General features: G+C 66.7%; 29 protein-coding genes, 1 tRNA gene and 1 pseudogene (2 of these 31 cut by a window edge). 12 read left to right on the forward strand and 19 right to left on the reverse strand.

Features of this window, described 5'->3' with window-relative positions; genetic code table 11:
- Nucleotides 1-3024 carry the 5' portion of a DNA-directed RNA polymerase subunit beta gene (locus F8S13_16150; protein KAB8142072.1) on the reverse strand. It extends 672 nt beyond the left edge of the window, so only the first 3024 of its 3696 coding nucleotides appear in the window; the start codon lies at nt 3022-3024; the stop codon falls past the left edge of the window.
- A 420-nt stretch (nt 3025-3444) separates the two neighbouring features.
- On the opposite strand from F8S13_16150, the gene F8S13_16155 reads away from it, so the two are divergent.
- Nucleotides 3445-3520: transfer RNA gene (locus F8S13_16155), tRNA-Arg, on the forward strand.
- An 8-nt stretch (nt 3521-3528) separates the two neighbouring features.
- Here the strand turns inward: F8S13_16155 and F8S13_16160 are convergent.
- The 4 genes from F8S13_16160 to F8S13_16175 all read right to left on the reverse strand — a co-directional run bounded on the left by F8S13_16160 (nt 3529) and on the right by F8S13_16175 (nt 6600).
- Nucleotides 3529-4056: an adenine phosphoribosyltransferase gene (locus tag F8S13_16160; protein ID KAB8142073.1), complete on the reverse strand. Its 528-nt coding sequence runs from the start codon at nt 4054-4056 to the stop codon at nt 3529-3531.
- Nucleotides 4057-4108: 52 nt separating this feature from the next.
- Complete coding sequence (locus F8S13_16165; protein ID KAB8142074.1) at nt 4109-5077, reverse strand: hypothetical protein; 969 nt, start codon at nt 5075-5077, stop codon at nt 4109-4111.
- 71 nt (nt 5078-5148) lie between these two features.
- Nucleotides 5149-5517 (reverse strand): hypothetical protein, encoded by a 369-nt coding sequence (locus tag F8S13_16170; GenBank protein ID KAB8142075.1) that lies wholly within the window; start codon nt 5515-5517, stop codon nt 5149-5151.
- A gap of 324 nt (nt 5518-5841) precedes the next feature.
- Nucleotides 5842-6600 carry an MBL fold metallo-hydrolase gene (locus tag F8S13_16175; protein KAB8142076.1) on the reverse strand — a complete coding sequence of 253 codons (759 nt, stop codon included), beginning with the start codon at nt 6598-6600 and terminating at the stop codon, nt 5842-5844.
- 411 nt (nt 6601-7011) lie between these two features.
- On the opposite strand from F8S13_16175, the gene larC reads away from it, so the two are divergent.
- Nucleotides 7012-8262, forward strand: a complete 1251-nt coding sequence (gene larC, locus F8S13_16180) for a nickel pincer cofactor biosynthesis protein LarC (protein ID KAB8142077.1) — start codon at nt 7012-7014, stop codon at nt 8260-8262.
- Here the strand turns inward: larC and F8S13_16185 are convergent.
- Complete coding sequence (locus tag F8S13_16185; GenBank protein ID KAB8142078.1) at nt 8259-8705, reverse strand: MarR family transcriptional regulator; 447 nt, start codon at nt 8703-8705, stop codon at nt 8259-8261. The two genes, larC and F8S13_16185, sit on opposite strands and share 4 nt — an antisense overlap.
- Nucleotides 8706-8778: 73 nt before the next feature.
- Nucleotides 8779-10515 (reverse strand): MFS transporter, encoded by a 1737-nt coding sequence (locus F8S13_16190; protein ID KAB8142079.1) that lies wholly within the window; start codon nt 10513-10515, stop codon nt 8779-8781.
- A 468-nt stretch (nt 10516-10983) separates the two neighbouring features.
- Here F8S13_16190 and fabD point away from each other — a divergent pair, with 468 nt between their 5' ends.
- Both fabD and fabF read left to right on the forward strand, forming a co-directional pair.
- A complete protein-coding gene (fabD, locus tag F8S13_16195; protein KAB8142080.1) occupies nt 10984-11952 on the forward strand; it encodes an ACP S-malonyltransferase in 969 nt (322 codons plus the stop codon).
- A gap of 78 nt (nt 11953-12030) precedes the next feature.
- The gene (gene fabF / locus F8S13_16200) at nt 12031-13269 is read left to right on the forward strand and encodes a beta-ketoacyl-ACP synthase II (protein KAB8142081.1); all 1239 of its coding nucleotides are present in this window, start codon (nt 12031-12033) and stop codon (nt 13267-13269) included.
- 373 nt (nt 13270-13642) lie between these two features.
- On the opposite strand, the gene F8S13_16205 is transcribed toward fabF, so the two are convergent.
- The 3 genes and pseudogenes from F8S13_16205 to F8S13_16215 all read right to left on the reverse strand — a co-directional run bounded on the left by F8S13_16205 (nt 13643) and on the right by F8S13_16215 (nt 14983).
- Nucleotides 13643-14065, reverse strand: coding sequence for an SRPBCC domain-containing protein (locus F8S13_16205; GenBank protein KAB8142082.1), 423 nt, complete (start codon nt 14063-14065; stop codon nt 13643-13645).
- Between the two features lie 62 nt (nt 14066-14127).
- Nucleotides 14128-14352: pseudogene (locus F8S13_16210) on the reverse strand (hypothetical protein).
- The gene (locus tag F8S13_16215) at nt 14333-14983 is read right to left on the reverse strand and encodes a dienelactone hydrolase family protein (protein KAB8142083.1); all 651 of its coding nucleotides are present in this window, start codon (nt 14981-14983) and stop codon (nt 14333-14335) included. Before F8S13_16215 ends, F8S13_16210 begins: the two are co-directional and overlap by 20 nt.
- 92 nt (nt 14984-15075) lie before the next feature.
- Here F8S13_16215 and F8S13_16220 point away from each other — a divergent pair, with 92 nt between their 5' ends.
- Nucleotides 15076-16047: a YafY family transcriptional regulator gene (locus tag F8S13_16220; GenBank protein KAB8142084.1), complete on the forward strand. Its 972-nt coding sequence runs from the start codon at nt 15076-15078 to the stop codon at nt 16045-16047.
- Here the strand turns inward: F8S13_16220 and F8S13_16225 are convergent.
- The 3 genes from F8S13_16225 to F8S13_16235 form a co-directional block, all read right to left on the reverse strand.
- Nucleotides 16044-16658 (reverse strand): bifunctional 4-hydroxy-2-oxoglutarate aldolase/2-dehydro-3-deoxy-phosphogluconate aldolase, encoded by a 615-nt coding sequence (locus F8S13_16225; GenBank protein KAB8142085.1) that lies wholly within the window; start codon nt 16656-16658, stop codon nt 16044-16046. The two genes, F8S13_16220 and F8S13_16225, sit on opposite strands and share 4 nt — an antisense overlap.
- 264 nt (nt 16659-16922) lie before the next feature.
- Nucleotides 16923-18767: an APC family permease gene (locus F8S13_16230; protein ID KAB8142086.1), complete on the reverse strand. Its 1845-nt coding sequence runs from the start codon at nt 18765-18767 to the stop codon at nt 16923-16925.
- 426 nt (nt 18768-19193) lie between these two features.
- Nucleotides 19194-20906, reverse strand: a complete 1713-nt coding sequence (locus F8S13_16235; protein KAB8142087.1) for an HAD-IIB family hydrolase — start codon at nt 20904-20906, stop codon at nt 19194-19196.
- A gap of 167 nt (nt 20907-21073) precedes the next feature.
- Between F8S13_16235 and F8S13_16240 the strand changes: the two genes are divergently transcribed.
- Nucleotides 21074-21358 carry a hypothetical protein gene (locus F8S13_16240; GenBank protein KAB8142088.1) on the forward strand — a complete coding sequence of 95 codons (285 nt, stop codon included), beginning with the start codon at nt 21074-21076 and terminating at the stop codon, nt 21356-21358.
- A 595-nt stretch (nt 21359-21953) separates the two neighbouring features.
- Here F8S13_16240 and F8S13_16245 read toward each other — a convergent pair.
- Nucleotides 21954-22892, reverse strand: coding sequence for an AraC family transcriptional regulator (locus tag F8S13_16245; GenBank protein KAB8142089.1), 939 nt, complete (start codon nt 22890-22892; stop codon nt 21954-21956).
- A 224-nt stretch (nt 22893-23116) separates the two neighbouring features.
- Here F8S13_16245 and F8S13_16250 point away from each other — a divergent pair, with 224 nt between their 5' ends.
- Nucleotides 23117-23965 (forward strand): SDR family NAD(P)-dependent oxidoreductase, encoded by an 849-nt coding sequence (locus tag F8S13_16250; protein ID KAB8142090.1) that lies wholly within the window; start codon nt 23117-23119, stop codon nt 23963-23965.
- 174 nt (nt 23966-24139) lie between these two features.
- On the forward strand, nt 24140-24442 hold the full coding sequence (locus F8S13_16255) for a hypothetical protein (protein ID KAB8142091.1): 303 nt from the start codon (nt 24140-24142) through the stop codon (nt 24440-24442).
- Between the two features lie 10 nt (nt 24443-24452).
- Here the strand turns inward: F8S13_16255 and acnA are convergent, their stop codons facing one another.
- Nucleotides 24453-27236, reverse strand: a complete 2784-nt coding sequence (acnA, locus tag F8S13_16260; protein ID KAB8142092.1) for an aconitate hydratase AcnA — start codon at nt 27234-27236, stop codon at nt 24453-24455.
- Between the two features lie 181 nt (nt 27237-27417).
- Here acnA and F8S13_16265 point away from each other — a divergent pair, with 181 nt between their 5' ends.
- Genes F8S13_16265 through F8S13_16275 form a run of 3 tightly spaced genes read left to right on the forward strand, consistent with a single transcriptional unit; the run spans nt 27418 to nt 30407 of the window.
- The gene (locus F8S13_16265; GenBank protein ID KAB8142093.1) at nt 27418-27933 is read left to right on the forward strand and encodes a hypothetical protein; all 516 of its coding nucleotides are present in this window, start codon (nt 27418-27420) and stop codon (nt 27931-27933) included.
- Between the two features lie 16 nt (nt 27934-27949).
- Nucleotides 27950-28930, forward strand: a complete 981-nt coding sequence (locus F8S13_16270) for an ABC transporter ATP-binding protein (GenBank protein ID KAB8142094.1) — start codon at nt 27950-27952, stop codon at nt 28928-28930.
- Nucleotides 28923-30407 carry an ABC transporter permease subunit gene (locus tag F8S13_16275; GenBank protein ID KAB8142095.1) on the forward strand — a complete coding sequence of 495 codons (1485 nt, stop codon included), beginning with the start codon at nt 28923-28925 and terminating at the stop codon, nt 30405-30407. Before F8S13_16270 ends, F8S13_16275 begins: the two co-directional genes overlap by 8 nt.
- A gap of 345 nt (nt 30408-30752) precedes the next feature.
- Here F8S13_16275 and typA read toward each other — a convergent pair whose 3' ends face one another.
- Complete coding sequence (typA, locus tag F8S13_16280) at nt 30753-32588, reverse strand: translational GTPase TypA (GenBank protein KAB8142096.1); 1836 nt, start codon at nt 32586-32588, stop codon at nt 30753-30755.
- Nucleotides 32589-32927: 339 nt separating this feature from the next.
- Here typA and F8S13_16285 point away from each other — a divergent pair, with 339 nt between their 5' ends.
- Nucleotides 32928-33776: a hypothetical protein gene (locus F8S13_16285; protein KAB8142097.1), complete on the forward strand. Its 849-nt coding sequence runs from the start codon at nt 32928-32930 to the stop codon at nt 33774-33776.
- 69 nt (nt 33777-33845) lie between these two features.
- Here the strand turns inward: F8S13_16285 and F8S13_16290 are convergent, their stop codons facing one another.
- The 3 genes from F8S13_16290 to F8S13_16300 form a co-directional block, all read right to left on the reverse strand.
- Entirely contained in the window at nt 33846-36365 is a 2520-nt protein-coding gene (locus F8S13_16290) for a hypothetical protein (protein ID KAB8142098.1), read from the reverse strand.
- Nucleotides 36366-36372: 7 nt separating this feature from the next.
- Nucleotides 36373-44400, reverse strand: coding sequence for a hypothetical protein (locus F8S13_16295; GenBank protein ID KAB8142099.1), 8028 nt, complete (start codon nt 44398-44400; stop codon nt 36373-36375).
- A 100-nt stretch (nt 44401-44500) separates the two neighbouring features.
- Nucleotides 44501-44842 carry the 3' end of a hypothetical protein gene (locus F8S13_16300; protein KAB8142100.1) on the reverse strand. Its footprint extends 354 nt past the window's final position, so only the last 342 of its 696 coding nucleotides appear in the window; its start codon lies off the right edge, out of view; its stop codon occupies nt 44501-44503.

Here is a 44842-nt window from a genome sequence, read left to right on the forward strand (position 1 = left end):
GATGTCCACCGGCGTGCCGTCCGGCAGGAACGGCATGTCGGCCAGCGGCAGCACGCGGCTAACCACACCCTTGTTGCCGTGGCGGCCTGCCATCTTGTCGCCAGCGCTGATCTTGCGCTTCTGGCAGAGCATCACGCGCACAGTCTGGTTCACGCCCACGGGCAGCTCTGCGCCATCCTCGCGGCTGAACACCTTGACATCGATCACCTTGCCGCGCACGCCGTTTGGCACGCGCAGCGAGCTATCCTTCACCTCGCGGGCCTTCTCGCCGAAGATCGCGCGCAGCAGCCGCTCCTCGGCGGTCAGGTCGGTCTCGCCCTTCGGCGTGATCTTGCCCACCAGGATGTCGTTTGGCTGCACCTCGGCGCCCACATAGATGATGCCGCGGTCGTCCAGGTTGCGCAGGCTGTCCTGGCCCACGTTCGGGATGTCGCGGGTAATCTCCTCCGGCCCCAGCTTGGTATCGCGCGCCTCGACCTCGTACTTCTCGATGTGGATCGAGGTGAAGATGTCCTCGCGCACCAGCCGCTCCGAGACCAGGATGGCGTCCTCGAAGTTGCCGCCCTCGAAGGGCAGGTAGGCCACCAGCACGTTCTGGCCAAGCGCCAGCTCGCCGTTGTCGGTCGAGCTGCTGTCGGCGATGATCCGGCCCTTCTTCACCCGCTCGCCACGGTAGACGATCGGGCGCTGGTTGATGCAGGTGTCCTGGTTGGAGCGCATGAACTTGCGCATGCGGTACTCGCGCTCGTTGCCGTCATCCTCCAGCACCAGGATCTTGTCGCCTGTGGCCGAAAGCACGATGCCATCGCGCTTGGCGACGACCACCTGCCCGCTATCGCGGGCCGCCAGGTACTCCATGCCGGTGCCCACGATCGGCGCGTCAGGGCGCAGCAGCGGCACTGCCTGGCGCTGCATGTTCGAGCCCATCAGCGCGCGGTTGGCGTCGTCGTGCTCAAGGAAGGGGATGAGCGCGGTCGAGACCGAGACCACCTGCTTGGGCGACACGTCCATGTAGTCCACGCGGTCGATCGGCTGGTCCTCGAAGTCGCCGCGGAAGCGGGTCGAGACGGTGCCCTCTAGGAAGCGGCCGTGCTCATCCAGCGGAGCATTGGCCTGCACCACCACGAACTGCTCCTCCTCATCGGCGGAGAGATAGTCGACCTCGCGGGAGACCACGGGGCGGATCTTGATCATCTTCAGCGGCGTCTCGACGACCTTCTCGGCGATCTGCCGCGTGACCTCGGTGCCCGCCTCGGCGATCACCTCGTCGGTCTTCGGGTCGATGATGTCCTCGCGCAGGAACTGGCCGCGCAGCATGTTGATCGTCATGCGGCGGGCCGACTCCTTATCCACGCGGGTGTTGCGCGCGGCGATCAGCTCGCCGGTGCGCAGGTCGCGCACATCGCGGATGAGGATGGCCTGGCGCTCCCACTCGTGGGCGTTCGGGATCTCGCGGTACACCTTGCGGTAGGGCGTCTCCAGGAAGCCCATCTCGTTCACGCGCGAGAAGGTCGACATGGTGCCGATCAGACCGATGTTCGGGCCTTCGGGCGTCTCCACCGGGCAGATGCGGCCATAGTGCGAGTGGTGAACGTCGCGGACCTCGAAGCCCGCGCGGTCGCGGCTGAGGCCGCCGGGGCCAAGGGCCGAGAGGCGGCGCTTGTTGGTCAGCTCGGCCAGCGGGTTGGTCTGGTCCATAAACTGCGAGAGCTGCGAGCCGCCGAAGAACTCGCGCATCGCCGCCACGACCGGGCGGATGTTGACCAGCGCGTTCGGGGTGGCCGTGTCCGGATCCTGCAGCGACATGCGCTCCTTGACCACGCGCTCCATGCGCAGCAGGCCCACGCGGAACTGCTGCTGGATCAGCTCGCCCACGGTGCGCACGCGGCGGTTGCCCAGGTGGTCAATATCATCGGCGTGGAAGCCCGGCACACCATCGTTCAGCTGGATGGTGCGCTCGACGATCTTGAAGATATCGTCGGGGCGCAGCACGCGCACCGCGATGGTTGGGGCCTGGGCGCGGGACTCGGGCCGCGAGTCGCGCTCCCAGAGGTTCTTGTTCAGCTTGTAGCGGCCCACCTTGGCCAGATCGTAGCGGCGCGGGTTGAACAGCAGCGACTCGAGCAGGCCGCGCGCGTTCTCCAGCGTGGGCGGGTCGCCGGGGCGCAGGCGCTTGTACAGCTCCATCAGCGCCTCTTTCGAGTTGCGCGAGGGATCCTTGTCCAGCGTCGCCTTGATATAGTGGTGATCGGACTGGCCATCCAGGTGCTGGTAGAGCGCCAGCACGTCGTCATCGTGGCCATACTTGTCCAGCTCATTGTCGGCAGGCCAGTGGCCCTCGCCGTTGGGCTGATACTGCCAGGCCAGCACGGCGCGCAGCAGGATGGTGACCGGGATCTTGCGCTTGCGGTCGACCTTCACCGAGATCACATCGCGCTTGTTGCTCTCGAACTCCAGCCATGCGCCGCGGTTCGGGATCAGCTTGGCCGAGTGGAGCGGGCGGCCCGTCGAGGGGTCGCGCTCCTCTTTAAAGTACACGCCCGGCGAGCGGATCAGCTGCGAGACCACCACGCGCTCTGCGCCGTTGATCACGAAGGTGCCGTTCTCGGTCATCAGCGGGAAGTCGCCGAGGAAGATCTCGCTCTCCTTCAGCTCGCCGGTGGCCAGGATGCGCAGCTGCACGTTGGCGCGCAGCGGCGCGGCATAGGTCATGTCGCGCTCGCGGCACTCATATTCATCGTAGCGCGGCTCCCCAAAGACATAGTCGAGGAACCGCAGCTCCATATTTTTGCCAGTAAAGTCAGTAATTGGCGAAATTTCATCAAAGAGCTCGCGCAGCCCCTCCAGGCGAAACCAATCAAAGCTTTTTGTTTGCGTCTCAATCAGTGTTGGCACCTCGATGGCGTCGTGGATGCGCGCAAACGAGCGGCGCTCCAGCGACATGTCGCGGTGCAACGGGTCAAGTCCCAGATCTTGTGGCGTAATCAGCGGCTGAAGCACAACATTTGTGGTCAGGGGGGGCATGGACACCTCTCTGGTTAGAATCTAGCACGCAGGCCCGGGCAGTCAGCGAACCCCAGCGCGCTGGGCTGTCGTACCACACATGCTACATTCCTCACTGCTACATGCCAAAAACACGAACATACCCTTCCTTGGCATCATCCGTCATTGGGTGAGTGGCCGCTGGACTGGCGTTCGTGGTGTATCATCTAATTCCCGTCGGTGCGCGGTTGACAATGAACGAGCGTTCGGGTACGATAGAACCACTTCTACGCACCTCCTACACACAGACGAGTAACACTTAAATTGCGAAAGGGAATGATACCATGCGGGTAGCCGCTTGTCAAATACATAATGTCATTTTTTATTGCTGAGACCCCATTGGCTCAGCAGGGAAACACTTGACAGCCCTGGAAAAAGCAGCTACCATCGTTACCTGGATAGGGAGCCGTAGCTCAATGGACAGAGCATCCGCCTTCTAAGCGGGTGGTTGTGGGTTCGAATCCCGCCGGCTCCGCCAGCCTTCCCCTAGTACTTCAGCAGCGAGAACACCGAATACTTCGACAGCTTCTCGCGCCCGCCCAGGAAGCCCAGCTCGATAATAAACGCGGCCTCATCGACCACGCCCCCGGCCATCTCTACCAGCTCGCATGCGGCGTGCACGGTGCCGCCGGTGGCCAGCAGATCATCTACCACCACCACGCGGCTCCCTGCAGGCAGCGCGTCGCGGTGGATCTCCAGCACATTCGAGCCATACTCAAGCTGGTACTCAAGCTGGTAGGTTGCGGCGGGCAGCTTGCCGGGCTTGCGCACCGGCACCAGCCCCACGCCCAGCTTGTAGGCCAGCGGCGCGCTAAAGATAAACCCGCGCGACTCGATCCCCACCACCGCGTCGATCTGGCGGCTGGCGTAGCGCTCGAACAGCAGGTCGATCACCTTCGCCAGAGCCGCGCCATCGCGCAGCAGGGTGGTGATATCTTTAAATTGTACCCCAGGAATGGGAAAATCGGGAATATTCCGAATATACTTATCAAGCTCTGGATGTTCTTGCTCCATAGCCAATGCCATCTTTCCCAACGAGGCCGCATAGGCGGCCAAACGTGAACATCTAGAACCACTTTTGTCGGCGGGCGACCCCATACACCCCGCCAACCAGCAGCAGCAGCACCGCCACCGCCGCGCCGAAGGGGATGGGCAGCGACAGCGGCGGCAGCGCCACCGCCAGGGCCGCCAGCGCAGCCACCAGGGCCAGCGGCACCAGCAGCACCAGAGCCAGCGCCATGGTGCGCTGCGCCAGCCCCTGCTGCTGCACGCTGCGCGCCAGCACCACCCGGCCCGCCGCAGCGACACGCTCGTGCTGCTCGTCGGCCAGCGCCGAGAGCTTGTGCGCGCCATCGCCGATATCGCCAAAGAAGCGCTCGGCGTCGATCTTCAGGAAGGGCAGATCGAGGTGCCGCAGGGCGTCGCACATGCTCCGATTCGGGCTGAGCATGTGGCGCAGCGCCAGCGAGTCGCGCTCGAGCTGGGCCTGGGCGGGCAGCAACTTCTCGGGGTCGGATGTGAACAGCCGCTGCTCGAACTGGCCGAGCTGCTCATCCAGGTGGTAGATCACCGGGAAGCTCTGTTTGATCAGCGTGTCGAGCACGCGGTAGAGCAGGTAGCCGCTGCCACGGCCCAGCACCTGCTTACGGGCAGCCTCGTCGCCTGCTGCTGCGGCAAACAGCCGCCGCAGCGGCTTGACGTTGCTATCGTGGATAGTCACCACAAAATCACGGCCCGCGAAGATATCGATCTCGCTCACCGCCGGGCGCTGGTCGCGGTCGAAGACCGGCACCTGCACCACCACAAAGAGGTACTCGTGCGTTTCGTGCACATCCAGCTTGGGCAGCTGGATGGTTGAGAGCACATCATCAAGCGCGAGTGGGTCGAGCCGCAGCCGCTCGCGCAGATAGGCGATATCGGTGTTGACCGGCTGCGGCAGGTCGATCCAGGTAAGGCCATCAAGCTCGACTTCGCGCCGCCGTGTGGTTGGCCGAGCAATGCTGGTGGTAGGAATAGGACGAGTACGACTTTCCATGCATCCCCGCACACAAAAAGGCCAGATGGCAAACCATCCGGCCTATGCGAAGCAGCCCAGAGGATACGGCACTAGACTAGCCGCACGAGCTCGTTGGCAGTGCGCTTCATGTCAAGGAATACAAGTCCGAGCTTTGCTTTGGAATGAGCAAGCGCCGTGAGCACTGCCTCTTCACCGATCGAGGTGAGAAGCACGAAACCGTTCTCGCCACGAACGAATACCTGATCGAGCTGGCCGCGACGAAGCTCTGTGGCAATTCGCTCACCGAGCGAAAGCATAGCAGCGCTCATCGCAGACACCCGGTCCTCTTCGACATCGGCTGGCAGCGCGGAGGCCATGATCAAGCCGTCGACACTTACGACAGCCGAAGCCTCGATATCGGGGGTATTCATCTGCATCGTCTTCAGATGCCGCACCATCTCTTCGGTTCTGCTAGCCATTCAGATCCTCCTGTAAGGCCGTCCGCGAATGTTGGACGTAGCTGCGCCGTGTGTGTGCAGATATAAGGAAAGCGACAACCCAACTTGGGCGTGCCGTCTCAGACAGCCGCTTTCGCCCATTCTACAACACTTTCCGGTTCAGGGCAACTATAATTCGCAGAGATCCGGCACACAAAAAAACACAAAATGTGATCAAAATACCATAGATTCACAGCAATCGATGCTATCCCAAGACCATGATACCATCAAAGTAGATCTTTGTTGGCACAAAATCAGCATGGTGCTTCATCTGGCGTCTTTCTTGAGATCCACCGACATCATTGCCTAGAGAAAATATTCGCCAAACTCGCGCCCGATCTCGGCCTCGCCAACAAACCCGCCGATACGCACCTCTTCGATCGCCTGCGCGGCGCTCATAGTCCAGCGGGGGCTGAAGTGGACGAGAGCCAGGCGGCCCACGCCAGCCTCGGCGGCGATCTTGCCAGCTTGGCGGGGGGTGGTGTGGCCAGGGAACGGCTCGGGCACGGTGGCCTCGTGGATGAGCACCGATGCGCCTTTGGCGAAGCTCACGCTGGCCTCGTGCGGCTCGGTGTCGCCCGCGTAGACCAGCGCCTTGCCGGTGGTGCATTCTTCGAAGCGCAGCCCCAGGCAGGGCGCGCTATGCACCGTGGCCTGGGTAAGCACGCGCACCTGCGGGTCGCCCAGCGGCACCTCTTGGCCCGACACCACCGTCACCCACTCGACGGGCGCTTGGTGCTCGCCCAGCTCGAAGGCGGCCACCACCCGCTGCATCAGCGCCAGCGTCGGCTCGTTGCCATAGATCCGCAGCATGCCCTGGTAGCCTGCCAGCGACAGCTGAAACAGCAGCGCCGCGAGGCCATTGATGTGATCGGCGTGGGCATGGGTGAGGAAGACGCCGCGCAGGCTCAGCGGGTCGAGCTTGGCGCGTAGCAGGCGCTGGTAGGTGCTACCCCCTGCATCGACCAGCAACAGGCCCGATGGCGATTCCCAGACCATATGCGTGTTCTCGCGATCTGGGTCGGGGACAGCCGTGCCAACACCGAGGAGAATCATGCGGAGCATGCCATCACCTTGTCAACTTTCATTGCTACTCATGTGATCTTCGGATGAATTCGCGAAGATGTCAAGCGGCAGAGCAGAACGTTTTTACCACCAAGACGCCAAGGGACAAGGAGAAACAAATACCACGAAGGCGCGAAGACTCGAAGGGAAGAAAACCAATTCACGACTAGTTGGAATCCACATAGAACAGCGAGCTAAGGGGCGCGAAGACCCGAAGGGACGAGGCCCAGTTCACCCCCCAAGCTACTATTATACGAAGCACCAGCCGAGAGGACGCAGAGGCCCTGAGGGGCAGGGCTGCATGGGCTTACAAGGCTGCAGCAGCGCCGCCAAACGTTCCCCCACGCCACAGCAAGGGCGAGATGGTATACTCCCAATACCTAAAATTTCTAGCACAGATAGGGCCTCGCTATGCCAAAAGCATTATACTTTGACTGTTTTTCGGGGATCAGCGGCGACATGGCCCTGGGGGCGCTGCTGGATACGGGTCTCGCGCTTGAGGCGCTGCGCGAGGCGCTCGCCAGCCTGCCCGTCGCAGGCTGGGCGATCGACGCCGAGCGCGGCATGCGTGGCTACCTGAGCGGCACCCGCGCCCTAGTGACCGCACCCGAGCAGCACGTGCACCGGCACCTAGCCGATGTGCGGGCGATCATCGAGGGCAGCCAGCTATCGCAGGCGGTGAAGGAGCGCAGCGTGGCGATCTTCACCCTGCTGGCCGAGGCCGAGGGTGCGATCCACGGCATCGCGCCGACCGAGGTGCACTTCCACGAGGTGGGCGCGCTGGATGCGATCGTCGACATCGTGGGCGTAGTCACCGGCCTGCATCTGCTGGGCATCGAGGCGGTCTACGCATCGCCGGTGCCGCTGGGCACAGGCTGGGGCCGCGCCGCCCACGGGGCGCTGCCCATCCCCGCCCCGGCCACGCTCAGCCTGCTGGCGGCGGCCAAGGCCCCCACTACCGCCGACACCACGCCGTTCGAGTTGGTGACGCCCACCGGCGCGGCGCTGCTGGCTGGGCTGGCCCGCTTTGAGCGCCCGGCGATGCGGTTGGAGCGCGTAGGCTATGGGCTGGGGAAGCGTGACCTGGAGCGTCCCAACGCGCTACGGGTATGGGTGGGCGAGATCGATGCGCCGAGCGACCACGAGCACCACGACCACGAGCACCACGACCACGAGCACCACGACCACGAACATCGCGAAAGCCGAGAAGAGGAAGCTAGGACGGTGCTGCTTGAGACCAATGTTGACAACCAGAACCCCGAGCAGCTGGCCTACCTCGGCAGCCTGCTCCTCGATCTCGGCGCGCTTGACGTGTGGCAGACCGCGATCCACATGAAAAAAGGGCGGCTCGCCACCATGGTGAGCGCGCTGGTGCCCGCCGCGTGCGAGGAGCAGGCGGTCGATGCGCTGATGCGCGAGAGCACGACGCTGGGCGTGCGCCGACGCGCGGTCGAGCGCCACACCTGCGAGCGGCGTGTGGAGCATGTCGACACGCCATTTGGCGCGGTGCGGGTCAAGCGCAAGCTCTGGCAGGGGCGCGATCTGGGGGCGGCCCCCGAGTTCGAGGACTGCGCGCGGATCGCCAGGGAGCAGGGCATCGCGCTACGCGATGTCTACGCCCTAGCGGCCCAGCTGGTGGGGCAGGCGTCCCCGGCCAGCTAGGCCAGCGTCTCGCTCAGCGTGCGCACGTTGGTGCGGATCTGGGCGAGGCAGCGCTCCATCACATCCAGATCCTCGCGGGAGATGTTGTGCATCACCTCCGACTCGAAGTGGTTGCGCCGCTCGATCAGGTTGGCGACCAGCTCGCGCCCGCTCTCGGTCAGCACCACCAGGATGCTGCGGTTATCCTGCGGGTTCGACCAGCGCCGAATCAGGCCCTCTTCCTCTAGCTGCTTGGCCTGCCGCGTGATCGCGGCGGGATCAACCTGCAGATGCTGCTGAAGCTCCGACTGGCTCATCTGGCCGTGGTTGTAGAGGCTGATCAGCACGCGCCAGCGGGCCACGCTGATACCGACCACCTGCTCGAACAGCGGCGTGATGATGTGGTAGAGACGGATCAGCTGCTGGAACGGAGTGCCGGCCTGTGGAGGGGCGATCGGCGTCATGGAAAAACCTCGCTTGCCTTATGTCATATCGCGATCATGCCGGGCGAAAAATGTCGGGCATCGTGACCGTATCCTACAATGCGTGCGCACCGCTGTCGAGAGGCAGATCTGCCGCCGACATCGGCTCCTGGCGCTGCACGGCGCGCTCGTCGATCATCAGCACCAAAATGAGGATCAGCACCGCCGAGGCCAGCGACACCATAAAGCCGGTGCGGATACCCACGGCCAGCGCGTCTTGGGCCTGCGCGATCAGCTGGGCCAGCTGGGTGGGGCCATCGGGGCCGAGCTGCTGGGCCACGGCGCTCAGCTCGGCGCGGGTCTGCTCGCTCACCAGGGCCTGCGGGTCGTGAAAGGCCGACAGCAGCCGCGCATCGGTGCCCGCCGGGGCGCTAGCGGCCAGCGTGGCCACAAACACCCCCGAGACCAGCGCGCCCACCACGGCGGTGCTGAGCGTGCTGCCCATCAGCCGCAAAAACTGCACCATGGCCGTGCTGACGCCCAGCCGCGAGCGCGGCACGCTCGACTGGACGATCACAGTGAGCATGGGCAGCTGCAGGCCCACGCCGATGCCGCACAGCGCCAGCTCGGCCCCGAGCAGCAGCGTGTTCACCTGGGTGCTCACCTGGGTGATCAGGAAGGTGCCCACCAGCAGCAGCCCAGCGCCCACCAGCATCAGGGTGCGGAAACGGCCCACGCGGGCGAAGATCTGGCCGCTGGTGAGGCTGCCCACCGCCATAAACGCCACCAGCGGCGTCAGCAGCGCGCCCGCCGAGCTGGCGCTCATGGCCAGCGCGCCCTGGGCGAACAGCGGGATGTAGAAGGTGAGCGCAAACAGCGCGAAGCCCAGCAGCAGCGAGATGGCGCTGCACAGCGCGATAATGCGGTTGCCGAACAGGTCGAGCGGCATCAGCGGCTCGGGCACGCGCCTTTCGATGATGAAGAAGCCCGCGAAGGCCAGCAGCGCCACCGCCAGCAGCCCGATGATCTGCGGCGAGGCCCATGCGTAGGCGCTGCCGCCCCACTCCACCGCTAGCAGCAGCGCGCTGATCGCCGCCACAATGGTGGCGGTGCCGCCCCAGTCGATGCGGGCCTGCGCGGCGCGCGGCGAGAGGTTGGCGGGCAGCGTCATCCAGATCATCACGATGGCCAGGATGCCGATCGGCAGGTTGACGTAGAACACCGAGCGCCAACCTAGGTGGTCGGTCATCACGCCGCCCAGGCTGGGGCCGAACACGCTGGCCAGGCCGAAGGTGCCGGTGGTGACGCCCTGCCAGCGGGCGCGCCGCTCGGGCTGGGGGAACATGTCGCCCACGCTGGCGAAGGCGGTGGCCTGCAGCATGCCCGCGCCGATGCCCTGGATGGCGCGCGAGATGATCAGGAACAGCATGCTGGTGGATGCGCCCGCCATGGCCGACGCGCCCACAAAGATCACGATTGCGGCCATCAGAAACGGCTTGCGCCCGTAGAGATCGCCCAGCTTGCCCATCACCGGCACCATTACGGTGGAGGTGAGCAGGTAGGATGTGGCCACCCAGGCGTAGAGCTCGAAGCCCTGCAGCTCGGCGATCACGCTGGGCAGCGCGGTGGCCACAATGGTCTGGTCAAGCGCCGAGAGCAGGATGACCAGGGCGATGCCGATCATGGGGATCAGGGCGTCGCGCCCGCTGAGCCCAAGCCCGGTGGGGGCCGCCTGCGCTTGCGGTAGTTCTCGTGTTGCCATGCTCTCTTTCCCTCCTCTGCTCCCATGCGACGCACCCTGCGCCGCGAATGAGAACAGCGCTGCTTGGCTGCGCAGCGCTGTTCTCATCATTGATAAATCAACTTTTGATATATCAAGTAATATACCACAAAATCGCCGCGCTGGCTCGTTCTACAGAAGGATCTCAAAGCCTATTGGCTTGCGCAAACGGGCAACGCTGGAAGCAGCACCGACGTTTGCCCAAGCGCGGTATGCTTCCACGCGAACGCTTGCTTTTTCCTTTCGCGCCTTCCTATCTTCGTGGTGAATGGGGTCTTGTGTTCCTTGGCATCTTGGAGTCTTGGTGGTAAAAACGTTCTACTCGTGAACCTATAGCCCGCGATCCGTTAATGATCGGGGATCGCCAAAGTACGGTTTCTCAACAATGCTGGGTGCCCTACCCAAGAATCTTGACAAGCGTTTTGCACCCTGTTATACTCGCTTAGCCCTACGTTTACATCGGCGTTATTTGGCTTTCTGATGCGTTAGACCTGTCAACGATGCAGGCCACGGCATCCAATTACACAACAGGTGGTTGACGTGGATATCTTTACTTCTCTTCGTGATCGCATCGCCCTGGTATTTCCGGGCCAAGGGTCGCAGTATGTCGGCATGGGCAAGCAGCTCTACGAGACCTCGCCCGCAGCCCGGCAGGTCTTCGACCGCGCCGACAGCGTGCTGGGCTTCCCGCTCTCGAAGCTGTGCTTTGAAGGCCCGCAGGAAGAGCTCGACGACACCTACAACGCCCAGCCCGCCATCCTCACTGTCTGCATCGCCTGCCTCGAAGCCCTGAAGGAAAAGCTGGGCGTGCTGGGCTACGCGCTCGCCCCCTCGATCGTGGCCGGGCACAGTCTGGGCGAGTTTACAGCGCTGGTGGTGGCCGGCGTGCTTGACTTTGACGACGCGCTCAAGCTGGTGCGCGAGCGTGGCCGCCTGATGAAGGAGAGCGGCGACCAGCGCCCCGGCGGCATGGCCGCCGTGATCGGGCTGGACAAGCCGACCCTTGAGCAGGTGGTGGAGGAGGCCCAGCAGGAGGGCGTGGTGACACTGGCCAACGACAACTCGCCCGGGCAGACGGTGCTCTCCGGCGAGGTGGCCGCGCTCCAGCGCGCCATGGAGCTGTCCAAGCAGCGCGGCGCGAAGATCGTGCAGCGCCTGGCGGTCAGCATCGCCTCGCACTCGCCGCTGATGCAGCAGGCCTCGCAGAGCTTCACCAGCCTGCTCAGCCAGTGCACCCTGCGCACCCCCGAGATCCCGCTGATCGCCAACATCAGCGCCAGCGTGATGACCAACGTGGATGACCTGCGCGCCGAGCTTGCCGAGCACCTGACCAAGCCCGTGCAGTGGACGCAGTCGGTGCAGGAGATCACCGCCCAGGGCATCAGCACGATCGTCGAGATCGGCCCCAAGCAGGTGCTCAGCAGCCTAGTCAAGCGGATCACGCCCGACGCCAAGCCCGTGGCGCTGACCGATGCCGAGGTGGTCAAGCTGCTGGCGCTCGAAGCCTAGCAGCGGCCTCGCCCAGACCCTTGATGACAAGGCGAATGGCTCGCCTTGTCATTTTTCCATGCTTCAAAGGAGAAAACTATGCGCCGGGTTGTGATTACCGGTCTTGGTGCGATAACCCCCGTGGGCAACGATGTGCCCACCCTGTGGAAGGCGCTGATGGCGGGCGAGAGCGGCGTGGGGCCGATCACACGCTTCGACGCGAGCGAGTACCCCGTGCGAATCGCTGGCGAGATCAAGAACTTCAAGCTTGACCCGCAGGTGGACCCGCGCGAGGCCCGCCGCGCGTCGCTGTTCTCGCACTACGCGCTGAACGCGGTGATCGAGGCGGTGCGCGCCGCCCAGCTCGACATGACGCAGGAGGACCGCGAGCGGGTGGGTGTGGTGTTCGGCACCGGCGCGGGCGGGCTGGATGTGATCTACGAGAACCACAACACCCTGCGCGAGCGCGGCCAGCGCCGCGTGGCCCCCACCATGATCGCCAACATGATCCCCGATGCGGCCACCGGCCATATCGCCATCCTGCTGGGCGCGCAGGGGCCGAACATGGCGATCACGGCGGCCTGCTCCACCGGCGGGCACAACATCGGCGAGGCCTGGGAGACCATCCGGCGCGGCGACGCCGATGTGATCATCACCGGCAGCAGCGATGCGACCATCCACGCCACCATGGTGGCCTCGTTCGCGAACATGCGCGGCCTGGCGGGCGACAACGAGCACCCCCAGCAGGCCTGCCGCCCCTTCGACGCCCGCCGCGACGGCTTCATCCTCTCCGAGGGCGCGGCGGCCCTGGTGCTAGAGAGCCTCGACCACGCGCTGGCGCGCAACGCGCCGATCGTGGCCGAGATCATCGGCTACGGCAACACCAACGACGCCTACGACATGGTGGCCGCCGACGCCAACGGCGCTGGCATCGCCCGCGCGATGAAGGTGGCCATCCGCAAGGCGGGGATCGCGCCCGAGGATGTGCAGTACATCAACGCCCACGGCACCGGCACGCCGCTGAACGACTCGGCGGAGACAAGCGCGATCAAGTCGGTGCTGGGCGATCACGCCAAGAAGGTGATGGTCAGCTCCACCAAGTCGATGCTGGGCCACATGATGGGCGCGGCGGGCTCGACCGAGGCACTAATCTGCGCGCTGGCCATCCAGAACGGGGTGGTACCGCCGACGATCAACTATGGCGAGCCGGACCCGGCGTGCGACCTGGACTACGTGCCGAACGAGCCGCGCTCGGTGGATCTGGAGATCGCGATCTCCAACTCGATCGGCCTGGGCGGCCATAACTCGGCGCTGGTGCTGCGGCGCTACCACGCCTAGGGTGTCAAAAAAGCGGGCGGCTGGGAGAGATCCCAGCTGCCCGCTTTTTGTGCGTGGTGCCTATGTGAAGCGCTTGAGCCTACTCGCCTCACATGGTGTCATCTTTTCGCCATGTTTGCGCGTTGTTTTGGGGGTCGGTCGGGCCGACCGCTTGCCGCTTCGATGATGATGGTTCCTGGTGTTTGTTTGGTGTGTGCCCTACGCGGGCGGCGGCTAGAGGCCTGCCCCGAGCAACCCCGCGAGGGGGCATCGCCCGCTTCGATCCCCCAATTTGAGGCATTCCCGTGCTGTTCCCTGGCTATGGCCCGGCACGCGCCTCTACACGATTTGCCGCTTCCAAGCGCCTCGCTCATAAAAGTGACCCCATGTGAGCCTACGCATCCCCACACAGCGAGGCCAGCGCATCGAGCGCAGCGTGGTAGAATCGTCGCCGCTGCTCGCGATCTGCCGGGCCGGGCAGGTGCTCCTCGTGGAAGGCCACGGTGGTGCGCTGGCCCTGGGGCAGCAGGCGCAGCTGCACGGTGGATGCCCGCGCATCCCCCGCCCGCCCCAGCGTAAGCCGCAGGTGCGAGCCTTCGCGCAGCACGCGCACCACACCGCCGCGCCCATCGGCCAGGGCGTAGGGCTGGCCCTGGGCGAGCTTGCCGCTGGCCAGCTCGCCCAGCCACACGGCTAGCCCGCGCGGCCCCAGCAGCATGTCCCAGGCCACGCCCAGCGGGATGGGCAGCGTGCGCCGCGCGCCAACCTGAAAGCCCACGTCGCTGGTCTGACCGACCATGGTCTGTTCATCGCTCATATGCCGCTCCTCTCGCAACGCGTGGGGCAGATCTCGTCGTCCGGCCCGCTACCGCCGTCGTCCGGCCCGCTACCGCCGTCGTCCGGCCCGCTACCGCCGTCGTCTGGCCCGCTACCACCGTCGTCCGGCCCGCTACCGCCGTCGTCTGGCCCGCTACCGCCGTCGTCCGGCCCGCTACCGCCGTCGTCCGGCCCGCTACCGCCGTCGTCCGGCCCGCTACCGCCGTCGTCTGGCCCGCTACCGCCGTCGTCCGGCCCGCTACCGCCGTCATGCGGGAGAATTGAGATGCTGCTGGAAGAAGGCCAGCGTGCGATCCCATGCCAGCGCGGCGGCGGCGGGATCGTACTCGGGCCGGTCATCTTCCATAAACCAATGGCCAGCGCCGGGGTAGAGGTGTAGCGTCGCCTCGCGCCCAGCTGCCTGCATCGCCGCGTGCAGCTCGTGCACACCATCCAGCGGCTCCCAGTCATCCTGCTCGGCAAAGTTGCACAGGAAGGCAGCGCTTGTCTGGGTGAAATCGACCATCCTCCCGCCGTAGCACAGCGAGACCGCCCGCACCTCGGGCAGGTTGGCGGCCAGCCAGGTGGACCAGGCCGCGCCCATGGAGAAGCCCACCACGCCCAGGCCGGCGCCGCGCACCGCCGGGTGCTCGCGCAGCGCCGCCCCCGCCGCAAGGCAGAGCCCGCCCAGCGCCTGCCAGTCGCGCTGCTCCATCAGCGCCTCGGCCTCGGGGATGGTGTCGACAACCGCGCCGCCGTTCAGATCGGGCGCGAACACCACGAACCCGGCCTGGGCCAGGCGTTCGGCATAGGCCACGAAGGCGGGCTTGAGGCCCCACCAACCGTGCAGCAGCAGCACGCCGGGGCCAGTGCCGCCCGCAGGCAGCGCCAGGTGTCCAGGAATATCAGAGATCGCCATCGGTCGCTCCTCTCGCTCACATGTTCGCTTCTCTGCATGCAGTATACTGGTGAAAGCGGAAAGATTCAGCCCTATTTCAGAAGGCACGCCCCATGTACAGCCCCACCACCCGGGTGCTCACCGTGCTTGAGCTCCTGCAGTCGCACGACCGCATGACTGCCCGCGAGCTCGCCAGCCGGATCGAGGTCGACCCGCGCACCATCCGCCACTACATCACCGCACTGCAAGATCTGGGCATCCCGATCGAGGGCGAGCGCGGGCGCTACGGGGCCTACCGGCTGCGGCCCGGCTACAAGCTGCCGCCGCTGATGCTGAGCGAGGACGAGGCGGTGGCGATCACGCTGGGGCTGATGGGGGCCAGGGCCATGGGGATGCCCAGCGCGGCGCTGGCGGTGGAGGGCGCGCTGGCCAAGGTGGGCCGCGTGCTGCCCGAGCACCTGCGCGCCCGCGTGCAGGCCATGGAGCGATCCATCACCTTCCACGCCGAGCCGCCAAAGGATGCGCCCGAGGGCGATATACTGCTGGCCCTGAGCCATGCGACCCAGCACAGCCAGCGCGTGTGGATGGCCTACCGCAGGTGGGATGGCGAGCCGAGCGAGCGCCGCCTCGACCCCTACGGCATCGTGCAGCACCGCGGGCGCTGGTACGTCGCCGGGCACTGCCACCTGCGCCGCGAGCTGCGCGTGTTCCGGGTGGATCGGATCGCGGCCATCCGCAGCCTGCCCGAGCCGTTCCAGCGCCCGCCCGACATCAATATCCTCGATGTAGTGCTCACGTCCATCGCCAAGACACCCGGCGAGTGGGAGGCGCAGGTCATCCTGCACACCACCTTCGAGCAGGCCCGCGAGTGGCTGCCCGCCAGCCTGGCGCTGCTGGAGCCAGCCGAGGATGGCGTGCTGATGCGCTGCTTCGCCCAGGACATCGACTGGCTGGCCCACGCGGTGCTGTCGCTGCCCTGCCCACTACAGGTGCTCGGCCCGCCCGCGCTGCACCAGGCCCTGGCCACCCTGGCGCAGCGGGCCGCCCAGTTCGGCAGCCCCGCGCCCGGCGGGCATGGCGGCTAGACCGAGGCGCAGGCCTCGACGAACGAGCGGGCGCGCTGGGCGATCTGCACCCAGTCCTGCGCGGCGATCAGGCGCGGGTCCACCACGCCGCCGCCGATGCCCACCGTGTAGGCCCCGGCGCGGATGTAGGCCGCGCAGTTGGTCAGATCCACCCCGCCGGTCGGCACCAGCTTCAGGTCGGGCAGCGGCCCCAGCACATCCTTGATAAAGCTCGGGCCGAGCGAGCGCACCGGGAAGACCTTGATCATGGGCGCGCCCGCCTGCCAGGCATCCAGGATCTCGCTGGGCGTGAAGGCCCCGCAGATCACCGGGGTGTTCTGGGCGCGGCCCTCGCCCACCACATCCTTGCGCACGGTGGGCGTGACGAGGAACTGCGCGCCTGCCGCGATCGCATCGTGGGCCTGCTGGGCGGTGAGGATGGTGCCTGCGCCGATGCTGGCGGCATCGCCCAGGGCCGCGCGCGCGGCCTCGATAGCGCCCAGCGCGTCGTTGTTGGTCAGGGTGAACTCGATCGCCGTCAGGCCGCCGTTCACCAGCGCCTGTGCCAGCGGCACTGCCTGGGAGAGATCGGCGAGGCGGATGATGGCGATCGGCATCCGTGGAGCGAGCATACCTCTTCCTTTCAATGCCACGGTTTTGTCGCTGGCTATGATACACGAAGTGGCAAGAACCGTTTCGGGCGAATACCACGAAGGTGCGAGGGGGGAAAGAATACCGCTTACCACCAAGGCGCCAAGGCTCCAAGAGCGCAAATACCACGAAGGCGCGAGAAAGAACACCTTTACCACCAAAAAGCCAAAGGCCATAGAAACAGCAGACACACAGAGGCCCTGGGGCAATACGCCCCAGGGCCTCCGCCGCGCACGCAGCTCGCGCTAGCCATCCAGGTGGTAGGGCACGCTCGTCACCACGATGCCACGGTGGAAGAACAGCGCCGCCTTGATCAGCAGGCCGCTCTGGTTGTGCAGCAGGTGCTCCCACCAGTGCGAGGGCACGAACTCGGGCACGACCACTGTCAGCACATCGTCCTTGTAGCGCTCATCCAGCTCGTTCACAAAGCGCAGCATGGGCCGCACCAGGCTGCGGTAGGGCGAGGGCAGCACCACCAGCGGAATGTCGCCCGCCCACTCCTGCCACTTCGCGCGGATCTTCTCGGTGTCCTCGGGGTCGAACTCCACATACAGCGCGGTGGTGTTGTCGGGCGCGATCGAGCTGGCGTACTCCAGCGCGGTGAGCGTGCCGCGGTGCACCCCCGAGACCAGCACCAGCGCGGTGTGGCGGCGCACCGCCATCGGGCGGGCGGCCCCCTCAAGCGAGAGCTGCCTGGCGATCGTGCGGTAGTGTGTGTGGATCGACTGGAACATCAGCACGATGATCGGGATGGCCACCAGCACCGCCCACGCGCCGTGGGCAAACCGCGTGGCGATGATGATGCAGAACACCAGCGCGGTGAGCGCCGCGCCCAGGCCGTTGATCGCCACGCTGCGCCGCCAGCCGGGGCCACGCTCGCGCAGCCAGTGGCGCACCATGCCCGCCTGCGAGAGCGTGAACGAGATGAACACGCCGATGGCGTAGAGCGGCAGCATGGCCTGCTCCTTGGCGTCGAAGATGATCACCAGCACCGAGGCCAGCAGCCCCAGCACGATGATGCCGTTCGAGTAGACCAGGCGGTCGCCGCGGATGGAGAACTGGTGCGGCAGGAAGCGGTCGTGCGAGAGGATGGAGGCCAGGCGCGGGAAGTCGGCGTAGCTGGTGTTGGCGGCCAGCACCAGGATGAGCGCCGTGGCCACCTGCACCACAAAGTAGAACGGGCCGGTGCCCACGATGGTGCGCACCACCTGCGACACCACGCTCTCGCTCTCGCTGGGCATGGCGTTGGTGGCCTGGGCCAGCACCGTGAGACCCAGGAAGATCGCGCCCAGGATGCCGACCATGGCCAGCAGTGTGCGCGACGCGTTCACCGACTCGGGCTTGCGGAAGGCCGGCACGCCGTTCGAGATCGCCTCGACGCCGGTGAGCGCAGTGCAGCCCGCCGAGAAGGCCTGCAGGATGAGGAATAGCGTCACCGTCTGGGCCTGGGTGTGCACCTCGGCGGGCGGGGGCAGCTGCGGCAGCGAGCCGGTGAGCACCAGCCGCGCCACGCCGATGATGATGCAGGCGAACATGCTCACCACAAACAGATAGGTCGGCACCGCGAAGATCGCGCCGCTCTCCTTTAGGCCGCGCAGGTTGATCAGGGTGATGAAGACAATGAAGGCCAGCGCGATCTCCACGCGGTAGCTGGCCAGCGAGGCCACACCCCATGTCGAGGCCAGCGATGTGACCGCGAACACGCCCGCCGAGACCGAGACCGCCACCGTCAGCACATAGTCGATCAGCAGCGAGCCAGCGGCCACCAGGCCGGGGATCTGGCCCAGGTTCTCGTGGGCGACGATGTACGCGCCGCCGCCGCTGGGGTAGGCGTGGATGGTCTGGCGGTACGAGAAGCCCACGATCAGCAGCAGCATGATGATCGCGAGGCAGATCGGGATGGAGAGGTTGAGCGCGCCGATGCCTGCGGTGAGCAGCACCAGCATGATCGCCTCGGTGGCGTAGGCGTTGGAGCTAATCGCGTCGGACGAAAAAACCGCCAGCGCAATAATCTTGCGCAGGCGCTGGTGCTGCTGCTGGTCAGTCGCAAGCGGCTGGCCAACCAGTAGGCGCTTGAACACGCCGATCATAAAATCCTCATCGCCTCAGAGAGCAAGGTCTACCAGATCGATAGCGTTGGCAGGGGTTTTCTTTGGGGCTGTGCCCCAGCCTCCGCCCTGCGCTTCGCGCGTCTATCAAGATCAGGTGGGAATGCTCTATCCTTTCGTGCGGGCCACTGCCCGGCGGAGCAACAGGTTGCTCCTTGGTATCCTAGCACGCTCCTGCGGCGAAAAAAGGGCCGCGGGCATAAAGATCCTATAAAGATTTATGCCCGTGGCCATATTCACTTTAAGGCTTTGTGATGAGGTTTATAAAACGCAACCCTCGGGAATCCTGATAGCAATGTAGGCCCATCTTTATGGCTTTTCCGCTACAATCCCAGAGAATTGGCTCCTATCGCGCCGCGCGGCAGCCATGCGGCGGCGGGCCTGCCACAAGGCCCGCCGCCGCCCGCGCTAGGCCGGCAGCGTGTACTTGGCGTCGATCAGCTCGCGGATGGCGGCGCGGCTCTCGGCGGCGGGCGCGTCGGCGCTGGACTCCACCGCCTGGGCCTGCTCGGCCAGCTCGGGGTCTTTGATCATGTCGCGGAACCAGCGCGAGTAGTCGCCCTGGCGCAGGTGGTGCTGCCAGGTGGCGTCGTCCACACCCTCGGCCAGCTGCATAAACAGCGACAGGTTCTGGGCGCGCAGGTTGAGCTTGCCCTCCGGCCCGCGAAAGTAGAAGCTGCGATCCGCCCCCAGCTCGCCCTCGGCGTACTTGCGGCGGTGGCGCTGGCGCTCGGCCTCGGGCGGCTGCACATGGAAGCGCTGCGGGTCGCCCCCCGCCCCGCGCGACCAGATCAGCGCCTCGCCCGGCTCCAGTGTCACCGGTGGGGATGCCGCCGCGCCCTGCCCCAGCGCACCCCGGAAGTGCGCGATCGCCTGGTCGGGGCGCTCGCCAAAGGCCACCATGGTGTCCACCATCGCCAGCGCGATGCTGGGCAGGTGGTCGGGGTGCACCGTGATCATCAGCACGCCATCCAGCCGCTGGGGCAGCGTGATGCCTGCCGGATCCCAGGTGGCGGGCAGCAGGTGGTGGGCCTCATCCACCACCACCCAGTGCGGGCGGCCCGTGCGGGCGCGCAGCTCCTGCAGGCGCGGCATCAGGCTTTCGAAGAAGGCCGGGCGATCCTCTAGCTTGATGCCCAGCAGGTTCACTACCACGCTCTGGTCGGGCCGCTGCAGCAGGTCCATCACCTCGTCCACGCCGGGCGCGCGCTGGCTGTCGCCCAGCACCACCGCCCCAGCGAACGACTCGTAGTCGCCCTCGGGGTCGATGATGCAGTACTGGTAGCCCTGGGCGGCCAGCTTTTCCAGCATGGCGGTGGCCAGGGTCGATTTGCCGCTGCCCGAGGTGCCCGCGATCAGCACGCTATGGCCCAGCGGCGCGAGCCGCACCGGCTGGCCCTGGGCGGTCTCGCCCAGCACGATCTGCTGGCGGTCGGCGTGGGGCGGCACCTCCAGCAGGTCGTCGGCGATCATCCGCTCGATCAGGGCGGCCACGCCAGCGCCGCGCGGCAGATCCACCACCATATCGGCGCGCTCCTTCAGCATGGGCAGCGCGTTGGCCACCGCCACGCCGCGCTCGCACACCGCCAGCAGCGCGTGGTCGTTCTCGGCGTCGCCCACGCCCACGGCGTTGTGGGGCGAGAGGCCCAGCTCGGCCAGGGCCACCGCCAGCCCGCTGGCCTTGTTCACGCCCGAGGGCAGCACCATCACCGCGCCCTTGTTGAAGATCACCTGCAGCTCCAGCCCTAGATCGCGGATGCACTCCAGCACGGCGGTCTCGTGTGGCTCCCAAGTGGCCACGATCACGCGGCCCACCGCCAGGTTGTCCACGCCGCGCTCGCGCAGCAGGGCCGCGAAGGCATCCGGCGGGCGCTCGGCCAGCGGCAGCTCCTCGCGCGTGGCCGGGCGGTAGAGCAGCGCGCCGTTCTCGGCCACCACGCGGTCGAACAGGTCGATGCGCGGGAACACCCGCAGCAGGTCATCTAGATCGCGCCCCGTCACCAGCACCAGCCGCCGCCCGCTCTCGCGCAGGCGGGTAAGCGCGGCGATGGTGGCGTCATCCACCTGGCCTTCGGTGGCTAGCGTGCCATCGTAGTCGGTGGCAAGTGCAACATAGCGCATAGCGTATCGCCCTTTCTCAGAGTTATCTTGCCCTTCTACCTAGCACCCGCTATGCCAAGCCGCGTGGCGTGGTACGCGAGTTGCTTCTACCACCCCAGAGCGATGGCGCATGCCACTTGTACCACATACCGCACACGTCGCACAGCGATGGGAAAGGAGCCAGCATCATGACCGAGCGCCAGACAATTGAGGAGAAGGCCGACCGCGCCGCCGAGCAGATCGCCGACGTGGAGCTGGATACCGACAACAAGGAGCCGATCCGCCCCGAGCTGGTGGACGACGTGGCCTACCCCGACCCCAACGAGCCGCGCCCCGAGACGGCGGGCACCACGCTGCTGATGATCATCGGCGGGGTCTTCCTGGTGATGATCATCGTGATGGTCAGCGCATTTATCTACTTCCAGGATTTCTGGGAAGGGCCGACCAGCGCTATCCTGCCGCTGCTGGGGTAGCGGTACAAAGCGAGACACGCAACGGCCACCGCCAGCAGGCGGTGGCCGTTGCGTGTGATCATCTACGCCTCTTGCGACGCATAAGCGCCGCAGAAGATCCCGCTCTTCAAACTCTATCTTGATTGCGCTGGTATACTCGAAATCAAGCCTATGATAACCCCAGGTTACTGCAATATTAGACATCTACCGTATACCAGACACAATAGCCGATTCAGACATATTCGACCCTCTCATACTGCCAACGCGAGATATGCTTATTGGAAATCTAGATATGGCAGGGTATAAAAGCCTCAATCGCCTCTGGGACTACACGAATGTTCCAGCCATACGGTTCTTTGATGATACAAGGTTAAAAAGCGATCAGGGCGTATCATGCTCAATAACTGCCAAGAGTGTCAGCGAGAAATCGAGCGATCTGGCAATGTCGGCAATGGATCATACAAAAACTTCACGGCTCTTCTTGATCAAGCCATAAAGCATGGCAATCGCCGACTAGTATCTGCTGATAGAGCAGTACACACATCCCCCCGAACACACGCGCTGCAGAAGAACGGTTCTTCTGCGGCGCGTATTGTTATGGCAAGCACACCCCGGCCTACGCGGCCTCGCCCAGCGACACCTCGCGCAGGCGCAGCACATCGCGTATGGGCGGTGCGCCGAACAGCCGCTTGTACTCGCGGTTGAAGTGCGACACATCTTCATAGCCCACGCGGTAGGCCGCGCTAGTGGCATCCAGATCCTCGCCCAGCATCAGGCGGCGGGCCTCCTGCAGGCGCAGGCGCTTCTGGAACTGGAGCGGGCTCATGGCCGTCACCGCCTTGAAGTGGTGATGAAAGCCCGAGATGCTCATGCCTAGGCGCTGGGCGATAGCATCTATCCGCAGCGGCTGGGCGTACTCCTGCCGCAGAATATCGACCGCCTGGGCGATCCGGTGGGCCGAGCCGTTCAGCAAGGCCATATGGCCGAGCCGCTGGCCCTGCTCGCCCAGCAGCAGGCGGTAGATGATCTCGCGCAGGGCCAGCGGCAGCAGCACGGCGGTCTCGGCAGGCCGATCGATCAGGCGCACCAGACGCAGCGTGGGGTCGAGCAGCCCCATGTCAAGCGCGCTGACATGCAGGGCGGTGGCGGCGCGCTGGGCATCGGCGTCGCCGCAGATTGCAGGCAGCATCTCGCCCACCAGCACCGGCGAGAGATCGATGCGGATGCTTAGGTAGGGCTGCTCGGGCGAGGCGGTCAGCACGCGGCTGGCCACCGGCAGATCGATCGTCGAGAGCAGGTAGTGCGCTGGATCGTAGCGGTAGAGATCATGACCCACCATCAGCTCTTTGCTGCCCTGCGCAATCACGCAGAAGGCCAGCGCCGAGTCGCCATGGGCGTACTCGGTGGTTGCCGAGGTGCGGTAGAGAAACACACCCGGCAGTGGGTTACGCTCCCCATCCTCGGGTATCAGCGCCAGCAGCCGCTCGATCAGCTCCTCGCGGCTATCCAGCATCCAGCGCTCCTCGCGCGAAAGCTCCATGTTACGTTCTAGCATTGCGGCATCTCTTGCAGGATTATTCAAACTTCGTCGATTTTTATTCTATACCATACCTAGCGGTCGCGCCTATACTACGCTCGCAGGCAGAAGTAATTCACCACAGCAACACACAAAAAAACAGCGTAGCCACCCAGGTGTTGTGCAGCCACAAGGAATGGCTGCGGCCATGCTGTGCTGCCTGTGCAGGATTCGCCAAATACAGCACGTAGGAGCAGAAAACGATGAGCGACCAAAAGGTATGGTTTATCACTGGGGCCACGCGCGGGATCGGCGCCGAGATCGCACGCGTTGTATTGGAAGCCGGGCACCAGGTGGTGGCCACAGGCCGCAGCCCCGAGGCCGTGGCCAAGACGCTGGGCCAGCACGAAAATCTGCTGATCGCCAAGCTGGATGTGACCAGCGACGAGCAGGCCCGCGCGGCGGTTCAGGCAGCAGTCGAGCGCTTTGGGCGGATCGATGTGCTGGTGAACAACGCGGGCTACGGCCAGCTGGGCTGGTTTGAGAATGTCTCGGACGCCCAGATCCACCGCCAGTTTGAGACCAATGTGTTTGGGGCCATGAGCCTCACCCGCCTTGCGCTGCCGATCATGCGCCAGCAGCGCTCGGGCTATGTCTTCACCATCAGCTCCATCGGCGGTCTCAGCTCGTCGGCGGGCGCGACGATCTACTGCGCATCGAAGTTTGCGGTCGAAGGCTGGATGGAAGGGTTGGCGCAGGAGGTATCGCCGCTGGGCATCCGCACCACCATCATCGAGCCAGGCTACTTCCGCAGCGATTTCCTTGATACCTCGTCGGTCGCCTACGGCGAGCACAAGATCGAGGACTACGCCGAGGCCGACCAGCAGGCGCAGGCCTCCTTTGGCTCGATGAACCACCAGCAGCACGGCGACCCCGCCAAGCTCGGCAAGATCATGATCCAGTTCACCGAGATGGAAAACCCGCCGCTGCGCTTCCTGGCTGGCTCCGATGCGGTCCAGCTCGCAAAAGAGAAGGTCGAGGCGCTGCGTCAGGGCATCGAGCAATGGCGGGAGCAATCGGCATCGACCGACGGACTTGAGCGCGAGGCGTAGATCTTCTGAGCTGGCCCAGCCAGGGTGTCGTATGCGGGCGGGCCTCGCGCCCGCCCGCGATGGGGCCATCGCCCGATGTCTCGCTAGGCCCGTAGGTATGGCATATATCGATGCATCTTGTGTGAGCGCTGTAGCAGGCTTTCATCAAGGCATATGCACGGCTTGCAAGAAGCTATGCCGACCTTGCAAGAGCCTATTCGCATCCTGCATGAGCCTATGCACCCGCTGCAAGAACCTATTTGCACCCTGCAAGAAGCTATTCGTACCCTGCAAGAAGCTATTCACACCCTGCAAGAGCCTATTCACACCCTGCAAGAAGCTATTCGCACCCTGCAAGAAGCTATTCGCACCCTGCAAGAAGCTATCTGCGCTCTCCCTAGCGTTCGCCACCTGTTGCGACAGCGTCGGCATTTCTGCACAAACACAAACACGCCGCCGGAGGAAGTGTTCCTCCGGCGGCGTGTGCCTATCTGCTAGCAGCGAGGGCCTAGCTGGGGCTACCCGCAAGCTGGCGCAGCACATAGTGCAGGATGCCGCCGTTGCGGTAGTAGTCCAGCTCCACGGTCGAGTCGATGCGGGCCAGCGCGGTGAAGGTCAGCTCGCTGCCATCCTCGCGCACGGCGCGCACCGTGAGGTGCTGGCGCGGCGTGAGCGACTCGATGCCGTCGATGGTGAACAGCTCGCGCCCGGTCAGGCCCAGCTCCTCCCAGCCCTCGCCCTGGGCGAACTCCAGCGGCAGCACGCCCATGCCCACCAGGTTGGAGCGGTGAATGCGCTCGAAGCTCTCGGCAATCACAGCGCGCACGCCCAGCAGGAAGGTGCCCTTGGCCGCCCAGTCGCGCGAGGAGCCGGTGCCGTACTCCTTGCCGGCAAGCACCACCAGCGGGATGCCCTCCTCCTGATACTTCATGGCCGCATCGTAGATCGAGAGCTGCTCGGCATCGGGCAGGTGGACGGTGTAGCCGCCCTCCACGCCGGGCACCATGGCGTTGCGCAGGCGGATGTTGGCAAAGGTGCCGCGCATCATCACATCGTGGCTGCCGCGCCGCGCGCCGTAGGAGTTGAAATCTTTGGGCGCAACGCCGTTGGCGACCAGATAGCGCGCCGCCGGGCTGTCCTTGGCGATGCTGCCAGCGGGCGAGATGTGGTCGGTTGTCACACTGTCGCCCAGCAGAGCCAGCGCGCGGGCGCTGTGGATGGATCGCAGCGGCGGCACCTCGCTGGTCATGCCTGCGAAGTAGGGCGGGTTCTGGATGTAGGTCGAGTCGTTGCTCCAGGTGTAGATATCGCCGGTGGGGTTGGGCAGCGCCTGCCACTCCTCGTTGCCGTCGAAGGCGTTGGCGTACTGCGACTTGAACAGATCGGCGCTGATCGCGGTGGCGATCGCCTCGCTGACCTCCTGCTCGGTCGGCCAAATGTCGGCCAGGTAGACCGGCTGGCCTGCGGCATCCTGGCCCAGCGGCTCGTAGTCCAGGTCGATATCGACCGTGCCCGCGATGGCGAAGGCCACCACCAGGGGCGGCGAGGCCAGGTAGTTGGCGCGCACCACCGGGTTGATGCGGCCCTCGAAGTTGCGGTTGCCCGAGAGCACCGCCGAGACCACCAGGTTGTTCTCCTTCACCGCCGCCGCCACCTCATCGGCCACCGGGCCGGAGTTACCTATGCAGGTGGTGCAGCCGTAGCCGACCACGCCGAAACCCAGGTCTTCGAGGAAGGGCAGCAGCTCGGCATTGCGCAGATACTCTGTCACCACGCGCGAGCCGGGTGCGAGGCTGGTCTTCACATATGCCGGGACAGTGAGGCCACGGGCCACGGCCTTCTTGGCCAGCAGACCGGCGGCCATCATCACCGAGGGGTTGGATGTGTTGGTGCAGGATGTGATCGCGGCGATCACGGTCGCGCCGTGGGCCAGGGTGGTGCTGCGCCCGCCCAGGGTCAGCGCGGTGGCGCTCTCGTGGTAGAGGTCGGCGCGGGTGGCGACCGGCGCGGCGTCGCCAGCGGGCGCGTCGCCCAGCCAGCCGAGGTAGGCGGCATCGGGCGCGGCGGGTGCCAGCTCACGGCCAAAGGTGCCCTTCATCGCGCCCCAGAACGACTGCTTCAGGCCGGTGAGCGCCACGCGATCCTGCGGGCGGCGGGGGCCTGCCACGCTCGGCTCCACATCGGCCAGATCCAGCTCCAGCAGGCTGTTGAATACCGGCTCGGCGGTGCTGTCGTCGCGCCAGAGGCCCTGGAGCTTAGCGTAGGACTCGACCAGCGGGGCCACGTCCTCGCGGCCCGTGCCGCGCAGGTAGCGCAGGGTCTCCTCGTCCACGGGGAAGAAGCCACAGGTCGCGCCGTACTCGGGGGCCATATTGGCGATCGTCGCACGGTCGGCGAGGCCCAGGCTACTAAGGCCAGCGCCGCAGAACTCGACGAATTTGCCCACCACACCAGCCTTGCGCAGCATCTCGGTGACAGCCAGCACTAGGTCGGTGGCGGTCGCGCCGGGGCGCAGCTTGCCGGTCAGGCGCACACCCACCACGGGCGGGGTGAGCATGGCCAGGGGCTGGCCCAGCAGCACGGCCTCGGCCTCGATACCGCCGACGCCCCAGCCCAGCACGCCTAGTCCGTTCACCATGGTGGTGTGCGAGTCGGTGCCCACAAGGGTGTCGGGCATGGCCACCAGCTCGCCGTCAATCTCGCGCGACCAGACCACGCGGGAGATGTACTCCAGGTTCACCTGATGGCAGATGCCGGTGCCGGGCGGCACCACGCGGAAGTTGTCGAAGGCCTGCTGGCCCCAGCGCAGGAACTCGTAGCGCTCGCGGTTGCGCTCGAACTCGTAGGCGATGTTCAGCTTCAGCGCGTCGGGCGCGCCGAACACATCCACCTGCACCGAGTGGTCGATCACCAGGTCGGCGGGCGAGAGCGGGTTGATCTTCTTGGGGTCGCCGCCCAGCTTGGCCACGGCGTCGCGCATCGCGGCCAGGTCGACCACGGCGGGCACGCCGGTGAAATCCTGCAGCAGCACACGTGCGGGCTTGAAGGCCACCTCGCGCTGGCCCGCGCCCTCGGGCGCCCACTTGGCCAGGGCCTCTACATCGGCCACCTCGGTGCTGCCATCGCCCACGTTGCGCAGCAGCGACTCAAGCACCACCTTCACCGAAAAAGGCGTGCGCGAGAGATCTGCGCCCACCTTCGCGGCCAGCCGGTCGAGCCGATAGACGACGTAGTCCTGCCCGCCGACACTGAGCGTGTCGCGTGCGCCAAACGGGTCCGATCGCTCTGTCATTGAACGAACCTTTCTCTCATATGTATGAAGTATCAGGCTATGATAGGGATCGCTGCTTCCATTATACTCTGCGCCGTCGTATCATTCAAAATGATGACCAAATAGTTTCTATAGAAAACTTCTATTGCAATGGCACACAGGTTGCTCTTGTAGGCGGCGGAAGGGAACGTGGAGGAGGAATATGGGCAGGTTCATCCGGCGGCTGCCCGCGCCGCAGCCATGGGTCACCTACGCGCTGCTGGGCATGGTGGTGCTCTCGCTGCTGCTGCACATGCTCACATGGCTGGCGATCAGCCGCGCGCGGGCGGTGGCGAGGGCCGAGGTAGAGGCGCTGGCGGCACAGGTGGCGCAGGCACAGGGCGGCAGCATCACAGCCAGCGTGCGCGTGGCGCAGCAGGTTCCGGTGGCGGCCAGCATCCCCGTGCGCCAGAGCATGACGGTGCCGGTGGACACCACCGTGCGCATCGACGACAGTGTGACGGTGCCGGTGGGCGGGCTAGAGCTTCCGGTACCCATCCGCGCCAACATCCCCATCCACACCGATGTCCCCATCAGCATCAGCGAGACCATGGAAATCAGCACCACCGTCAGCCTCGACCAGGAGCTGCCGATCAGCGTGGGCGTGGCGGGCACGCCCATGCAGGGCTACCTTGAGCAGCTAGAGATGCGGCTGCGCGCCCTGGCCGAGCAGCTGTGAGCAGAGAAGTGAGCACATGCAGCAATCACGACCCAACATCATCGAGCTACGCGACGTAGACCGCTCGTTCGGCGGCAACACCGGCGTGTTCGACATCACCATCCAGGTGCCCCAGGGCAGCATCTTCGGCATGATCGGGCCATCGGGGTGCGGCAAGACCACCACCACACGGCTGATGGTGGGGCTGTACGAGCCGGAGCGCGGCAGCGTGCGCGTGCTGGGGCAGGAGCCTCGGCGCTTCAGCAGCCGCGCGCGCGAGCAGCTGGGCTACATGCCCCAGCAGTTCGTGCTCTACCCCAACCTGACGGTGGAGGAAAACCTGCGCTTCGTGGCCTCGCTCTACGGCGTGGGCATGCGCCAGCGCAAGAAGCGTATCGACGAGCTGCTGGAGTTCGTAGAGCTGAGCGACGCGCGCCGCCGCCTGTGCAGCCAGCTCTCGGGCGGCATGAAGCGCAGGCTTGAGCTGGCCGGGTCGCTCATCCACGAGCCAAAGCTGCTGTTCGCCGACGAGCCGACCGCAGGCATCGACCCGGTGCTGCGCGGCAAGTTCTGGGATGCCTTCCGCAACCTGCGCGACCAGGGCCGCACGCTGTTCGTGACCACGCAGTACGTGGGCGAGGCCGCCTACTGCGACCTAGTGGGCGTGATGCGCGAGGGGCGGCTGCTGTTCATCGACACGCCCGAGGGGCTACGGCGGCGCGCGCTGGGTGGCGAGATCATCCAGTTCACGGTGGGGCCGGACCAGGCCCGCGTGGCGGCGCGCATCCTCTACGAGCACCCGCTGGTGAAGGACGTGCGGCTCTCGCGCGGCGAGCCGGGGCGGCTGCAGGCCTATGTCGAGGAAGCATCGACCGCGCTGCCCGTGCTCATCCCGCTGTTCGAGGGCCAGCCGAACATCCAGCTGCAGCAGGCCGAGGAGTTCCGCCCGCCGTTCGACGACGTGTTTATCATGCTGATGGAGCGGATCGACCAGCAGGAGGAGAAGCGCCATGTTTAAGGGGATCACGCGGCTGCTGGCGTTCTTCGGCAAAGAGGTCAGCGAGATCCGCCGCCAGCCCAAGCTGGTGCTGAGCCTGATCTTCGGCCCGTTCCTCATCCTGCTGCTGTTCGGCATCGGCTACCAGGGCGACCAGCCGCTGCTAAAGACCGCGCTGGTGGTGCCGCCCGAGCTGGAGAACACGCCCACGCTCGACCAGATGAAGCAGGCCATCCAGGCCAACTTCCAGATCGTGAGCACCAGTACCGACCGCGAGGCGGCCATGGCCCAGCTCCAGCGCGGCGAGGTCGAGGTGGTAGAGATCATCCCTGCGGGGATCGAGCAGACGGTGATGGCGGGCAAGCAGGCCCAGGTCGACTTCAAGTACAACGAGATCAACCCGCTGACCGAGCAGTGGGTGCAGTACCTAGGCTACGCGCAGGTGACCGAGCTGAACAAGACCATCCTGCGCACCGAGGCCGAGCGCGCCAAGCAGGAGACCGGCGGCGCGAGCGCCGAGCTAGCCGACGCCAAGCAGCAGCTCGACCAACTGCACGATGGCGCATCCAGCGCCGACCCGCAGCAGGTAGCGGCCTCGGCCAGCCGCCTGAACGCGGCGCTGGGCGCGGTGGCCGCCAGCCCGGCGCTGGCCAGCCAGGTGGCCGCAGGCGACGCGGCCAGCGGCCAGCAGCAGATCGCCCAGCTGCGCGAGGATCTGACCGCGATCGAGCAGGCCGCCAACAGTGGCTCGCTGGCCGCCCAGCAGGAGCGGATCGAGCGCGCCCGCCAGCGCATCGCCGCGCTGCAGCAGGCCAGCGACGCCTTCCGCGCCATGCCATCCGAGGTGATCGTCTCGCCCATGCAGCAGACCTACGAGAACATCTACGGCACGCCGCCCGACTTTATGACCTACTACGCGCCCGGGGTGCTGGCGCTGATCGTGCAGCACATCGCGGTGACGCTGGGCGCGCTGTCGCTGGTGCGCGAGCGGCTGCTGGGCGCGATCGAGTTCTACGGCGTCGCGCCGGTGTCGCTGACCCAGGTGCTGGCGGGCAAGTACCTGGCCTACACGCTGTTCATCGGCATCATCATCGGGGTGCTGGTAGCGCTGATGCTGGCCATCGGCGTGCCGCTGCGCGGCGATGTGGCGCTGTTCGCGGGGGTGGCGGCGCTGTTCGTGCTGGCGGGGCTGGGCGTGGGCTTCGGCATCTCGGCGATCTCTTCGACCGACAGCCAGGCGGTGCAGCTCTCCATGCTGGTGCTGCTGCTCTCGATCTTCTTCAGCGGCTTCTTCCTGCCGCTGGAGAACTTCAGCGCCTACGTGCGCCCGGTGGGCTGGGTCATCCCGCTGACCTACGGCATCCAGAGCTTCCAAGATCTGATGCTGCGCGGGCAGTCGCCCGGCCAGACAACATGGGCGGCGCTGGCGGCGATCGCGGTCGTGACGTTCGTGGTGGTGCAGGTGGTGTGGCGACAGCAGTTCCGCCGCATCGCGTAGCGGGGCGTGGTTCCGTCGCTTTAAGATACAAAGCGGTAGGAGAATCAGCGTAGGCTGGGGATAAACGCCTGCGGCAGCAAGGAATACGATCTTTTTGCCACATCGCTATGTCGTGGCGGAGCCACGACATAGCGATGTGGCACGAGAATAGAGAGCGCAAGGTCATATCAAACAGCATATGCCGCAGCGCATGAAAACGTAATCGCCACATCAAACAAAAAAGCAGAGAGGAAGACCGCGCGGATCTTCCTCTCTGCTTTTTCGCCGCCCAAGAATCTTGGTGTTTTGGAGTCTTGGTGGTAAACCGGTCTCTTATGTCGTCTTCGTGGTGAAGAGCGATATCGCCTAGCTCTGGCCGACCAGGGCCATCTCGCGGCGCTTCTGGTCGCGGCGGCGCTCGTCCATCGTCAGGATCTTCTTGCGGATGCGGAAGCCCTTGGGGGTGACCTCCACCAGCTCGTCGTCGCTGATGTAGTCGATGGCGTCGTCGAGCGACATCACGCGGGGCGTCTCAAGGCGCAGGGCCTCATCCGCGCCCGAGGAGCGCATGTTGGTCAGGTGCTTCTTCTTGCACACGTTGACCTCCAGGTCCTTCTCGCGGATGTGCTGGCCGATCACCATGCCCTCGTAGACATCCACGCCCGAGCCGATAAACAGCTGGCCGCGATCCTGGGCATTGTGCAGGCCGAAGGTCGACGTGACGCCGCTCTCGGAGGCGATCAGGCTGCCGTAGGCACGGGTGCTGATCTCGCCCTGCAGCGGCTCGTAGCCCATGAAGATGGTGTTCATCAGGCCCTCGCCGCGGGTGGCGGTGAGCAGAGTCTGGCGGAAGCCCAGCAGGCCACGGGTGGGCACGTGAAACACCAGGTGCACTGTGCCGTCGTCGCGGTAGCTCATGTCGCGCATCTGGCCGCGGCGCTGGCCCAGCAGCTCGATCACCGCGCCCTGATACTGCTCGGAGACCTCGATCTCGACCTGCTCGATCGGCTCCAGCTTGTGGCCGTTCTCCTCGTGGAAGATCACCTCGGGGCGGGAGACCTGGAACTCGTAGCCCTCGCGGCGCATCGTCTCGGTGAGGATGGTCAGGTGCAGCTCGCCGCGCCCGCTCACCGCGAAGGCGTCCGCCGCATCGGTATCCTCGACGCGCAGCGCCACGTCGCGGTCCAGCTCAAGATAGAGCCTATCGCGCAGCTTGCGGGAGGTGACGTGGGTGCCCTCGCGGCCCGCGAAGGGCGAGTTGTTGACCGAGAAGGTCATACGCACCGTCGGCTCCTCGACGCGGATGGTGGGCAGAGCCTCGGGGTTGGCGGCGTCGGCGATAGTGTCGCCGATCTGGGCGTCGATGCCGGCCAGGGCCACGATATCGCCCGCGACCACCTCATCGACCTCCTGGCGCTCCAGACCCTTGAAGGTGAAGAGCTGGTTCACGCGGGATGACGTCTGCACGCCCTCGCGGTCGATGCGCACCACCGGCTGGGCCTTGACCAGCGTGCCGCGCGCCACGCGCCCGATCAGCATGCGGCCCTTGAACGAGTCGTAGCCGGTGGTGGTCACCAGCATCTGCGCGGGGGCCTCGGCGTCGACCTCGGGGGCGGGGATCTCGGAGAGGATGGCGTCGAACAGCGGCTCCAGCGTCTCATTCAGGCGCGTCGGGTCGGTGCTGGCCTTGCCCGCGATCGCGCTGGCGTAGATCGTGGTGAACTCGGCCTGCTCATCATTCGCGCCAAGATCCACGAACAGCCCGAACGTCTCGTTCACCACGTGGTTGGGGCGCGAGTTTGCGCGGTCAATCTTGTTGACCACCACGATCACCTTGTGCCCGGCCTGCAGCGCCTTGCGCAGCACAAAGCGGGTCTGCGGCATGGGGCCATCCACCGCGTCCACCAGCAGCAGCACGCCATCCACCATGTTCATCACGCGCTCGACCTCGCCGCCGAAATCGGCGTGGCCGGGGGTGTCGAGGATGTTGATCTTCACATCCTTGTAGATCACGGCGGTATTCTTGGCCATGATGGTGATACCGCGCTCGCGCTCCAGGTCGTTGGAGTCCATCACGCGCTCGGCCACCTGCTGGTTGTCGCGGAAGATGTGGCTCTGGCGAAGCATTGCATCAACCAGGGTTGTCTTGCCGTGGTCAACGTGGGCGATGATCGCAATGTTTCGGATATTGTCTCGTTTCATAGATCTTTGGCGCTCGATCCTCGTTTTTACTGTCTGCCGACACAAAATACCTCGACCGCAAGGGCCGAGGCGTCGATACCTTCACAAGCTGCATGCATTGTAGCACAGCGGGGCCTTTCACGCCAATCAATGCGCTGTCGCCGGGCACCGTCTCAGCGGCCTGCTGGTGCCAAACCGAATGGGCGAGGATGAGGTTTCTCATCTTAACCCCATGCCTAGGTTGACACGCACGATTGCCGCTCGCAGAAGCCTAACAGGACTAACGGCGTATTTGCGAGGGCAGATCGGCCCCGATATAATGAGAAGCAGTCCTCTCGAACGAAAGAGCCTGGAACACCTATGACAGACCTCACTTCCGACCTGGCGCAGCTGCTGCGCGAGGGGCAGGCGGCGATCACCGCCGGCGACATGATGACGGCGCGCGACCGCTTCCGCCGCGCCACCGAGCTTGCGCCGGGCAGCGCCGAGGCCTGGGTGGGCCTCAGCGCGGCGGTGCCGATGCTGATGGAGAAGAAGCAGTATCTTGAGCAGGCGCTGGCGATCGCCCCCGAGCATGTCGACGCGCGCAGCAGCCTGGAATATGTGCAGAAGCTGATGGCCGACGGCATGCAGCTGGCCCCCTCGCGGCGGCGCGAGGAGCAGGTGGCCAGCGGCAACAGCTCGCCGCTGCTCTCCTCGGCCAGCGCCGCGCCGCAGGGCGAGGCCGCGCTGCACTGCTACCGCCACCCCGACCGCGAGACCGGGCTGCTGTGCACCAACTGCGGCAGGCCGATCTGCTCGGCGTGCGCCAGGCCAGCGGCGGTGGGCCAGCTGTGCCCCGAGTGCATCAAGGAGCGCCGCCCCGTCAACTACAAGGTTTCGGCGAAGGACATTATCCTGGGATTCGTGGTGGCGCTGATCGCCTCGGCGATCGTGTCGGCGCTGCTCAGCATCATTCCGATCGGCGGCTGGATCGGCTGGATCTTGCTGCTGATGGTGGGGCCGGGCATCGCCGAGCTGATCGTGCGGATCGTGGACTGGGTGACCCACGCCAAGCGCGGCAGGGCCATGCAGATCACGGTCGGCGCGGCGATCGTGCTGGCCACGCTGCCGGTGATCGCGCTGGGGGTGATCTTCGATGCGGCCCCCATCACGCTGCTGCTGTACATGATCCTGGCGGTCGTGACCACATCGGCGCGGCTGCGCTAGCACCCCCCACAACAAAAAGACGATGCGCGGGCCTGCGCCCGCGCGTCGTCTTTTTTGCCCGCAAACTGCCTAGCGGCTGATCTGGTAGATCACCACCTGATCCTGCTGGAACACCGGCGAGCCGAGCTGGGCAAACTTATCGAGGCCAGCCGGATCGTAGCGACTGCGCTCCAGATCACCCACATAGACGTAGGCCACGGCGTACTTCTTCAGCAGGCCGCGCACCACCTCCAGGTCGGTGCTGGCGTAGATCGTCTCGACCTCGGCCTGGCGGGTGCCCAGCTGGCCCAGCGCCTCGGGGTCGCCCGCACGCCACTGGCTCTCGTGCCCCGACCAGCCGAGCACGGTGGCCAGCCCGGTGCTGGCCGAGATGCCCGAGCCGCCCGGGCCGTTGCCATCGTACGAGCTGCCCACCGCCTCTAGCACCACCGCCTCGCCGGGGGCGTTGTCGCGCAGCCACTGGATGCTGGCCTCGCCTGCGGGCGTCTGCTGGCGCGGGGTCTTGCCCGCCAGCCCATTGGGGCTGGCCGCCTGCTCGGTCAGGGCCTTCACCACGGTGAAGCGCGGGTAGACCAGCGCCCCCGCGAGCAGGGCCAGGGTGAGGGCCAGCGCCGCGCCCGCCCCGATGCGGAAGGCCAGCAGCCACGGGCGGCGGGCGGCCAGCGCCTGGCCGAGATCGCGCCAGCGCGCGGCCAGCCACCACAGCGCGAAGCCCGCCAGCGTACCCCAGATCAGCCAGACCTGGTAGTAGAACTTGAAGATCGTGTTCATACGGGTGTTGCCGCCCTCGAACACATCGCGGATGTAGATGATGTCGGTGCCCAGGCAGATGAACGAGCCAAGCGACAGGCCCAGCAGCAGGAAGGCCAGCGCTGGCTCATCGGGGGCGCGCAGGGCCAGCCAGAGCGCGTAGACACCCAGCGGCAGCAGGAAGAGGTAGGGGAAGCCCACCAGCGCGCCCAGCGGCACCATGGCCAGCACCACCCACGGCATCGCCTCCAGCGCCTGCGAGCGGCGCTCGGCCTGCCAGAGCCGCAGGCCCTGGGCCGCCACCACGGCCAGCAGCGGCACGAGGAACAGCCCGAAGATGATCAGCAGGGTGTGCAGCGGCGTCTTGGGGGCCAGCAGGCCCACGGTCTTGGTGATGGTGGCCAGCACCGGCACATCCACCAGCGGCTCCTTGCTGCCCACCAGCGACTTGATCGTCATCGAGAAGGGCGCGAACAGCAGCAGCGAGGCCATGCCCACCAGCAGCAGGTGCTGGGCCAGCAGCGCCCACATGACCATGGGCTTCTCGCCCTCGGCGGGGCGGCCCAGGCGCAGGTGCAGCGCCAGCGCCGCAGCGGCGTAGAGCAGCAGGTAGGTGGGAAAATCCCAGCTGTTGATCGCGTAGAGGCTGCCCAGGATGACGCCGATGCCCACCAGCTCGGCCCAGCCGCGCCAGGTGCGCACGAACACTGGCGCAGCCGGGCGGGCAAGGGTGGCCAGCGCCAGCGCCAGCGCCAGCACGCTGAAGGGCAGCGACATCACATGCGGGTGCATGTCGCCCAGCCAGAACGAGAAGGCCGGGAACTCGGTGATCGAGTAGAACTTCTGCTGGCTGCCCGGCTCGCGGCTCTTGTCCCACAGCGCGCGCGAGGGGTTCCACCAGTTGAAGTCTTTGGCGGTGTCGGCGGGCTGGATCTCGGTGGTCAGCGCGCCATCCGACTCCACCGGCTCCAGCAGGGTCAGCGGCGCGCGCGGGCCGAGGCCGTTCTGCACCGCCCGCCACATGTCGGCCCCGCCCAGCATCAGCACGTTGGGCGTGCCCGCCATCACCTGCAGCGCGCCGCCCTGGTTGCCGCACAGCAGCACAAAGACCACGCTGAGTATGGCGGCGGCCCCGGCCAGCGCGGCGCGGCCCACGCGGGCACGGGCGTGGGCGGGCTGGGCGCGGCCACGGCTGGCCAGCAGCACCAGGTTCACCACCACGCCCGCCACGCCCAGCGCGGTAAGCGCGAACAGCAGCGCCATGGAGAGGTTGAAGGCCACACCGGGGTCGAGGTTGGCCAGCAGCGCCACCGAGGCCATCAGCAGATAGCCCAGGTAGTAGTAGTTGATGGTGTAGCCCGACAGCCACGGGTCGTGAGGCGGGAACAGCCCCGAGCGCTGGATGGCGTTAAAGAAGGCGAAGTCCATCGGGCGCTCGGTGCCCCACGGGTCGGGCATGCGCGCGCGGATGAGCGCCATCAGCACCAGCGCCGCCGCGAACAGCAGCTCGTAGCCCAGGGCCAGCCGCCAGCCGGGGAACAGCTGGGCCAGCCAGCCGCGCAGATCGCGCGGGGCGGGCTGGTCGCGGCGGGTCAGCTGCATGCCCACGCCCAGGCCCAGCACGGCCAGGGAGCAGAACAGCAGCAGTCCCGAGTTGAACGGGGCCAGACCGATCATGGCCAGCAGCCAGGCCAGGTAGCCCGCAATCAGCAGGCCGAAGGCGCGGGCGAAGGGGTAGCCGCCATCGGGAAGCGAGCGGAACAGGTAGGCCGACAGCGGTAGCCCGACCAGGCCGAAGAACGTACTGACCAGCCACCAGATAAAGATTTGTCCTGCCATAGCGATATTACTGCACCTTCTTCAAGCCAGCCCGCGCCCGCTCGGCCAGATCGCCGGAAGGGGCCAGGTCGAGGTAGCGCTGGTAGGCGTCCCTGGCCTGGTCGCGCTTGTCCTGGCGGGCGTAGAGTTCACCCAGGAAGTAGTTGGGGTCGGCCAGGGTCGCATCCAGCCGCGTGGCCTCCAGCAGGGCCGACTCGGCGGCCTCCAGGCGGCCCATGTCCAGCAGCTCGCGGCCCAGCTTGTTGTAGTTGCCCGCCTCGGGCTTGGCCTGCGCAGCCATGGTGTAGGCCGCCACCGCCTCATCCTGGTGCCCCGAGTCGCGCAGCGTGTCGCCCCACATGTGGTGCAGCGGCACATCGCCGGGGCTGGCCTGGGCCGCCGCGCCCAGCACCCGCGCCGCGTCATCCAGCCGCCCCAGGCTGCGGTAGCGCTCGCCCAGGTTGTAGGCCGCCGATGCCGAGGTGGGGTCGGCCTGGTTCTGGGACTCTAGCTCGGCCAGGGTGGGCTTGCCGGGCGGGTTGGCAATCGCCTCCAGGTCCACCGGCGCGACCGTGGGCTGCGGCTGGGCCTCCTGCGGCGAGGCGGAGATCACATCGCCGGGGTTGGCCGGGGTAGATGGCAGGCCGAAGATGCCCGCATCGACCTTGTAGATCGTCACCGTGTTGTTGCGGTAGACCTGGGTCAGATACGATCCGGCCAGCTGGCCAAATTTCGCCATGCCCGCCTCGCCGTAGTAGAGCCGCTCGATCTGACCCACATAGACATAGCCGACCTTGTACTTCGAGAGGAAGCGCAGCGCCTGGTCGATGCTGGTGGTGCTGTAGAAGCCGCCCACATCGGCGTCGCGCGCGCCCACCAGCCCGCCATCGCGCTGCTCGCCCTCGTGGGCCGGGCCGACCACGGTGGGCAGGCCGGTGTTGGCCGCCACCCGCACCCCGTACGATCGGTAGAACTCCAGGCTGGCCTGCAGCACCACCGGCGTGCCGCGGATGCTGCCGCCCTCGTTCAGCCAGCGGATGGCTTCGGCGTCATCTTTCAGGCTGATCACGTTGCCGTTCCACTCGAAGATGCCCTCATCCATGAAGGCCAGGCCATCGAGCGTCGGCCTAGGCGTGACCGGGAAGCGGTAGGCCACCCGGCTGGGGATGCCGAACAGCGGGTAGACCAGCGCCAGCAGCGCCAGCAGCGTGATCACGCTGGGGAACAGAATATCGGCAATGCGCAGGCGGAAGTAGAGCAGCAGCGGCAGCAGCAGCGCGCAGAACACGGCGGAGTAGGCCAGCTGGATCAGCGGCCAGGCCGCCGCCCCGCCCGGCAGCGGCGCGCCGCTGGGCAGCACCGCGCTGCCCACGGCGATCAGCAGCGTGGCCGCGCCGCCCAGCACCATGGCCACACTCACCCGCAGCGGCAGCTGGCGCAGCCAGCGCATCAGCGCGGGCAGCAGCGCCGCCGAGGCCACCGCGAACAGCGACCAGATCTGCATGCCAAACTTGAACACCGTATTCATGCGGTACCAGTCGCCGGGGTTGGCCGGGTCGCCCGCCAGATGGTCGCGGATGTAGACCAGCTCGACCCCCAGCGACACCGCGAAGCCCAGCGCCGCCAGCAGCAGCGCGAACCACACCGCCGTGGAGAGCCGCCGCCGCGTGAGCAGCCCGGCGAAGCCCAGCATGGCCGCGCCCAGCGCCAGCTTCAGCGCCAGATCGCTCTGGGAGAGCACGGCGGCGGCCAGCACGCCCGCGCCAGCCAGCGCCGAGAGCGCCAGCGGCACCAGGCCCTTCCACAGCTCGGCGTTGGGCGGCGCGCCCAGCCCGCGCACCCGCGCCGCGTAGCGCCGCGCCAGGGTGGCCTGGGCCGCGCGGCCCAGCCCGGCGAACAGCGCGGGCAGCAGCACCGCCAAGAACAGGCCGTAGATCGCCGCGTAGGAGGCGGGCGGCGTGCCCGCGCGCACCACCAGACCCACGCCGCCCACCATGGCCTGGTAGTTCTGGAAGAACGGCAGGTACAGCAGCAGCGCCGCCAGCGCCAGCGCCAGCGCGCCCAGGCCCGCCAGCGCCATCCGCCGCACCAGCGCCCAGCCCCAGGCCCGGCGGTCGAGCCAGGCCGCGCCCGCCAGCGCGCCAGCCGCCAGCAGCGCGTAGGTCGGGAAGTCCCACGAGTTGGTCACGGCCTGCGCGCCCAGCGTCAGCGCCAGCAGCGCCGCAGCGCCGCCCAGCCGCAGCCGCCGCTCCTCGCTGCCCTGGTCGCGCCACTGCAGGAAGGAGAGCGACAGCGCCATGGCCAGCAGCGCGATCGGCAGCGCGATCAGGTGCGGGTGCAGGTCGGCGAACAGGAAGCTCCACAGCGGGAACTCATTGATGGTGTAGGGGATCACGCGGCTGGGGCCGACGAACCAGTCATCCAGGTGGATGCCGAAGTTCGGCAGCCCGCGCTGGAAGGCGTCGGCCACCGCCGCGAGGCCCTTGGAGGAGGCCCCCGGCACCACGATCACCGAGGTTAGGTTGCTGGCCACGCTGGTGAACAGCGCGCCCAGCAGGCCATAGCGCGCCCGCCCAGTCAGCTGGCGCACCAGGGTGAACGCGCCCAGCACGTGCAGCGCGAACAGCGTGGCGATCGCCAGGTTGAAGCCGACCGCCGGGGCAATGCCGGTGGCCTTGATCGGCAGCGACACTAGGTAGAGGCCGTAGTAGTAGTAGTTGATCGTGCCGTCGCTATAGAATGGGTTGTAGGGCGGCATCACCGGGCTGCGCAGAATGGCGTTCAGGTAGCCAAACTCGAACGGCTTCTCGCCGCCCCAGATCGGCTGCCACAGGTCGGGGTTCAGCGCACGGATGGCCGCCATCGCCGCGAAGGCTGCCAGGAACAGCCCCCCGGCCCACGTGGCCTCGCGCCGATGGGCGCGCAGGTGCTGGCCCAGCCATGCCAGCCCAGCCTGCGGCGACCAGCCGCCCATAGCGATCTTGCCCAGCGCGGCCAGCGCTGCGGCGTCCGCCGCCAGCACCAGTAGCGCGCCCAGCAGCATGCCCAGGCGGTTGTACTGCCACAGCCCGGCGCTCACCGGCAGCCACACGGCCCAGGCCAGCGCCAGCAGGCCCACCAGCGGCGCAAGGCCCAGGCCGCCATCGCGCCAGCGCCCGAACACCAGGACGCTCAGCGGCAGACCGAGCGCGGCCAGCGCGGCCCAGGCCAGCAGCCACAGCAGCACCGCCGCAGGCTGCGACTTGGCCAGCGCGTTCCAGGCATACTCGCTCACCGCCGGAAGCTCGTTCACCGGCTGGGTCAGCATGGCATCCTTGCGCGATGTGCTGGGCGGCGCGTTCACCTGCAGCGTGGTGGTCAGCTCCACCGGCGTCTGCGGGTTCAGCACGCGGTAGATATGCGTGCTGCCCTGGCTGTAGACCTGCGCCAGGTCGCCCGCCGCCACCATCCGCTCGAACTTGGCGAGGCCCACAGTGTCGTACAGGGCCTGCTCCAACTGGCCGTAGTAGACAAACTCCACGCCATAGCTGCGCAGCAGGTTCAGCGTGGCCACCTCGCTGGGGTCAGTGTAGAGCTGCTGGATCAGCGCCTTGCGGCTGTTCAGCGCCGTACCGGCCTGGGCCACGCTGCGCTGCTGGGTCTCGTGCCAGGGCCAGCCCAGCAGGGTGGGCAGGCCGGTGTAGATCGACACGCGCCCAGCCCAGCGGTAGCCCTCGGCCTGAGCCTCCAGCACGATCGGCGTGCCGCTGATGTTTCGGCGCATCCAGTCCAGCGCCGCCGCATCCTCTTGGAAGGTGAAGTCCTGGCCGTTCTCGCTCCAGTGCGCCTTGGGCGAGGCCATGTAGGCGATGCCATCCAGCGTCGGCGCAATGCTGTCGTCGAAGCGGTCGGCCAGCCGCGCGGGCGTGGCCGTGAGCGGGTAGGCCATGCCCAGCAGCACCGCCAGCGCCGCCGCCGCCCGCCCGAGCCAGCCCAGCGCCAGCCGCGCGGGCTGAGCGCGCCCGGCGCGCAGCTCGGCGAGCTGGCGCGGCACACGCTTCCACAGGCTTACAAAGCTGAAGGCGGCGGGCAGCGCAAACAGCACCCAGCTCTGCATCCCCAGCTTGAACACCGTGTTCATGCGCCCGATATCGCCCTTGGCCACAATCATCTCGCTCGCAAAGCACAGGGCCAGCGCCGTGCTGAACCACACCCCCGGCATGATCGCCGCGAAGCTGGCCGCAGGCTCGCCCTCATCCCGCGCGCGGAACAGCAGATCGAGCACCAGGCCCACCGCCGCGCCCAGCGGCAGCACCACCAGCAGGAGCACCGGCAGATTCAGCGCCACCACCGCCGCCACGTAGGCCAGAGCGGCCAGCGCGCCCGCGCCCAGCGCCAGCGCAGGGGCCTTGCGCCGCCGCTGGTAGTAGGCCAGCGCGCCGCCCAGCATCAGCAGCAGCCAGATGCCGTGCAGCTTCACGAACTCCAGCGCGCCGGTGCGGGGGCCGCTGTAGGGCTGGAAGCCCGCGTAGTCGGTGGCGAAATGCTGGTGGAAGGGCAGGAACAGCAGCCGCGCCAGCACCGCCAGGGCCAGCGCCAGCGCGCCCCACAGCAGCAGCTCGCGCAGCAGCGCCGCGCCGCGCTGCCAGCGCCGCCAGCCGGCCAGGCCCAGCGTCAGCACGCCCAGCCCCAGGTAGGTCGGGTAGTCCCAGGTGTTGGTGGCCGAGAGCGCGCCCACCGCCAGGGCCAGCCCCACCAGAGGGAACAGCAGCAGCGCCACACTGCCCAGCGTGGGCTGGGGCGGGCGGAACCGCCAGCTGTGCCGGAACGGGCTGGCGTCGGCGTTACGTAGCAGGGCCACCATCAGGCCCAGCGCGGCCAGCGCGAACACCAGCGCGATCATATGGGCGTGCAGGTCGCCGAACAGGAAGGTGAAGAAGGGGAACTCGTTGATCGTGCTGTCGCCCTCGCCGGTGCGCTGGTGGATGGCGATCGAGACCACCCGCGTGGCATCCCAGAACGCCCACTCCCTGCGGCCTCGGCAGTCCTGCTGGGCGGCGTAGCTGCTCTTCGCCAGGCACTCCTCCGAGAGCGTGGTGTCGGCCTTGTCCGCCGTACCGGGCAGCATCCAGGCCGCCTGAGTCAGCGGGCCGAAGCAGACCACAAACAGCGCCGCCACCAGCCCGGTGACGATCGGCCCGGCCTCGCGGCGCGGCGGGCGCGCGGGGTTGGGCACCGTGCGCGGGCGGGCCAGCAGGTTGTAGGCCACGCCGAACGCGCCCAGCGCGGTGAGCGCAAACACGGTGGGGATGGCCAGGTTGTAGGCCACCGTGGGCGCGACGCCGGTGAGGTGCACCAGCGCGCCCACAAACACGAAGCCGAAGTAGTAGTAGTTGATGTAGCCGCCCGCGAACCACGGGTCGTAGGGCGGGAAGGCCGCGCTCTTCAGCGTGGCGGTCAGGAAGGCCAGATCCATCGGCTTCTCGCCGCCGCGCGCGTCGTGCCACAGGTCGGGGTTGATCGCCCGCAGCACCAGGAAGCCGAAGAAGGCCACTAGGAACAGCGCCTCCGCCGAGATCAGCGCGGTGCGCCGCTCGCGCGCGAAATCCAGCAGCGGCCTGCGGCTGAACCAGCCCACCAGCGCGCCGGGGATGATCAGCAGCAGCGCGCAGAACCACAGCGAGCTGGGCGAGAACGACATCAGCGGCCTGCCGTCATCCGCGCCCAGGCTGGCCAGCATCCAGGCCAGCCAGGCCACGCCCAGCAGGCCCAGGGTTTTGGAAAGCGCGAAGCCCCGGTCGGGCAGGTTGGGCAGCGCGTGGAACAGCAGCGCGAAAGCCGCCAGCCCCAGCAGCTCCAGCACCACCAGCCACACCAGCCAGGGCAGCGCGTTGCCCAGCCACGAGGGCACCAGCGAGACATCGAAGCTGCGGTAGGCGCCCCACTGCGCGTCGGTCAGCCGCAGCGCGGTGGGCACGCGGTGCGCCACCAGCGAGCCGACTTTGTACACCTCATCCCACACCGCGCCCCTGGTGATCAGCTGCTCGGCGTGGGCGCGCGAGTAGGCCGGGGTTTTCTTGAAGATCAGCACGCGCGGGTGGTCGTAGACGCTAAACGCCTCCTCGGCCAGCACCGGCGTGGGGATCTCGATGCCAAACAGCGTGGGGTAGGAATGCACGTCGGCCACCAGCTCGAAGCCCAGCTCGCCCGAGAACAGCGAGCTGTAGTAGCGCATCAGGTAGGGGTAGCGCATCGGCTGGCGCTTGGTGGAGTCGTACACGCGGTTGGAGCTGAGCACAATGTAGTCCAGCTGATCCAGCTGGTCGAGCAGGCCCGGCTGCACCGCGCCCTGCCCGTTGGTGGAGGTAAAGTACTTGCTCTGCTCATCCTCCAGGTAGGGCTTCATGGAGATGACGTTGTACTGCATGGACGACTGGCCATCCAGCGTCAGCGGCAGCCCGTCATCCCACTCCTCGGCGCTGATCGTCGAGCCAGCCGGGATGTTCTGGAAGATCCAGCGCGAGGCCGCGATCCGCGAGTGCGGGCGGGTGTAGATCCGCGTGAAGGCGTAGGCCCACAGCAGGGTGCCCACCGCCACCAGCACCAGCGCGCCATGGGCCAGGTAGGGCCACCAGCGCCGCGCGCCCGCGCCGCGCAGCGCCGGGCCAGCCTTGGCCACCAGCGCCCACAGCCCCCAGGCCGCAAACACCGACAGCAGGCCATACATCGATGAGTAGTAGCGCATGGTCGGGCCGAACAGGCCGCCCTGCCATGCGAAGTAGAACGCCACCCACACCCAGGGCACCAGGTGCGCCAGCCGCCCGCGCCGCACCAGCCGCCAGCCCGCCGCCGCCCAGCCCAGCCAGGCCGCCACGCCCAGCGGCAGGCCCATGCCCCACAGCACAATGTTCTGCAGCGCGAACAGATAGGGCACCCGGCCCGCCCACTGCACGCTGGGCGGCGAGTCGGCCTCGCCGCTCACCGAGGCGCTGATGCGCTGCATGTTCTCCACAAAGCGCGGCTCCAGCCGCAGGTCGAGGAAGTTGGTGCCCACAAAGGCATCGGGCTGGAACATGCGGAACGACAGCACTGAGACAACCCCGGCCAGCGCCAGCATGCCCAGCAGCTCAATCGTCTTGCGCAGCGAGATAGACCGGCGCGCATCGAAGACCAGCGTGTCGCCGCGCCACGGCTGGGTGGTGCCCCACAGCTGCACCGCCACCGCCGCCACGCCCACCAGCCCCAGCGCCGCCATCGTCACGCGGCAGGCCATGGCCAGCCCGATGCTCACGCCCAGCATGGCGAAGCTGCCCCAGCGCCCGCCCTGCGCGCTGCGCACGCCCCAGTAGATCGTCAGCAGCACAAAGAAGGCGGTGGCCGCATCCACCGTGAAGAAGTGCGAGAGTTGGATGGGCAGCGCCGCGCAGGCCAGAAACAGCGCCGCCAGCAGGCCCACCCGCCGCCGGTACAGCCGCGCCCCGATCAGGAAGGCCAGCACGATCGACCCCAGGTCGAACAGCGTAGACCACACGCGCCCCACCATGTAGATATGGTAGAACTCGGTCATGTCCTCGCCCTTGGGGTTCAGCAGTAGCTGCAGCGGCAGCAGCTTGGGCACGCCCAGGTCGTTGTTGGCGATCCTGCCCTCGGCGTCGCCCACGCTGGTGTCGGTGCAGGGCCGCCCCACGCGCACCCCAGGGTCGATGTTGTCGGGCGGGGTGATGCAGGGCTGAAGCGTGCTGTTGGGGGTCAGCATCACCGCCGTGTACTGCGTCACCAGCTGCGGCAGCAGGCCGTAGACATACCAGGTGCTCTTCTGGTAGTTGCGCGGGTTCAGCGGGTTGCGCTTCGAGTCAAGGTACTCGGCCAGATCCTTGGGCACCTGCAGCGTCGAGGCCACATCCGAAAAAAAGCGCTCGTCGGGGTGCAGGCGAAAGGATGGCTCATCCCATGAGAGCAGGCTCTGGCTGCGGAAAAAAGCTCCCAGCAGCAGGATGGCGAGCAGCGCTAGGCGAACCAGCCAGCGGCGTACAGCGGCGTGCGAGACATCGTCGTGGGGCGTATCGTTGATGATCATAGCGGCCTATTGGGCATTCGAGCGGCGGTCTCCCGTGCGCGGCGGTGCGGTGCCACGCGTTCGCCGCCATTATAGACAGGTTCTTTACCTTCGTCCAGTTTTATCGCTGTTCACATTTAGGCCAGCACAGACAGCCAGAACCCGCTTCCTTGCCCTGGCAAAATACCGATGGCCAGTAGTACCATCCTGCGCCCATCCAGCAGCTAGGAACCAGACGACCACGGTAGCGCGCCAGACGACCACGGTAGCGCGCCAGACGACCACGGTAGTGCGCCAGACGACCACGGTAGCGCGCCAGACGACCACGGTAGCGCGCCAGACGACCACGGTAGCGCGCCAGACGACCACGGTAGCGCGCCAGACGACCACGGTAGCGCGCCAGACGACCACGGTAGCGCGCCAGACGACCACGGTAGCGCGCCAGACGACCACGGTAGCGCGC

The organism is Chloroflexia bacterium SDU3-3 (assembly GCA_009268125.1).
Lineage (GTDB): Bacteria > Chloroflexota > Chloroflexia > Chloroflexales > Roseiflexaceae > SDU3-3.

What these genes read in the sequence shown, in the direction of transcription:
- F8S13_16285 (KAB8142097.1), top strand. Translation starts at nt 32,928, where the DNA reads ATGACAGACCTCACTTCCGACCTGGCGCAGCTGCTGCGCGAGGGGCAG.
- fabF (KAB8142081.1), top strand. Translation starts at nt 12,031, where the DNA reads ATGCGCCGGGTTGTGATTACCGGTCTTGGTGCGATAACCCCCGTGGGC.
- F8S13_16265 (KAB8142093.1), top strand. Translation starts at nt 27,418, where the DNA reads ATGGGCAGGTTCATCCGGCGGCTGCCCGCGCCGCAGCCATGGGTCACC.
- F8S13_16240 (KAB8142088.1), top strand. Translation starts at nt 21,074, where the DNA reads ATGACCGAGCGCCAGACAATTGAGGAGAAGGCCGACCGCGCCGCCGAG.
- F8S13_16235 (KAB8142087.1), bottom strand. Translation starts at nt 20,906, where the DNA reads ATGCGCTATGTTGCACTTGCCACCGACTACGATGGCACGCTAGCCACC.
- F8S13_16295 (KAB8142099.1), bottom strand. Translation starts at nt 44,400, where the DNA reads ATGATCATCAACGATACGCCCCACGACGATGTCTCGCACGCCGCTGTA.
- F8S13_16290 (KAB8142098.1), bottom strand. Translation starts at nt 36,365, where the DNA reads ATGGCAGGACAAATCTTTATCTGGTGGCTGGTCAGTACGTTCTTCGGC.
- F8S13_16270 (KAB8142094.1), top strand. Translation starts at nt 27,950, where the DNA reads ATGCAGCAATCACGACCCAACATCATCGAGCTACGCGACGTAGACCGC.
- F8S13_16250 (KAB8142090.1), top strand. Translation starts at nt 23,117, where the DNA reads ATGAGCGACCAAAAGGTATGGTTTATCACTGGGGCCACGCGCGGGATC.
- larC (KAB8142077.1), top strand. Translation starts at nt 7,012, where the DNA reads ATGCCAAAAGCATTATACTTTGACTGTTTTTCGGGGATCAGCGGCGAC.
- F8S13_16185 (KAB8142078.1), bottom strand. Translation starts at nt 8,705, where the DNA reads ATGACGCCGATCGCCCCTCCACAGGCCGGCACTCCGTTCCAGCAGCTG.
- F8S13_16190 (KAB8142079.1), bottom strand. Translation starts at nt 10,515, where the DNA reads ATGATGAGAACAGCGCTGCGCAGCCAAGCAGCGCTGTTCTCATTCGCG.
- F8S13_16160 (KAB8142073.1), bottom strand. Translation starts at nt 4,056, where the DNA reads ATGGAGCAAGAACATCCAGAGCTTGATAAGTATATTCGGAATATTCCC.
- F8S13_16215 (KAB8142083.1), bottom strand. Translation starts at nt 14,983, where the DNA reads ATGGCGATCTCTGATATTCCTGGACACCTGGCGCTGCCTGCGGGCGGC.
- typA (KAB8142096.1), bottom strand. Translation starts at nt 32,588, where the DNA reads ATGAAACGAGACAATATCCGAAACATTGCGATCATCGCCCACGTTGAC.
- F8S13_16205 (KAB8142082.1), bottom strand. Translation starts at nt 14,065, where the DNA reads ATGAGCGATGAACAGACCATGGTCGGTCAGACCAGCGACGTGGGCTTT.
- F8S13_16175 (KAB8142076.1), bottom strand. Translation starts at nt 6,600, where the DNA reads ATGCTCCGCATGATTCTCCTCGGTGTTGGCACGGCTGTCCCCGACCCA.
- F8S13_16165 (KAB8142074.1), bottom strand. Translation starts at nt 5,077, where the DNA reads ATGGAAAGTCGTACTCGTCCTATTCCTACCACCAGCATTGCTCGGCCA.
- F8S13_16225 (KAB8142085.1), bottom strand. Translation starts at nt 16,658, where the DNA reads ATGCTCGCTCCACGGATGCCGATCGCCATCATCCGCCTCGCCGATCTC.
- F8S13_16255 (KAB8142091.1), top strand. Translation starts at nt 24,140, where the DNA reads ATGCCGACCTTGCAAGAGCCTATTCGCATCCTGCATGAGCCTATGCAC.
- acnA (KAB8142092.1), bottom strand. Translation starts at nt 27,236, where the DNA reads ATGACAGAGCGATCGGACCCGTTTGGCGCACGCGACACGCTCAGTGTC.
- F8S13_16220 (KAB8142084.1), top strand. Translation starts at nt 15,076, where the DNA reads ATGTACAGCCCCACCACCCGGGTGCTCACCGTGCTTGAGCTCCTGCAG.
- F8S13_16245 (KAB8142089.1), bottom strand. Translation starts at nt 22,892, where the DNA reads ATGCTAGAACGTAACATGGAGCTTTCGCGCGAGGAGCGCTGGATGCTG.
- F8S13_16275 (KAB8142095.1), top strand. Translation starts at nt 28,923, where the DNA reads ATGTTTAAGGGGATCACGCGGCTGCTGGCGTTCTTCGGCAAAGAGGTC.
- F8S13_16170 (KAB8142075.1), bottom strand. Translation starts at nt 5,517, where the DNA reads ATGGCTAGCAGAACCGAAGAGATGGTGCGGCATCTGAAGACGATGCAG.
- F8S13_16230 (KAB8142086.1), bottom strand. Translation starts at nt 18,767, where the DNA reads ATGATCGGCGTGTTCAAGCGCCTACTGGTTGGCCAGCCGCTTGCGACT.